This window comes from Anaerostipes stercorihominis, from assembly GCF_057535655.1.
This window is the reverse complement of record NZ_BAAJCL010000018.1, coordinates 217-43,205: the sequence shown is the minus strand read 5'-3', so window position 1 is coordinate 43,205 and position 42,989 is coordinate 217. Positions and strand designations below refer to the sequence as shown.

General features: G+C 39.5%; 40 protein-coding genes and 4 pseudogenes. 3 read left to right on the top strand and 41 right to left on the bottom strand.

Annotated features, from left to right (window positions below; all coding sequences use genetic code 11):
* The 5 genes and pseudogenes from AC27EF_RS12730 to AC27EF_RS12710 all read right to left on the bottom strand — a co-directional run.
* Nucleotides 1–282, bottom strand: a pseudogene (locus tag AC27EF_RS12730) (NAD(P)H-dependent oxidoreductase); the annotation flags it as partial.
* A 44-nt stretch (nucleotides 283–326) separates the two neighbouring features.
* On the bottom strand, nucleotides 327–695 hold the full coding sequence (locus tag AC27EF_RS12725) for a PTS glucitol/sorbitol transporter subunit IIA (protein WP_487111142.1): 369 nt from the start codon (nucleotides 693–695) through the stop codon (nucleotides 327–329).
* A gap of 27 nt (nucleotides 696–722) precedes the next feature.
* Entirely contained in the window at nucleotides 723–1,739 is a 1,017-nt protein-coding gene (gene srlE / locus AC27EF_RS12720) for a PTS glucitol/sorbitol transporter subunit IIB (RefSeq protein ID WP_487111141.1), read from the bottom strand.
* Nucleotides 1,740–1,759: 20 nt separating this feature from the next.
* Entirely contained in the window at nucleotides 1,760–2,275 is a 516-nt protein-coding gene (gene srlA / locus AC27EF_RS12715; protein WP_487111140.1) for a PTS glucitol/sorbitol transporter subunit IIC, read from the bottom strand.
* Nucleotides 2,276–2,407: 132 nt separating this feature from the next.
* Nucleotides 2,408–2,848, bottom strand: coding sequence for a transcriptional regulator GutM (locus AC27EF_RS12710; RefSeq protein WP_487111139.1), 441 nt, complete (start codon nucleotides 2,846–2,848; stop codon nucleotides 2,408–2,410).
* 217 nt (nucleotides 2,849–3,065) lie between these two features.
* On the opposite strand from AC27EF_RS12710, the gene AC27EF_RS12705 reads away from it, so the two are divergent.
* Entirely contained in the window at nucleotides 3,066–4,004 is a 939-nt protein-coding gene (locus AC27EF_RS12705) for a sugar-binding transcriptional regulator (protein ID WP_487111138.1), read from the top strand.
* A gap of 163 nt (nucleotides 4,005–4,167) precedes the next feature.
* On the opposite strand, the gene AC27EF_RS12700 is transcribed toward AC27EF_RS12705, so the two are convergent.
* Together AC27EF_RS12700 and AC27EF_RS12695 are read right to left on the bottom strand one after the other, a co-directional pair.
* A complete protein-coding gene (locus AC27EF_RS12700) occupies nucleotides 4,168–4,569 on the bottom strand; it encodes a sugar-binding domain-containing protein (RefSeq protein WP_487111144.1) in 402 nt (133 codons plus the stop codon).
* Nucleotides 4,523–5,137, bottom strand: coding sequence for a sugar-binding domain-containing protein (locus tag AC27EF_RS12695; RefSeq protein WP_487111137.1), 615 nt, complete (start codon nucleotides 5,135–5,137; stop codon nucleotides 4,523–4,525). Before AC27EF_RS12695 ends, AC27EF_RS12700 begins: the two co-directional genes overlap by 47 nt.
* A 272-nt stretch (nucleotides 5,138–5,409) precedes the next feature.
* On the opposite strand from AC27EF_RS12695, the gene AC27EF_RS12690 reads away from it, so the two are divergent.
* The gene (locus tag AC27EF_RS12690; RefSeq protein ID WP_487111136.1) at nucleotides 5,410–6,738 is read left to right on the top strand and encodes a putative ABC transporter permease; all 1,329 of its coding nucleotides are present in this window, start codon (nucleotides 5,410–5,412) and stop codon (nucleotides 6,736–6,738) included.
* Nucleotides 6,739–6,797: 59 nt separating this feature from the next.
* On the opposite strand, the gene dapB is transcribed toward AC27EF_RS12690, so the two are convergent.
* The 6 genes from dapB to upp form a co-directional block, all read right to left on the bottom strand.
* Nucleotides 6,798–7,553, bottom strand: coding sequence for a 4-hydroxy-tetrahydrodipicolinate reductase (gene dapB / locus AC27EF_RS12685; protein ID WP_487111135.1), 756 nt, complete (start codon nucleotides 7,551–7,553; stop codon nucleotides 6,798–6,800).
* A gap of 15 nt (nucleotides 7,554–7,568) precedes the next feature.
* Complete coding sequence (dapA, locus tag AC27EF_RS12680; protein ID WP_487111134.1) at nucleotides 7,569–8,453, bottom strand: 4-hydroxy-tetrahydrodipicolinate synthase; 885 nt, start codon at nucleotides 8,451–8,453, stop codon at nucleotides 7,569–7,571.
* Between the two features lie 59 nt (nucleotides 8,454–8,512).
* Entirely contained in the window at nucleotides 8,513–9,001 is a 489-nt protein-coding gene (locus AC27EF_RS12675) for a cob(I)yrinic acid a,c-diamide adenosyltransferase (RefSeq protein ID WP_487111133.1), read from the bottom strand.
* A 137-nt stretch (nucleotides 9,002–9,138) separates the two neighbouring features.
* Nucleotides 9,139–9,774, bottom strand: coding sequence for a single-stranded DNA-binding protein (locus AC27EF_RS12670; protein WP_487111132.1), 636 nt, complete (start codon nucleotides 9,772–9,774; stop codon nucleotides 9,139–9,141).
* A 108-nt stretch (nucleotides 9,775–9,882) separates the two neighbouring features.
* Complete coding sequence (gene typA, locus AC27EF_RS12665; RefSeq protein WP_487111131.1) at nucleotides 9,883–11,703, bottom strand: translational GTPase TypA; 1,821 nt, start codon at nucleotides 11,701–11,703, stop codon at nucleotides 9,883–9,885.
* Between the two features lie 109 nt (nucleotides 11,704–11,812).
* Nucleotides 11,813–12,445: a uracil phosphoribosyltransferase gene (gene upp, locus AC27EF_RS12660; RefSeq protein WP_487111130.1), complete on the bottom strand. Its 633-nt coding sequence runs from the start codon at nucleotides 12,443–12,445 to the stop codon at nucleotides 11,813–11,815.
* Between the two features lie 112 nt (nucleotides 12,446–12,557).
* On the opposite strand from upp, the gene hydE reads away from it, so the two are divergent.
* The gene (gene hydE, locus AC27EF_RS12655) at nucleotides 12,558–13,601 is read left to right on the top strand and encodes a [FeFe] hydrogenase H-cluster radical SAM maturase HydE (RefSeq protein WP_487111129.1); all 1,044 of its coding nucleotides are present in this window, start codon (nucleotides 12,558–12,560) and stop codon (nucleotides 13,599–13,601) included.
* Nucleotides 13,602–13,647: 46 nt separating this feature from the next.
* Here hydE and AC27EF_RS12650 read toward each other — a convergent pair.
* From AC27EF_RS12650 to AC27EF_RS12515, 28 genes and pseudogenes are all read right to left on the bottom strand, one after another.
* Nucleotides 13,648–14,130 (bottom strand): annotated as a pseudogene (locus tag AC27EF_RS12650) (GNAT family N-acetyltransferase).
* 93 nt (nucleotides 14,131–14,223) lie between these two features.
* On the bottom strand, nucleotides 14,224–15,369 hold the full coding sequence (ftsZ, locus tag AC27EF_RS12645; protein WP_487111128.1) for a cell division protein FtsZ: 1,146 nt from the start codon (nucleotides 15,367–15,369) through the stop codon (nucleotides 14,224–14,226).
* Between the two features lie 81 nt (nucleotides 15,370–15,450).
* Nucleotides 15,451–16,230, bottom strand: coding sequence for a cell division protein FtsQ/DivIB (locus AC27EF_RS12640; protein WP_487111127.1), 780 nt, complete (start codon nucleotides 16,228–16,230; stop codon nucleotides 15,451–15,453).
* Nucleotides 16,231–16,246: 16 nt separating this feature from the next.
* Nucleotides 16,247–17,365, bottom strand: a complete 1,119-nt coding sequence (locus AC27EF_RS12635; protein ID WP_487111126.1) for an FtsW/RodA/SpoVE family cell cycle protein — start codon at nucleotides 17,363–17,365, stop codon at nucleotides 16,247–16,249.
* Nucleotides 17,366–17,368: 3 nt separating this feature from the next.
* Nucleotides 17,369–18,730 (bottom strand): UDP-N-acetylmuramoyl-L-alanine--D-glutamate ligase, encoded by a 1,362-nt coding sequence (murD, locus tag AC27EF_RS12630; RefSeq protein ID WP_487111125.1) that lies wholly within the window; start codon nucleotides 18,728–18,730, stop codon nucleotides 17,369–17,371.
* A 17-nt stretch (nucleotides 18,731–18,747) separates the two neighbouring features.
* Nucleotides 18,748–19,719 (bottom strand): phospho-N-acetylmuramoyl-pentapeptide-transferase, encoded by a 972-nt coding sequence (mraY, locus tag AC27EF_RS12625; protein WP_487111124.1) that lies wholly within the window; start codon nucleotides 19,717–19,719, stop codon nucleotides 18,748–18,750.
* A 74-nt stretch (nucleotides 19,720–19,793) separates the two neighbouring features.
* Nucleotides 19,794–21,530 carry a peptidoglycan D,D-transpeptidase FtsI family protein gene (locus AC27EF_RS12620; protein WP_487111123.1) on the bottom strand — a complete coding sequence of 579 codons (1,737 nt, stop codon included), beginning with the start codon at nucleotides 21,528–21,530 and terminating at the stop codon, nucleotides 19,794–19,796.
* 54 nt (nucleotides 21,531–21,584) lie between these two features.
* The gene (locus tag AC27EF_RS12615; protein WP_487111122.1) at nucleotides 21,585–23,402 is read right to left on the bottom strand and encodes a peptidoglycan D,D-transpeptidase FtsI family protein; all 1,818 of its coding nucleotides are present in this window, start codon (nucleotides 23,400–23,402) and stop codon (nucleotides 21,585–21,587) included.
* A 12-nt stretch (nucleotides 23,403–23,414) separates the two neighbouring features.
* Nucleotides 23,415–23,909: a hypothetical protein gene (locus tag AC27EF_RS12610; RefSeq protein ID WP_487111121.1), complete on the bottom strand. Its 495-nt coding sequence runs from the start codon at nucleotides 23,907–23,909 to the stop codon at nucleotides 23,415–23,417.
* 14 nt (nucleotides 23,910–23,923) lie between these two features.
* Complete coding sequence (gene rsmH, locus AC27EF_RS12605; RefSeq protein WP_487111120.1) at nucleotides 23,924–24,859, bottom strand: 16S rRNA (cytosine(1402)-N(4))-methyltransferase RsmH; 936 nt, start codon at nucleotides 24,857–24,859, stop codon at nucleotides 23,924–23,926.
* Nucleotides 24,860–24,867: 8 nt separating this feature from the next.
* Entirely contained in the window at nucleotides 24,868–25,299 is a 432-nt protein-coding gene (mraZ, locus tag AC27EF_RS12600) for a division/cell wall cluster transcriptional repressor MraZ (protein ID WP_487111119.1), read from the bottom strand.
* A gap of 327 nt (nucleotides 25,300–25,626) precedes the next feature.
* Nucleotides 25,627–26,718 (bottom strand): redox-regulated ATPase YchF, encoded by a 1,092-nt coding sequence (ychF, locus tag AC27EF_RS12595; RefSeq protein WP_487111143.1) that lies wholly within the window; start codon nucleotides 26,716–26,718, stop codon nucleotides 25,627–25,629.
* Nucleotides 26,719–26,787: 69 nt separating this feature from the next.
* Nucleotides 26,788–27,654 (bottom strand): annotated as a pseudogene (locus AC27EF_RS12590) (tyrosine-type recombinase/integrase); the annotation flags it as partial.
* Between the two features lie 311 nt (nucleotides 27,655–27,965).
* Nucleotides 27,966–28,166: an excisionase gene (locus AC27EF_RS12585; protein WP_004844455.1), complete on the bottom strand. Its 201-nt coding sequence runs from the start codon at nucleotides 28,164–28,166 to the stop codon at nucleotides 27,966–27,968.
* 41 nt (nucleotides 28,167–28,207) lie between these two features.
* Nucleotides 28,208–29,023 carry an ATP-binding protein gene (locus tag AC27EF_RS12580; protein ID WP_487111118.1) on the bottom strand — a complete coding sequence of 272 codons (816 nt, stop codon included), beginning with the start codon at nucleotides 29,021–29,023 and terminating at the stop codon, nucleotides 28,208–28,210.
* Nucleotides 29,023–29,550: a replication initiator protein A gene (locus AC27EF_RS12575; protein ID WP_487111117.1), complete on the bottom strand. Its 528-nt coding sequence runs from the start codon at nucleotides 29,548–29,550 to the stop codon at nucleotides 29,023–29,025. Before AC27EF_RS12575 ends, AC27EF_RS12580 begins: the two co-directional genes overlap by 1 nt.
* A gap of 775 nt (nucleotides 29,551–30,325) precedes the next feature.
* Nucleotides 30,326–31,087 carry an HNH endonuclease gene (locus AC27EF_RS12570; RefSeq protein ID WP_487111116.1) on the bottom strand — a complete coding sequence of 254 codons (762 nt, stop codon included), beginning with the start codon at nucleotides 31,085–31,087 and terminating at the stop codon, nucleotides 30,326–30,328.
* A 25-nt stretch (nucleotides 31,088–31,112) separates the two neighbouring features.
* Entirely contained in the window at nucleotides 31,113–32,600 is a 1,488-nt protein-coding gene (dcm, locus tag AC27EF_RS12565) for a DNA (cytosine-5-)-methyltransferase (RefSeq protein ID WP_487111115.1), read from the bottom strand.
* Nucleotides 32,590–33,528, bottom strand: coding sequence for a PD-(D/E)XK motif protein (locus tag AC27EF_RS12560; RefSeq protein WP_487111114.1), 939 nt, complete (start codon nucleotides 33,526–33,528; stop codon nucleotides 32,590–32,592). Before AC27EF_RS12560 ends, dcm begins: the two co-directional genes overlap by 11 nt.
* Nucleotides 33,500–34,291, bottom strand: coding sequence for a DUF6339 family protein (locus AC27EF_RS12555; RefSeq protein WP_487111113.1), 792 nt, complete (start codon nucleotides 34,289–34,291; stop codon nucleotides 33,500–33,502). Before AC27EF_RS12555 ends, AC27EF_RS12560 begins: the two co-directional genes overlap by 29 nt.
* The gene (locus AC27EF_RS12550; protein WP_487111112.1) at nucleotides 34,291–35,184 is read right to left on the bottom strand and encodes a hypothetical protein; all 894 of its coding nucleotides are present in this window, start codon (nucleotides 35,182–35,184) and stop codon (nucleotides 34,291–34,293) included. The genes AC27EF_RS12555 and AC27EF_RS12550 overlap by 1 nt, the downstream gene beginning before the upstream one ends.
* A gap of 74 nt (nucleotides 35,185–35,258) precedes the next feature.
* On the bottom strand, nucleotides 35,259–37,367 hold the full coding sequence (locus AC27EF_RS12545; RefSeq protein ID WP_487111111.1) for a hypothetical protein: 2,109 nt from the start codon (nucleotides 37,365–37,367) through the stop codon (nucleotides 35,259–35,261).
* A gap of 18 nt (nucleotides 37,368–37,385) precedes the next feature.
* Nucleotides 37,386–40,220: a Z1 domain-containing protein gene (locus AC27EF_RS12540; protein ID WP_487111110.1), complete on the bottom strand. Its 2,835-nt coding sequence runs from the start codon at nucleotides 40,218–40,220 to the stop codon at nucleotides 37,386–37,388.
* Entirely contained in the window at nucleotides 40,220–40,630 is a 411-nt protein-coding gene (locus AC27EF_RS12535; protein ID WP_487111109.1) for a very short patch repair endonuclease, read from the bottom strand. Before AC27EF_RS12535 ends, AC27EF_RS12540 begins: the two co-directional genes overlap by 1 nt.
* 35 nt (nucleotides 40,631–40,665) lie before the next feature.
* On the bottom strand, nucleotides 40,666–40,851 hold the full coding sequence (locus AC27EF_RS12530) for a helix-turn-helix domain-containing protein (protein WP_442028076.1): 186 nt from the start codon (nucleotides 40,849–40,851) through the stop codon (nucleotides 40,666–40,668).
* A 349-nt stretch (nucleotides 40,852–41,200) separates the two neighbouring features.
* The gene (locus tag AC27EF_RS12525) at nucleotides 41,201–41,737 is read right to left on the bottom strand and encodes an Abi family protein (protein ID WP_487111108.1); all 537 of its coding nucleotides are present in this window, start codon (nucleotides 41,735–41,737) and stop codon (nucleotides 41,201–41,203) included.
* Nucleotides 41,725–42,108 carry an Abi family protein gene (locus tag AC27EF_RS12520; RefSeq protein ID WP_487111107.1) on the bottom strand — a complete coding sequence of 128 codons (384 nt, stop codon included), beginning with the start codon at nucleotides 42,106–42,108 and terminating at the stop codon, nucleotides 41,725–41,727. Before AC27EF_RS12520 ends, AC27EF_RS12525 begins: the two co-directional genes overlap by 13 nt.
* A 706-nt stretch (nucleotides 42,109–42,814) precedes the next feature.
* Nucleotides 42,815–42,989 (bottom strand): annotated as a pseudogene (locus tag AC27EF_RS12515) (hypothetical protein); the annotation flags it as partial.

Genomic DNA, 42,989 nt, shown 5'->3' with positions numbered 1-42,989 from the left:
GTTGGCATCTTCACATGCAACATATTTGCCTGCTTCCATTGCCGCATTGGCATCTTCCAGTGTTTTTGCAATGGCAATATCATCTTCGGAAACTCCTGCGTATTTAAACGCATTAACTGCATTCTCTACTTTGATATCAGATACGATCGCCGGCATCATTCCGTTCATCAGAACCATCTGGGTTACCATTCCCCGCCCCATCTGTCCGGCTCCGACAATTCCGGTTTTAATGATTTTTCCTTCTTCCTGTCTCTTAATTAACTTTTGATCCATGTTTAACATAACAATTTTTCTCCTGTTCCAAAAACAACATTTACACTCTGTTCTTAATAGATTTCAATCAGTTCTCCCGCCTTGAGATCTTCCGGAAGCAACTGATTGCCCTCCAGCATAATGCAACCCGGGCGCTCCGCCTCGTCACCGCCTTTAAAATCAATGGTACAATGACCAAGCTGTTCCAGCGTATGCGGCGCTTCGCTTCCCACTGCGCTGATCTTAAATTCTTTTCCACAGATTTTAAAGGTATCTCCCACTGCCGGAATTTCTTTTAATTCCGCTTTCGTATGAAGTACAGATAATTCTGCCAGCTCCGGTGGAGCATCCTCATTAAAAATGATAATAAAATTCATGTCTTCATCTTCCAGAAACGCCAGTGCATCCGGTCCAAGTCCGACAATCTCAGATTGATATTTCATACAATTCCCTTTCTATGTCTTCCATTTCTAGTACATTCCAATACTGAACGCAAACGCGATCAACACCGCCAATGGTCCGGTAATCATACGTTCAAATAATACCGCCGGAACACCATACTCAATTGTTTCAGAATCAGCTTCTCCAAGAGATAAACCTACCGGGATAAAATCACATCCAACCTGCGCGTCAATTGCAAACAATGCCGGAAGAGCATATTGAGGCGGAATATTTCCGAGAGCAAACTGTGATCCAAGCAAAGTTCCTACTACCTGTGCAATAACAGCTCCAGGTCCAAGTACCGGAGATAAAATCGGAATACCGCAAACGAAAGCAATGGCAACCATTCCCGGAAGTGTAGAACAGATCGGTGAAATTGTTTTGGCAATTACATTTCCCAATCCACTGGCAGAAATAATACCAAGTAACGTTGCCGTAAATGCCATAAATGGTAAAATAGTACCGACAACCATTTCAATGGTATCACAACCAGCCTGGAAACAGATATTAACCACGCGTCCTACGACCTTACCGATACGAACGACAATATTTTCTTTTTTCCCTTCTCCGGCTTTTGCAATCTCTTCTTTTGCCTGAGCCTTTGATTTTGGTCCTTTGTCTGCAGGTTCTTCCTTTACCTCTGTCTGTGAAGCCGGATTTCCCACTGCCTGCCCGGCATAATCAGACTCAAAAATATCACTTTCTTTCACAGCTGAAACATAAATCTCTTTTGTAATATATTTTGCAAGAGGACCTGCTTTTCCTACCGGTTCAAGGTTTACAGTATAGATTCCTTTCTTCGGATATACGCCACAACGTGCAGTTCCCCCACAGTCAACAACAGCTACCAGAATTTCATCGTCCGGAAGACTTTCTTTAAAGCCGTCCACCGCCTCGGCTCCAGTCATTTCTGCAATTTTCTCCGCAACCGGATGAATCCCTCCACCTGTTACACTTAAAACTTTATTGCACTTTTCTGTTGGTGTAATTGTTAATGGGCCACCCCATCCGCCGCTTCCTGCTTTAATTGTGATTGTTTTATACATACTGCTTCTCCTCCCTTCGACTATTTTTTAGAACTGAATGCCTTGTAAAGTTTTTCACATAAAATACCACGGATTAAAATAACAATAACACCGACAACAAAGTATCTTACCGCCAATCCTCCAATGGAAAGACCAAGTTTTTGAATACCTGTTGCAATCCCCATGTACACGAACAACTCACCGGCATTTGCATGCGGGAAAAGACCTGTAATCGGATGACAGAAAGAAACACTGGCATCATAAAACGCAGCCTTATGTTCTTTTTTCAGGAATCGTCCAAAAGTATACTGCGCCGGGTTTGTCAGGAAAATATCCGCCATTACCGGAAGTAAGGTGTAACGAAGTAATGTATACTTTGTAATCTTTTGGCAAAATCCTTCTACTCTTTCTACTCCAATAAAACCTATCACTGCATTGACCGCCGTCATCAGGCAGATAACCAACGGGATAATTCCGGTTACCCACCCCATAAAGGTTTCTCCACCGGCCTGGAACAGACCGATAAAGCCGTTTGCAACGTTAGAAATAACTTCCATAAATTCATCCTCCTTTTTGTGAATTCTGAAACCATAAACTCTATATAAATGTTCCGCAAAATCCAACAGTTCATCTGCCCGGGCCCTGAACAGATCCCCCTCAGACCTCGCATCCCATATATATCAATTACATTATGCCCGAGGCGCTTCAGCCACCTCTTCGTTTTCCTCCAGAGAAGGCTCCAGGCGCTGAGACAACGCCTCCAATGCATTGAGATATCCTTTGTATTTTTTCTTCTGTTTTTTATCAAAATCTTGCATATCATCTAAAAATTCGTAAATACTGGTTCCAAGGACTTCTTTGCCTAACAATTTTTTTAAAGGTTTAAATTTTGCAAAAAAACTGATTCCCTGCATAATTTCTCCGCCCGTGATAATCCCTTCATGATCACACGCAATCATCACAATATATCCCGCACGAATTCCACCTCGTTTCTGTCCGAATCCGACATTTCCAAACTTATGAACTCTGCGAATTGCTTTTCGATAATTTTGTATTTGCCACATGCCTCCTAATGCCTGCATTACAAACAGTACAAACACAATCAGCAAAATCTTAGAAATTCCACTCATGTCATGTACACTCCTCTCATTTGTTTACTTTATACAAATTAATTATGTGCTTTCAAATCACTTTTGTTACTTGTATTATATACGATTAAATTATGTTCGTCAATATTATTTGATTTTTTCTTTACAACCCTTGAATTTTAGTCATTATTACAATATAATTTGATTAGAAAACAGTTACATTCGTGCTTATACTTTGATTCAAAAAGGAATATGATCCATGAAAAAAAATGAAAATACAGATTCTATGTTGGACCGCATCACCTTAATCGCTAATCTCTATTACAAAGACAAATTATCCCAACAAGAAATCGCAAAAAAATTAAACATCTCAAGACCCTGGGTTTCAAAATTGCTGTCCAGAGCAGAAGAACTCGGTATCGTCAAGATCGAAATTGAGTCTCCGATTCTGGGAAATGCATCCCTGGAGGAGCAGCTGTGCAACAAATATCACCTGAAATATGCCAGTGTCATCGACAACGCGGACACCACTCGAGATTACATTTCCATGTCTGCTGTCAACTATTTTATCTCTCAGGTAAAACCCAATGACAAAATCGGGATTGCATGGGGAAATGCCGTTTCCAGATTTATCCGACATTTACACCCAATGAAATTCCCACATACACAAATTGTGCCTCTGGCCGGCAGCTTCGGTGCCTCCTTTGATACTTTACCCAATTATAATGTCATTCAGTTGGCAAACTTAACCGGCGGAACCTGTCATCTGCTCCATGTCCCTGCCTTTTGTTCTTCCCAGATGGAATACCAGACATTGATCGCAAACCGAAAAGTCTGCGAAACTCTCTCCTTGGCTGAACAATCCGATATCATCGTATCCGGTCTCGGAACTTTCGAAACCTCTTTCCTTACAAGAAATGAAATTCTGTCTCCTGAAGAAACAAAATCTCTGAAGGATGCAGGCGCCATCGGCGATATCGCTCTTCGATTTTTGACAGTACAGGGAGATCCCGTCGAAACCAATCTCACAAAGCGTATCATCCGCGCAGACATTGTAAAGGCATGCAAAAACGCTCGAATCTCTATCGGCATTGCCGAGGGTATTTATAAAAAGGATATTATTCATGCTGTTTTATCCCGTCATTTCATCAACGCCTTTTTTACGAGCAAAGATACTGCCTTAGCGCTGCTTGACTGATCCTGCTTTTCAGCGAATGAATTTCATTCGCTTTTTCCTCCCTCTTTTAAGGTGTTTTTTTACTTTTTTGGTTATTTTTTACATATTTTATGTTCAAAAAAAGAAAAGCGATGTCATTTTATTAAAAATATACACATGCCTGTTCTCTTTTCGTTGTATGCCTTTATAGCAGTTTTTCCGCACACTCATTATTCGTAATCAGCATGTTGATATAACCACCGTTAATTGCTCCTTTCACCGCCTGTACTCGTTCTATCCCACCGGCAATTCCAATTCGATTGCGAACCTTCTTCATCATCTCTCTTTCCATTCCCGCAACCCGTTCATTAAACATCTCAAATTTTTCTGTATTCCCGTGAATGTCAAAAAATTGCAGAGCAACATTTCCTACTACTCCATTTCCTGCAAATTCCTGAACTTCCTCATCTGTGATATATCCTGCATGAATCAAGGTGGAGTCTGTTCCTGTATCATTGGCGCCAATTCCCATAACCAATGTATCCAGCTTCTGAAAATCCTCAAAAATAAAATTTACCGATTTTTCTTTCAGGAAATAATCTTTGATTTTCTTTTCTGAAAAAAGTGCCGGTGCTAAAAACTGAGTATAATTCCCCCCCGAATTTATCCGCGAATTCCCGAGCAATCTGATTGCTCTGAACATCCACTCCATTAATATTTCTCGGACTGATTCCTCCAATTACCGGAACAAACATATAGCGATTCTCCTTTGGAAAACCTCTCCTGACCATTGCCACATTATGCAGTGTAAATCCCATCGAAACCCCGATATAATCTCCATCGTGAAAAAATTGAGATAAATAAAGCGCTGCTTTTTCATACATCTTCGTCAGCGACTCTGCATGAGTATCCAAAGAACTGCTTTCTACCACAATCACTTCCTTCAGACCGTATTTTCTCTCCAGGGCTTTCTCCAGTTTCCCATAAGAAAATTGTATCGGATTTACCACTTCTACACGGACAATCCCACTTTCTTTTCCTTTTTGAAGCATACGTGAAATGGTTGCTCTGGAAATCCCAAGATAGTCACTGATTTCTTGTTGCCGCATGTTGTCCTCATAATACAAGCTGCAAACCTTATAAATTAATCTCCAATCATCAACAATCTTTTTCATCCATGATGCCCCTTTCCTCATCTATTTCCGCTTCAACCCTTATGCAACCATCATATACAATCTTTGTATTTGTGGCAATACAATTTCACTGAAATTATGTCGAAGTAACATATTCTTTCATGTATACATTTACATTTGTTCAGAAAATTTGTGAATAATTTGACAGATATTTTTGTCCATCCTGAATATTTTTCCCTTTCTTTGTCCCTTCATTGACTTTTTTCACGGAAATCTATATACTTTTTACAAAACAAACGAAAAAGGAGCTTTCTATGATTGCAGTTATCTTTCAGTTACTCTGGTTATTTTTCTTATACTCATTTCTGGGTTGGGTCTTGGAAGTCATACAGTGTACTTTGTCTCAAAAACGCTTTGTTAACCGCGGATTTGTGAATTGTCCATTTTGCATTTCTTACGGAATTGCCGCTGTCATCATTACCATAAACAGCCATGAAATGTCGTTATTCTGGACATTTCTCGTATCTGTAATTGACGCCACCGTTATTGAATGGATCAGCGGTCATCTGATTGAGCGATACTACCATGAACGTTGGTGGAATTATTCTAAAAATCCTTGGAACCTGGATGGATATATTTGTTTATCACATTCCATCCTATGGGGAATTCTGGGAATGGTTGCCACGCACTTTGGCAATCCTATTTTCCTCACACTCTACCGATTCTTTCCCGGAATTTGGTCAAATATCATTGTTCTTGTGTTATTATTGATTTTAATCATTGATATATTGGCAACTTTGATACTGATTTATGGAAAATCAAATCATAAAGAACGATGGAAACATGCCGATGATCGTTTCTCAAAATTTAGTTTTGTTTTACAAAATTTTATTATTCATCACATTGAGCATCGTCTTGAACGTGCATATCCCCACCGCAAAGTAAAACCACTCCTTTCTTCGGATCAATCCAGGGTCTTTGCCGCCGGATGCTGTTTCTATAAATTATTTCTTCTGTTTTTTATCGGAGCTCTATTGGGAGATATCATCGAAACCATTTTCTGCTATGTGAAAATGGGAATTTGGATGAGTCGCAGCAGCCTTGTATGGGGACCCTTCAGTATCGTCTGGGGCTTTGCATTCGCCGGTGCCACCGCTCTTTTATATCGATATCGGAATCGTTCTGACGTCTTTCTTTTTCTGATCGGTACTTTTCTTGGAGGCGCCTACGAGTATCTTTGCAGCGTCATCGGTGAAATATTTCTGGGAAGAATCTATTGGGATTACAGCAATATTCCATTTAATCTAAACGGACGAATCAACCTTCTATATTGTTTTTTCTGGGGAATCGCCACAGTCGCATGGTTTCGGATTCTCTATCCATTTTTTTCATATCGGATTGAAAAGATCCCCATAAAGCCCGGGAAAATAATTACGTGGTGTCTGTTTATATTCATCGTTTGTAATTTCACGGTTTCTGCTGCTGCAACTGTACGCCAAAGTCAACGGGAACAGGCAATCCCCGCAACACAAACATGGCAGAAATTTATGGATCAACATTATGATGATCAAAAAATGAAACAAATCTATCCTGCATCAAAAACCTCAAAAAGAACAAAGAGGAGCAAGTCCCTCAATCCCTGAGAGACTTGCTCCTCTTCGCGTGCCGATGTGCAGCAACAAAACAACTTTTTCCACGTTCTTTAACCGATCACATCACTCATATCATACATTCCCGCAGGTTTTCCCGCCAAATATAATGCGGCACTGACAGCGCCTTTGGCAAATACGGCTCTGGAATAAGCGGTATGTTTTAATTCAATCACTTCATCCTGACCTGCAAAAATGACTTCATGCTCTCCTACAATCGTTCCGCCTCGGACCGCAGAAATACCAATTTCTTTCTTTGGACGCTGCTCCCGTCTCTGGCTTCGATCATAGACAAATTCATATTCGTTGTTTAACGGCTCGTTTACTGCCTCCGCCAGCGCAAGTGCAGTTCCTGACGGTGCGTCCAGCTTTCTGCGATGATGCTTCTCAACAATATCCACATCAAACCCTGCATCTGCTAACAGTTTTGTCATAGATTTCAAAACTTTAAATAATGTGTTGATCCCCAGTGACATATTGGCAGATCGCAGAACCGCTGTTTTCTTACTGGTTTCAGAAACCTTTTCCAGCTGTTCATCACTCAGTCCGGTGGTACATAATACGACCGGAATCCGGTGTTTTGCTACATAATCAAGCAATCCGTCCACCGCAGGCGCCGCAGAGAAATCAATAATTACATCAATCTCTTCCTTGCAGTCTTCCAAGCAGCTATAAACCGGATAATCGTTGCTTCCGTTGTCTATCCGATCCACACCTGCCGCCATCACCGCATCTTCTGTCTCTTCGATAATTTGAGTAATTACCTGCCCCATGACTCCGTTACAGCCATGCATCATAACTTTTACCATCTTTCGTAACTCCTCTTAAAGAATTTCTGCGTCCTTCATCGCCTGAATCATCTGCTGTGCGTGTGCTTCTTCCATCTCGGTTAACGGACGTCTCACAAGATCTCGGCAATATCCAAGTTCTGAAACTGCACGTTTTGCAGGAATCGGATTTACCTCACAAAACAGCTTATGAATGACGTCCATGTATTTTAATTGAATTTCCAGACTTCCTTTGATGTCGCCCTCTAAAAACTTCATAACCATATCATGCGTCTGTCTCGGAGCCACATTGGACAGTACAGAAATCACGCCCTTTCCTCCCAGAGATAACAACGGAACCACCTGATCGTCATTTCCGGAATAAATATCTAATTCCCCATGAGTGAGAGCAGCAAGATCTGCCACCTGACCAATATTTCCACTGGCTTCTTTTATTGCCACTACATTTTCTACATCTCCGGCAATCTTTGCCGCTGTTTCCGGCAAGATGTTGGTTCCGGTTCTTCCAGGCACATTATACATCACAATCGGAACGTCCACTGCATTTCCGATGGTTGCATAGTATTCTTCTAAACCTTTCTGCGTTGCTTTATTGTAATACGGCGTCACCACAAGAAGCGCATCCGCCCCTGCGTTTTGCGCCCGCTTTCCAAGCTGTAACGCCTCTTCTGTACAATTTGCTCCTGCTCCAGCAATCACCGGCACTCGTTTGTTTACATGAGAAACACAGGCACCAATCACTTCAATTTGTTCGTCATGGCTCATGGTGGAAGCTTCCCCTGAAGTTCCGCAAATTACAATACTGTCTGTTCCATTCTCAATCTGAAAATCAATAAATTTTTCCAGCTGATCATAATCTACGGATAAATCTTCTTTAAACGGCGTAACCAAAGCTACACCCGCACCTGTAAATATTGACATACTATTTTCCTCCTATCATCTTATGTATGATTCAAAAATTGCAGCGTCATTTCTAATTTCTAAGATTCCTTGATTGTACTAATGCAGTACACTGCGTCAATATGTTCAATCAATTCTTCCGGTATTTGTCTCCCAGTCATAAGAATCAACTGATCCTCGCCAATATTCTCAATCATCTCAATTAATTCCTGCACTTTTAACAGCCCCAGATCCAAGAGTCCCAAAATCTCATCTAAAACTACAACATCACACTGTCTGGTGTCAATCACTTTGTGAGCATACTTTAACCCGTTATAAATGAAATGATCTTGTTCCTTCTTCTCTTCTTCGCTTAAATCCTGATACTGTTTGTCGTATTTTTCAAATCGAAACAGCTGAACCTCCGGCTCTAATCGCTTGAAAAATCCCAGCTCTTCTGTTTCCTTTCCTTTCAGGAATTGAACTATAATGACTTGCTTTGCCTGACCGGCCGCTTTCACACATTGGCCAATTGCACACGAGGTCTTGCCTCTGCCCTGACCGCAGTATACTTCCACTCGTCCTTCCATATTCTCACCTCAAAGAATCTTCCTTTTGTAATATTCAAAGACTCACCCCTGAGTCCCGGTGCGAAATCTGCCGTGATAACACGGCAATTGCGCATCATTTTAGGCTATTATATCATTTTTGATATAAGAAATCCAACTTATTCTTCATCCTTTTCATGAAACTCCAGCTTATTCACTGAAACTTCATATGCAACACGGCGAATCACCTGATTTTCACTGATTCGTTTCTGATATTCACGGCTTTGAATCCGTCCGATCAGCTGTATCCTCGATCCAATCTCAAGATTTCCTGCAAATCTCGCATTTCTTCCCCAGCAAATACATGGTATGTAATCAGATTTTCCATACGACCGATTGACCGCCAGCAAGATATCACAGATCTCTCTCCCCAAAGGTGTCATTCGATATACCGGCTGTTTACAGATAAATCCGTCTAAAATAATCTGATTTGGTTTTACATCTTCCATTGTCTCCAGGAATTCAATATCTCTTACAAACACAGATAAAATCAAATGATTGCGATTTTCTTCATGCTTATTAAATGATCGAAACTGACCGCAAGCTTTCACAAGCCTGCCTTTATAATCCTTATTTATATCAATCAGCCGCTCTGATACTAACAATGGTATCTCATCCGTTGCTTCACTTAATCTGTTTACTAAAAGTTTGACTGTATAAAATCCTTCTCCGAAAATCTCGTGGCTATATTCAAAATCGGAACAAATTTGTCCTGCCACCTCCACTTGATTGTGATTGATTCCCTGCTCTGTCATACTCTTTCTCCCTTCTTGTGTCTATTGGTATACTTTACAGAGTATTCCAAAATGACCCCAAATAGAAGAAAAATCCATCGACAAAGTTTTTCGTGTTTTTTCGACTCTCTAAGAGAATTTCGCGCGTTTTCTCATGGTAGGATCCAGAATTTTCTTGCGAATGCGTATGTTTTCCGGTGTAATTTCCAGCAGCTCATCAGTATCAATAAATTCCAATGCCTGTTCCAGACTCAAAATTTTAGGCGGGGATAGTTTCAATGCATCATCAGATCCGGAGGCTCTGGTGTTGGTTAATTTTTTCGCACGACATACGTTGATCTCTATGTCTTCTGCCTTTCCCGTCTGTCCAATCACCATTCCGCCGTATACTTTCTCGCCGGGTCCTACAAACAGTGTTCCTCTCTCCTGTGCATTATACAATCCGTATGTGATCGTCTCTCCTGCCTCATAGGCAATTAAAGAACCCTGTTTCCGATACTGAATATCTCCCTTATACGGTCCGTACCCATCAAACAACGTATTTAAAATACCATTTCCTTTGGTATCCGTTAAAAATTCTCCGCGATAACCAATCAATCCTCTGGACGGAATAGAAAATTCCAGTCTGGAATATCCTCCCGTGGCAGCCGTCATATTTCGCAGCTCACCTTTTCTCTGACTTAATTTCTCGATGACGGAGCCTGTAAATTCTTCAGGAACATCAATCACAGCGATCTCCATCGGTTCCAGTTTCTTGCCATTCTCATCTGTATGATAGAGAACCTCCGCCTTACTTACCGCAAATTCATAACCTTCGCGGCGCATATTTTCAATCAGTACCGATAAATGCAACTCTCCTCGACCGGATACTTTATAACTATCTGTATTTTCAGTCTCTTCTACCCGCAAGCTGACATCCGTATTTAATTCTCGAAACAGCCGCTCTCTGATATGTCGGGATGTAATATATTTTCCTTCCAATCCCGCCAGAGGACTGTCATTGACCATAAACTGCATCGAGATGGTCGGTTCAGAGATCTTTTGAAAAGGAATTGCCTCGGCTCCGTCCGCATCACAAATTGTATCCCCAATGGAAAGATCTGAAATCCCGGAAATCGCAACAATAGACCCGACATTTGCCTCCTTTACATCGACTTTATCCAGACCCTCAAATTCATAAAGCTTTGTAATGCGAACTTTCTCTTTTCTCTCCGGATCATGGGCATTGACCACAACGTATTCTTTATTCACGGCAATGGACCCATTATCAACCTTTCCGATTCCGATTCTTCCAACATATTCATTATAATCAATGGTACTGATCAAAACCTGAAGAGGTTTTTGGGGATCTCCCTGCGGAGCCTCTATGTGATCAATGATTGTTTCAAAAAGAGGTTTCATATCTTTCTTTTCACCATCCAAATCAAGAACAGCAAATCCCTCTTTGGCAGACGCATAAACAAACGGGCAATCCAACTGCTTATCTCCCGCATCCAATTCCATTAAAAGCTCCAGAGTCTCATCCACAACCTCCTCCGGTCTTGCTTCCGGACGGTCTACTTTATTGACACAGACGATCAATGATAAATCCAGCTCCAATGCCTTTTTTAATACAAATTTTGTCTGCGGCATCGGTCCCTCAAAAGCATCCACCACCAATACAACGCCATTAACCATCTTCAGAACACGTTCGACTTCTCCGCCGAAATCCGCATGCCCCGGCGTGTCAATGATATTAATCTTGATTCCATCGTACATAACGCCTGTATTTTTTGAAAGAATTGTAATTCCTCTTTCTTTTTCTATATCGTTTGAGTCCATCACTCTCTCGGCAATTTCCTGATTTTCACGAAAAATGCCGCTTTGTTTTAACATCTCATCTACCAACGTCGTTTTTCCATGATCGACATGGGCAATGATCGCTATATTTCTTACGTCCTCGCGTTTCATATAAGTCCTTCTTTCTTTTGCTTTGTTTCCCAATGGTCCCTGCCACACCCAGGTACGGCAGGATTAACCTTTATATTTTACCACACTCAAAAGAAAGTTGCAATTTTTTCTACTTCGTTCCGAAAATCCGGTCTCCGGCATCTCCAAGTCCAGGAAGAATGTATCCGTGATCATTGAGCTTGCGGTCAATGCTGCCGCAGTAAATCTGAATATCCGGATGTTTCTTTGAGAGCAATTCTACCCCCTCAGGCGCTGCAATAATCGATGCAAATTTAATCTGCTTTGCCCCCTGCTCTTTTACAAAATTCACCGCAGCATCCGCAGAACCTCCAGTGGCAAGCATCGGATCTACAATCAACACCAATCTCTGATCAATATCCTCCGGCAGCTTGCAGTAATATTCTTTTGGTTCCAGCGTTTCCTCATCCCGATACATTCCCACATGTCCAACTTTTGCACTCGGCACCAAGGACAGCATACCGTCAACCATGCCGAGACCTGCACGAAGAATCGGAACAATCGCCAGTTTTTTCCCCCGAATCATTGGAGCTTGCATTTTCTCCATTGGCGTCTCAATCTCCACCAGTTCAGTCTCCAAATCTCTTAAAATTTCATATCCCATCATAGTTGCAATCTCTCCTATCACCGTACGAAACTCTCTTGTTCCGCATTCTTTTCTTCGGATCAGAGAAATCTTATGTAAAATCAAAGGATGCTCAAATACTGTAACATTTTCTCTCATAGCAATACCTCCCGCCATTGTTTCTTTTTTCTTTACTATTTTATCATATTTCTTTGGATTTTGCTCCTATATATGATATATTTCTCTTATGACATAAAGGAGGACAAACATCATGAATTCAATGACATTGATTGATCGTTTATATAAAGAACAGACTCTTTCCCGTGAGGAATTGATCCATCTGCTAAAACACCGAAACAAAGAACAGGCAGAATATATTTCAGATCTTGCACGAACAGAGAGTCAAAAGATTTATGGTACCGGAATCTTCCCGCGCGGTCTGATTGAGTTTACAAATTATTGCAAAAACAACTGTTTTTATTGTGGAATTCAAAGCTGCAATCAAAAAATTCACCGTTACCGTCTGACACAAGAGGAGATTCTCTCTGCCTGCGAAAACGGCTATACTCTCGGCTATCGCAGTTTTGTACTTCAAGGCGGAGAAGATCCGTATTTTGATGACAACCGTATGGTTTCTATCATATCCGCCATTCGCAGCCAGTATCCGGATTGTTCCATCACATTATCTCTCGGAGAGAGAGCCAAAGCAAGTTATCAAAAACTCCGAGACGCCGGAGCAGATCGTTACTTGCTGCGCCATGAAGCAATCTCTCCAGAATTATATCAAAAGCTTCATCCGACCTCTCTTTCTATTGAAAACCGAATTCAGTGTCTGGAAAATTTAAAAGAAATCGGATTTCATGTAGGCACCGGATTCATGGTCGGTGTTCCTTTTCAAACGCTGGAAGACCTGGCAGATGATCTTTTATTCATCAGCCATTTTCATCCGCATATGGTCGGAATCGGACCTTTTGTTCCTCATCACGACACCAGATTCAGAGAATTTCCATCCGGAACCGTGGAACTGACAACGTTTCTGATCAGTATTCTGCGCCTGATGAACCATCATTTTTTACTGCCCTCCACAACAGCTCTCGGAACCATTGATCCGAAAGGACGCGAACAGGGAATCTTAGCAGGCGCCAATGTAGTAATGCCGAACCTCTCTCCTGTCTCTGTACGAAAGAATTATGCCTTATATGATCATAAAATCTGTACCGGAGAGGAAGCGGCAGAATGTGCAGGATGCTTGGAACGACGTCTTCAGAGCATCGGATATCATTTGGAATTCAGCCGAGGCGATTATATAGAATAAAAAGAATTTTCCCGATATCATACACAAATGAAAGAAGCAGGAAACATCATCGTGTGATATGCTCCCTGCTTCTTTCGTTCTTTTTATTCTTCTGAATCATTCTGTAATTGAGAAACACAATACCTCTGCATTCTACCTGTTGTTTTTTTACTGTCTGATATCCTCTTGCCTCAAAAAACGGCTTTGCAGTCATTGACGCATGAACCTAGATCCTCCCCTGAACCCTTTGTTCCAACCGATCACAAAGTTGTGTGGCAATTCCCATCCGCTGATAATCCTTATGAACAAACAGATGATCCAAATAACCTGTATCATCTATATTTCCGAATCCTACAAGAATTCCACCTCTCACAGCAACCAAACTGTAAGTCTCCTGAAAAGATTGATTCCAACGTGCCAGATCCATTTTTTTGGGCGCCCATGCATTCAACTGCGTTTCGGTATAATCTTTTTTATTGATTGTGTGAACGGTATGATAAAAAAGTTCTGCCGTCTTTTCGCAGTCAGATTCCCTGTATTTTCTGATCATTTTTCACCCCCCCTCTAAACAAAATCAGCACAAAAGTCTCATTTCTAAGAACTTTTTGTGCTGATCTCATATCAGATCCTTTGATCCTGTATCTTATCGTCTTCTGCTTTTTAACAGAAATTCCGGAATGGTAATCTTCTGATCTTCTTCCTCGATCACAGGATCCGGTACTTCTGCTGCCGCTGCAGATTCCGCCTGCTGCTGTGTCATAACTTTTCCATTGTGAATCGGCTGTCCGGAAAATGCAGGCGCAGGATTCGTTTTTTTGGTAAAGCCGGTTCTGGAATTGCCGGCAGCATCGGAAGATTTGATCCCCGTCGCAATGATTGTAGCGCTGATTTGATCTCCAAAGTCCGCATTGACAGTTCCGAAAATGACATTGACGTCGTCTCCCGCCTCGTCTTTCAAATATTCCACTGCCTGCTGAGCTTCCAGCATACCTACAGCTCCCGCAAAGTTTACGATTACATCTGTTGCACCAGCAACCGTTGTCTCCAACAGCGGACTTTCCATTGCGGTTTTGATTGCTTCCAGTTCTTCGTCCGCAACGCCCATTCCAATATGAGCAATTCCCTTGTCACGCATTACCGTCTGGATATCTGCAAAATCCACATTAATTAATCCCGGATTGTAAATCATATCCGTAATTCCCTGTACACCCTGCTGCAGAACTTCATCTGCTTTTTTCAGAGCATCCGGAATTGTTGTTCTTTTATCACAGATTTGAAGAAGCTTATCATTTGGAATCACGATCATCGTATCAACCTGATCCTGAAGGCGGGCAATTCCTGACATTGCATTATTCATACGAGGTTTCCCCTCAAAAGAAAACGGCTTGGTCACAACTCCAACAGTTAAAATTCCAAGTCCCTTGGCAATCTCTGCGATGATCGGAGCAGCTCCGGTTCCGGTTCCTCCTCCCATTCCGCAGGTTACGAATACCATATCAGATCCCTGTACCAGCTCTGTAATTTCTTCGCGGTTCTCTTCTACTGCCGCCTCTCCAATCTCCGGTTTTGCTCCGGCTCCGAGTCCCTTTGTCAGTTTTTCTCCAATTTGAATTTTTGTTGTGGCTTTACACAAAGATAAAGCCTGTCTATCTGTATTAACGCCCACAAGCTCCACGCCCTGTACGTTCTCATCCACCATACGGTTTACAGCATTATTTCCTGCTCCCCCGACTCCTATCACTAAAATTCTAGCTTGTGTATTCTCTACACTAGGCATAATTTCAACCACGTCGCTCCTCCTTCATGTCACCTTAACGATAACCCTTAATTCTGTACACTAACTTAATGATACCTTTTTTACTGCTTTTTTTCAACTCTTTTTTGGTCGAAACAGCGTAATTTTCTGGTCTTCATCAAAGTATTTCATGTCAATAGTTCCACTTTTTCCCTTTAACTTTTTCAAAATTCCAGAAAGTTCCGGAATCTTAAGATCAATATCTTTTCGATTGGCAAGATCAATGGTCAGATCTCCGCTCTTCAGCAGCGCATTTCCGTCACTTTCTATATGAATCTGATCAATCGGCAGCTGATATTTATCAATGGTCATTGTCAATTCCAGCAGATAGGAAAAAATCTCTTTCTTCTTTACCGGAATCTTTTCCTGCATAACCAATTCATTATACTTTAAACCAGTCACCCGGGGAACATCATCATACCTTTTCTCATAACTTTCCAGCGCATATCCGTTTTTATCGAAATAGACATATTTTCCATTATATTCAAGGCATCCCGCTCTTTTTTTCTCTTTTATATGAATCCGAATTTTATTGGGACTCATCAACTCTACACTCATAGAATCAATAAATGGCAGCAAATCCGGCGGAGATAATTTGCATCTTATAAAATATGCAACCGAATTGCCTAAATACCCATTTTCCCTCACTGCCTTCTTTGCTTCTGCTTCTGTATAGGAATCCAATCCGTCAATTTTTATTTCCTTGATTTGACAGGTCCCCGCAATGATCAGTACCGCCAGAATCAAACACGCCGCGCCGCCGATCAGGACTTTTTTCACAGGAAAACCCGGCATTTTTCTCTGCCTTTTGTGTTTTTTCATCAAAACAACTTTTTCTTCTTTTTGTTCTTCCATGATACCCCCGGTTCTTCTATAAACGAATTCTTTTGGAAATCGACAATGTCATTCCCATTTCCGCCATAATAACCAAAATAGAGCTTCCCCCGTAACTGATAAACGGAAGAGGAATTCCCGTTGGTGGAATCGTATTGGTCACAACTGCGATATTAATAAACACCTGCACCCCGATATGCGTTAAGAATCCAATGACAATTAATGCGCCAAATAAATCCTCCGAATTCATTGCAATCAGCAACATTCTCCAAATCAATGCCACAAATACCAAAATCAGACAGACCGCTCCGAACAGCCCCAATTCTTCACATATAATTGAAAAAATCATATCGTTATGAGATTCCGGAATGAATCCCATTTTCTGCATACTCTGTCCCAGACCTTTTCCAAAAATTCCACCGGAACCAATCGCATACAGCGCCTGTATCGTCTGAAATCCCTTTTCATGACTTTCTGGATGCAGCCAGATTTGAAGCCGCTCATTTCGATAGCTGTTTGCAGTCACAAGATATAGAACCAGGACGCCCACAGCGCCTCCCGCCATTCCAATCAGCTCTTTTGTCTTTGGACTGACCACAAACACCATCACTCCAATCATCGCACAAAGAACCAGCGCCGTACTTAAATTCTGAGTAACCACCAGACCAATGATCGGAATGCACGGAATCATGACTGCGATGGTATTCTTAAAGGTCCGAATTTTATGTGCGTTTTCTGATAATATGTATGCCAAATAAATCACCAGCAAAATCTTTGCAAACTCCGAAGGCTGAAATTGGAATCCTCCAATGCTGATCCAGCGCACTGCGCCTTTTTTTGCCGCTCCGACAATCAGCACCAGCACCAGCATGGCAATACTGGACCAATAACAGATTTTTGCAACCAGTTTGTTCTTTAAAATTCGATAATCAAAAAATTTACAGAACCCCAACATCAAAACTGCGCCGATCCCCACAGCCACTCCCTGACGAATGAGCCAGTGATATGGATTTCCATAGGTCACTGTACTTTTGTACGAACTTGTACTGAAAATCATGACCATCCCAAAACATATTAAAAATATTACAAGAAACAGCATTGGGTAATCAAAATACCTTTTATTTGCCATATATTTTTCTTTTATGCGATTTGCCACTTCTTACAGCTCCTTTAATTTTTTCACACACTCTTTAAAGACATCTCCACGGACTTCATAATTCGGAAACATTCCCCAGCTCGCACATGCAGGAGATAATAAAACCGCATCTCCATCCTGTGCATGATCTGCCGCATACCGGACTGCATCCTGCATAGAATCTGCATACACAATCTGATCAAACCCATGTTTTCTTGCAGTTTCCGCAATCTTCTCCGCGGTAACTCCCATTAAGATCAATGCTTTTACTTTGCCGTCAAACGCTTCCACCCATTCATCATACGCAGACTTTTTATCATATCCTCCGCCAATCAGCCATGTCGGCCGATCCATTGCCCGGATTCCCCGAATTGCTGCGTCCGGATTCGTTCCCTTAGAATCATTGTAATATGCAACTCCGTTTACGGTATCAACATATTCAATTCTATGAGCAACTCCTCGAAAACGTTTGATTCCTTCCTTAATATAAGGCACCGGCACTCCCATGGCATAAGTAATTGCAATGGCAGCTAAAATATTTTCATAATTATGATCTCCCAGAAGATGAATTTCCTCAAGCGTACAGACCGGAATCTGTGTTCCGTGTTCTTCTACTATAAAGTTGTTCCCGCACAAGGACACTCCATCCTTTATTTTATGATGAAGACTAAAAAATATGACTTTTCCCTTTGCTCTTGCCGCCATATCTCTTGTCATTTCATCCTCATAATTTAACACCATTACCTGCTCTCCGGTCTGATTTTTCCCAATGGATTCTTTGGTTTGCGCATAAATTTCCATCGTCCCATGACGATCCAAATGATCAGGAGTTATATTTAAGACTGCACATACATCCGGGCAGAAATCTACGATGGTTTCCAGTTGAAAACTGCTGATTTCTGCTATAATCACACTGTTCTCTCCCGTATCTAATGCAACACTGGTATATGGAATTCCGATATTTCCCACAACAAAACTTTGATCAAAATATCCCTTTATAATCTCCCCGGTCAGCGCTGTTGTGGTCGTTTTTCCATTGGTTCCCGTAATTGCAGCAATTGTTCCTTTGGATGCATGATAAGCCAGTTCAATTTCGCTCCAGACAGGCTTCTTTTGGTTTTTAAAAAGCTGTGCAATCGGTGCGTTTACTGAAATTCCCGGACTTAATACCAAACAATCAAAAGCATCTGCCACTTTTTCGGTACATGTGCCAAGAACCAGAGGAATTTCCTGATTTTTATATAGTTTCTGATAGATTTCCTGTGGCTTTAAATCCTGATTTCCATCATAGAGACTTACCTCGGCTCCTAATTTCAGCAGAAGATTGACTGAGCCAATTCCGCTTTTTCCTGCTCCTGCCACTAAAAATTTTTTATCTTTCCACATGATTGTTTCTCTCCTTACTAAATCGCAACCAGGCCAATCAGACAACAAACTGCCGTGACAATGGCAAAAATTGCCACAACCTTCGTTTCCGGCCACCCAGACAACTCAAAATGATGGTGGATCGGCGCCATTTTAAATAATCTTTTTCCTCCAGTAGCTTTAAAGTATCCCACTTGAAGCATCACAGATATAACCTCTATCATATAAATAAATGCAACAATCGGAATAAAAAGAGGTAAATGCAGCATCACTGCCGTAGCTGCCACAAAGCCCCCAAGTGCAAGTGATCCCGTATCTCCCATAAACACCCTTGCCGGATATACATTAAATACTAAAAATCCCAATAATGCGCCCACTGTAGCACAGGAAACAGGCCAGATTCCCGGATCATTTCCAGAAACGCCCATTCCCACTGCTGCTACAGTAAAAAAGGTCGCAATCAAAACGGTGACACTGGATGCCAATCCGTCCAATCCGTCGGTAAAATTTGCACCATTTACTGTACCAAGGAGAATTACAAAAATCACGGGTACAAAAAATGACCCCAGATTCAAATAAGCTCCATGGGTAAACGGAATTAGCATCGAGGTTCCTGTCTCTGTATAATTGATCAGATAATAAGCAAAGATTCCTGTCACCAGAATCTGTCCCAGCATTTTCTGCCATGCTCTCAATCCCAAATTTCGTTTCATGACCACTTTGATATAATCATCAATAAATCCAATAAACCCAAATCCCAGCGTCACAAACAAAATCGGAACAACTGCAGGATATTGTCTGACATAAAATAAAGACGCAACCACAATTCCAAGTAAAATAATCAAGCCTCCCATCGTCGGCGTGCCTGATTTTTTCAAATGCGACTCAGGACCTTCTCCACGGATAAATTGACCGAATTTTAATTTATGAAGATATCGAATCATCATCGGACTTAAAATCACGCTGACAAAAAAAGCTATCAATACCGGTTTTACAATACTATAATTCATGCTACCACCTCATTTGTTTTATTCATGTGCGCTACAACCCTTATGCCAAGACTTTGGGGTTTTAACGTCCTGGGTTATTCGCTTTTCTTCTCAACTGTATAATCCTTAGAAATTCCAAGATACGGCAGCGCTACCTGAAATACATTTTTCATCACAGGCGCCGCAATCGTTCCCCCATAATAAGTTCCCTGCGGTTCATCAATCAATACAATTCCCATAACCGTTGGATTCTTTGCTTTGGAAAATCCCAGAAAAGAGGAAATATATTTTCCAGTACCCCTTGGAAGTTTTTCACTGGTTGCAGTTTTTCCGCCGATGGAAAATCCTTCAATCTTACAGTTGCGCCCGGATCCTTCGGATACCACGGCTTCCAACAATTCTTTCATTGTCTCGGAGGTTTCTTTTTTAATCACATGATCTTTGGTCTTATATGAAAAAATTTTCTCTTTCTTTCCATCCGAAGATACCGTTTTTACTCCAAAATGCGGAGTAATCAGCTTTCCCCCGTTGACTGCCGCACTGGCAGCACGCAACAGCTGAAGCGGCGTAATCTGAATTGACTGACCAAAAGACATCGTTGCAAGCTCCACTGCCTTGACATTTTTCTTCTGATGCATAATGGAATTGGCTTCCCCCGGAAGATCAATTCCAGTCTTTTCAAACAATCCCAATTTTTTAAAAGTATCATACATGCCATCCACGCCAACCCTCGCTCCGACTTCCATAAAAACCGGATTGCAGGAATTCATAACACCCTCTTTAAAAGTCTCGCTTCCATGCCCTCCTACCTTATGGCAGCGAATTTTTCGATCTTCCACAATTCGGAATCCGGGGCAGTTAAATTGATCGTTTACACGTACCTTTCCAAGCTCTAATCCGGCAGTTGCCGTAACAATTTTAAAAACAGAACCCGGCTCATAGGTATCGTTTAAACAACTATTTCTCCACTTGCGATTTAAATATTCCTGCTGCTTTTTGACACTCTCCTGAGATTGTTTCTGATTTAACTTGAAAGGCTCATTTAAATTATATTCCGGTACATTGACCATCGCATAAATCTCTCCATTTTGCGGATTCATTAAAATCATTGACACCTGTTTGGCTTTCTTCTCTTTTTTTACTTTTAAACAGGCCTGCTGAGCATAGTACTGAAGATTTACATCCAGGGAAGTATATAAATCATTGCCTGCCTCAGGCTCTTCCCGTTCTTCAAATGCACCTTCGATTTCAATGCCGCTTCCGTCAGTCAATGTCAGAATTCTTCCGGATTTTCCCTTCAAATATTTATCATAAGCTACTTCAAGACCAACGATCCCCTGATTATCGCCCCCGGTAAATCCGAGAACTTTTGACGCCAGAGAATCGTACGGATAAACTCTTTTGTAATCTTCATCCACTTTCACTCCATCGAATTCATATGCCCGGATTCGATCTGCAATTTTTTTCTCTACATTGCTTTTTATTTTCTCTCTCACAGAGTTTTTGTAAACTTTTTTACGAATCTGAGCAGAATCCATTCCCAACTCTTCAGATAATACCCGGGAAATTTTATCTTTCTCTTTTGTCTGTGAATAAATAACGGAAATAGAATACACCGCCTTATTGGAAGCAATTTTTACACCATTGCGGTCATAAATAATTCCTCTGGGAGCCTTAATCTCCCGATCTCTTTGATGCAGGTCCCTGGCTAAACTAAGATATTTATCTGCCTGAACAATCATAACATATCCCAGTCGAATCGTCACAACCAAAAACCCGACAAAAAATACCAAAACCATACAAAGAATTCTTTTTTTGCAGACAGTCTTCATGACGTACTCCGTAAATTTCTCTTTGTATAAGATTATGAAAAAATCTGCCTTGTATTACTTTTTGCTGCTTTTTGGCACATTTAATTCCTTCAAAGATCCCTCCAATACATTTTTTGCAATCTCCACAGCCAGTCCGGTATTGGTCTGAGAACTTTTCTGAATTTCATCAATCACCACATATACGACAACCTGCGGATTTTCCACAGGTGCAAATCCGCAGAAAGAGACAATATAAGTTCCGGCGCTTCTTGGAATCTTCTGAGCCGTTCCTGTTTTTCCTCCTGCCGTATAATTTTTCAGCTGTGCTTTGATTCCGGTTCCGGAGTCTACCGTCTCTTTCATATATGCTTTTAATTTATCGGACGTCTCCTTTGAGACTGTCTGTTTTACCAGTGTCGGCTCTACATTTGCTGTGACGTTTCCCTCATCACTTCGCATCTGTTTCACAATATGGGGCTTATAATAATTTCCTCCGTTAATCAGAGAACAAAACGCGCTGCCCAGTTGTATCATCGAACAGTTAAACGACTGTCCAAAGGAACTGGTGGCAAGGTCCGCCGGTTTCATATCTTTGGCATCATGAAGGAGCGATGCCGTCTGTGCCTCGCCCGGCAGATCAATTCCGGTAAAATTTCCAAAGTTAAAGATTTTCTGATACTTTGCAAATACCGTGTTCCCCTCCTTCGCTGCAATCTGCATCAAAGCATCATTGCAAGATAGAGAAATACTCTGTGACAATGTTATGTGTCCATGTCCTTCGCGATGAGAACAATGAATCTTATGAGGTCCCACGATCTGGAACCCATCACAATCGTAGGTTTCATTTCCTTTCAGAATTCCCTCTTCCAGTCCTGCCGCCACCGTAAATGGCTTATAAGTGGAACCAGGTTCAAATGCATCGGACACAATGGGATTTTTCCAAATTTCGTTAAAAGCTTCGGCTCTCTCCTTTTTAGTCATCTTTTGAATCTCACTTTGAGAATATTTTTTCAGCAGGATTTTCTCATCCCTCGGATTCTCCAGATTATAGGAAGTGGAATTTGCCATTGCATAAACTTCTCCGTTGTTAGGGTTCATGACCAGGATACTGCTTCCCTTGCTTCCATATTTCTTTTCAAAGGTTTCCAGCTCTTTTTCTGCCAGTTTTTGAATATTGGAATCAATGGTTGTTACAATGGTTTTTCCGTTTTCCGGCTCCACAATGGAACTATCCTGTTCCAGTTCCTCATTTAAATATTTGTACTTTCTTCCGTCCACACCGGACAGTGTGCTGTTGTAATATTGTTCAATGCCTCCGGTTCCGATCGTACCGTCCGAAACAAACCCGAGAACTTGACTTGCCAGAGATTTGTTTGGATATCTCCTCTTGTATTTTTCAGAAAACACAATTCCCGAAACATTTTCTGCCTGATCACCGGCCAGAAAATCTTTTAAATCAGAAATTTGGCTGTAAGACAATTCTTCCCGATAGAGTGCATAGTAAGAATTTTTATGTCTCTCAATAAATTTTGTGAGATCATTCACATCCAATCCCATATATTTCGTTAAGGCATCCAGTGTCGCTTCCTTTATTGTTTTTGATCTCAAAATGTTTTTGGGCTCCAGCACCAACTGATACATCTTTTGGCTGGTAGCTAGAGTATTGCCGTTTCGATCTAAAATATCCCCTCTTTTATACGGAAGGGTTTCGCTGGTATAATTTTGCTGTGACAAAACCTGCCGCTTATAAATACCATTTTTAAAAACACTGAAATAAACCAGGCGTCCAACCAGACCAATAAAAAGAAGTGCTATGAAGGCAGAGACAGCCACTGCCCGTACCTTCATAGCATGATTTAATCGTTTTATGGGTTTTCTTCTTTTTTTCTTCAAGTAAACCACCTCTTAGTCTGCTTTGGGTATCTTCCCAAACTGGCGCACATATTCTACATTTTTGCTGTCATAATGAATCACATGATTTGTATCCGGTTTCTTCATGCCATATTTCTTTGCCGCTGTTTCAATCGTATTGAGACGAATACTTTGTTCGATTTCCAGATTCAGATCCTCATTCTCTACCTGAAGTGTATTTAACTGTGATTTCGTATCTGTGAGCACCGCACGCTGGTTCAAAAGTTTTGTTCTTTCGGATAAATAAAAGAAACTCATGACTGCGACCACTGCCAGTCCGCCTGCCAAAACACGAAGAAATGCAAAGTCAATAGCCATCGCGCGCTTCTGGTTCTGCTTGGTTTTTGTCGTGGTCTTCGGCGCCGCAGGTCTTGTTCTTGGCTTTTTCTTCCGTACAGGCTCCTCATATGCCGGAATCGAGGACGTTTCTTCCTTTCTTGCTGTATTTCCATAAATTAAATTGTATCGCTCCTGCCTTGACTTGTCCATAAACACTCCCCTTTTTATGCCCTTTCAAATACTCTGAGTTTTGAACTCTTTGCCCTCTTGTTCTCTTTCAGTTCTTCTTCTCCCGGAAGAATCGGTTTCCTTGTTAATTGCTTTCCTTTTGAAATTTTTCCACATACACAGACCGGAAAATTCGGCGGACAGGTACATGGATTCTCATTTCTTTTAAAAGCTCTTTTTACAATGCGATCTTCCAGCGAATGAAATGTGATAATACAGAGCCTTCCCTCCGGCTTTAATAGATCAATCATGGCGTCCAGACTATCCTTCAGCACTTCCAGTTCCCGATTGCATTCAATGCGAAGTGCCTGAAAAGTTCTCTTAGCCGGATGTCCTCCGACCGCTCTTACTTTCATGGGAATGGCTCCCTTTATAATCTCAATCAATTCCCCAGTCGTCTCAATTGGACCCTTCTTTCTTTTATTTACAATATGTTTTGCAATGTTTTTTGCAAACTTTTCTTCCCCGTAATCACGAATGATATGAAACAATTCCATCTCTGAATATTCATTTACAATTGTACGGGCAGTGAGACTTTGCCTTTGGTCCATTCTCATGTCCAGCGCAACGTCTTCCCGGTATGTAAATCCCCGTTCTTTTTCATCCAGCTGAAAAGAAGATACTCCCAGATCTAACAAAATTCCATCCACTTTTTCAATTCCAAGTTCACTCAAAATCCTGGGCATATGAACATAATTATCACGAACAATTGTCACTTTGCTGCCGAATTCTTTTAGCCGCTCTGTGCTTGCCGCAATGGCATCCGCATCCTGATCGATTCCAATGTAGCGCCCTTTCTCTGAAAGACGCCGACAAATGTGGAAAGCATGTCCGCCTCCGCCAAGGGTCCCGTCTACATAAATTCCATCCGGATTGATGTGCAGCTCTTTAATTGTCTCTTCCAGTAAAACGGAAACATGTTCAAAATTCATAAATCACCCTAGATACTTAATCCTAAATCCTGCATATTTGCTGCAATGTCATCCATATCTTCGTAGGAGTTGTTCTCATTCCATTTTTCTTTACTCCAAATCTCAATGCGGTCCAACATTCCAGTCAAGACAACTTCTCTCTCCATACCGGCAAACTCTCTTAAAGTTGCCGGAATCAAAGTTCTTCCCTGTTTGTCCATCTCACACGGGGCTGCCCCCGCCAGAAAAAACCTTGAAAATTTTCTGGCATTTTTATTAATCAGTGGCAAAGTTCCCAGCTTTTTCTGAAATGCCTCCCACTCTCTGGAAGGGAAGACAAACAGGCACCCATCCAATCCCTTCGTCATGACAAATTCCTGCCCCAGGGCTTCCCGGAATCTGGAAGGGATGATCAGCCTGCCTTTTGCATCAATGGTGTGATTAAATTCTCCCATAAACATGGAATCACCTCTTTACTCTTGATGTCAGGTGACACTTTACAACACTTATCCACCACTATCCACCACTTCTAACCACTCATAGGTCTTATTTTATACGATGTAAGGGTAAATTGCAAGAAATAATCCACAATCAAATCTTAGTTTTTTCTTATAAATTTCGACATCTTTCGTGGCGAAATGCTTTCTCACATCTCCTCTTGGAACCATACGCTCCTTCTTCGATTCCGCATTGTTTGGCTTTCTCCAAATATAAATAAGGAGAGAGGTCCTCTCGAATGTAAAACATTCGTCGCACCTCTCTCCTTATTTCTGCTTGGCTCCAAGTGATTACACATTGAAACGGAAGACAATAATATCTCCGTCTTTGACGATATATTCTTTTCCTTCCTGTCTCACCAGTCCTTTTTCTTTGCATGCCTGCATCGTATCATAGGTTTTTAAGTCTTCAAAAGATACGACCTCCGCACAGATAAATCCCCGCTCAAAATCTGTATGAATTTTTCCTGCTGCCTGCGGAGCTTTGGTTCCCTCTTTGATGGTCCATGCACGGGTTTCATCTTCCCCGGATGTCAGGAAGCTAATCAGACCGAGCAGAGAATAGCTGGCAGATATTAGTTTTTCAAGACCGGATTCTTCCAGCCCCAGATCTTCTAAAAATTCTTTCTTTTCCTCATCGTCCAGTTCTGAAATTTCCTGTTCGATCTGCGCACATACCACAAATACTTTAGCATCGACCTCTGCGGCATACTTCCTGACAGCTTTTACATAATCGTTATCCTCCTGCCCCAGTTCATCCTCGTTCACATTTGCAGCAAAAATAACTGGTTTGATGGTTAAAAGGTTACAGGAATTTAAAATTTCCTGCTCGTCTTCATCCTCCGTCTCAAAGGTTTTTGCAAGCTTTCCATTTTCCAAATGCACTTTTACCTTCTGCAAAAACTCCACCTCACGGGCAAGTGTCTTATCGTTTCTGGCACCTTTGGTTGATTTTGCAATTCTTCGATCCAAAACCTCAATATCAGAAAAAATCAATTCAAAGTTAATGGTTTCAATGTCACGAAGCGGATCCACAGATCCGTCTACATGGACAATATTGCTGTCCTCAAAACAACGGACCACATGAACAATGGCATCAACCTCCCGAATGTTTGCAAGAAACTGATTTCCAAGCCCTTCTCCTTTTGAAGCCCCCTTAACCAGTCCGGCAATATCCACAAACTCGATCGCCGCAGGAATTACTTTTTTAGAATGATATTTATCTGCAAGATAATCCACACGAGAATCCGGTACCGTTACAATTCCCACGTTGGGATCAATAGTACAAAACGGATAGTTCGCTGACTCGGCGCCTGCCTTTGTCAAAGAATTAAATAATGTACTTTTTCCCACATTGGGCAGCCCTACGATTCCTAATTTCATTTTTCTATTTCCTCCTATAAATCCTTTAATTTCAAGGGATTTCAGCATACTTATCTCGGTAGTGTGAACATATAAGTTCATTGTAATTCCAATATTTGAATGGTCCAGTAACATCTGAAGTTTTTTCGGTTTCATTCCTGATTCAATACACTTAGTGACAAAAAGATGTCTCAAGATATGCATAGAAAATCTTGGAATTTTTGCTTTATCACAAATCTTAAACAGTACTGTATCATATGTGCTGTTCTTGACCGGCGTTCCTTTTCGACACACAAATACAAATTCTTCCCATTCTGTTGAAATTTCTGAAATCCTCTTATTCTTTTCTTTTTGTTTTTTTAGTATAGCAACCGCTTCTTCTGTTAAGGGTATCGTACGGTAACCTGATTTACTCTTTGGTTCTCCGATACGCCACTCCTTTGCACTGTAACGATATTCCATACTTCTGCGAATCTGAATTGTTTTGGATTTAAAATCGACATCTTCCCATTTCAATCCTACTAATTCGCCTGTTCGCAATCCGGTTTGTAGTATAAAACGATACTGATTTTCATAGCTTTGATTTTCTGCATATTGTAAAAATATTTTTTGTATGTCTCTTGTTAAAGCAACCTTCTTCTCAGAAGGCTTTCCCATATCACTTTTCACAGATTTTTTACAGGGATTGCTACGCAAGACTTCATTCTCTTTTGCATACTCAAACATATTGTATAATGCAATTCTTGCCTGATAAATTGTAGATGTACGATACCCCTGATCTGCCATATCATAAAATATTTTCTGACAGTGAAGTGGTTTCACGTCTGATAGTGTCATCTTCCCAATTACCGGTTTAATATTTTTAATATATCTCTCCATATAATCGCGAACAGTATTTGAACGGACTGTTTTCTTTTTTATCCCAATCCAATAATCAAACCATTGATCGACCAGCATATCTGATGGCATTGAAATATCACTATGTTCATCCACATAAGTCGCATCAGCAATCCATGCTCTGCACTCTTGCAGCTTTTTGAATCGTTTATGTTTTCTCTTTCCAAACCGATCTACAAATCTGGCTGAGTATAATCCCGTACTTTCTTGGGATATTCCCTTGCCAAGTTCTTTGCCTTTTAAATCTTTTCCCATATTTCAGCTCCTCTCATAAGAAGCCCTAATACAGCACCTTGTATTATACCATAGCATCTTATTTTTGTGAATATTCATTTTCATCTCATCTCCTGTCATTGTCTCCTGTCATTCATTTATATTTCTACACTTTCCGAAATGAATTTTTCAAATTCTTTTCTCTTTACAAGTTTTTTCGTACCTACGTAAAGCACAAACGGACATCGCGGTTCTTTCAAAAGACTACTTATTCTGTTTTGTCCGATATTACTGTATTCTGCTGCCTCTTCAATTGTAAGAGCAACTTTTTCACATATTGCAACATATTGTTTGTTCATAAAATCCTTTCCTTATTGTTTAACGTGTGTAGCATACACTTCTATCCGCAATGCACACGATCATTCTTTGTATTCAACAATGTTTTTGCTTTCTCCATTTTCATACTTGCAATTGCTTCTCGTTTACTTGTGCCTCCAACATACATGGGTGTACACATTTCTAAAATACGGTCATAGATACGCTTTTTATCCAACATGGTCTCGCTTTTTATTTCATTCAACGGAAGATTGGTCGTTATGATCAAAGGTCGTCCCGAACGGATTCTGCGGTCTATGACACTGAAAATAATTCCTAATGCATATTCTGAATTTCGTTCCACTCCAAGATCATCAATAATCAAAAGCTGATACGAAGCCAATGCATTGATATATTCCGTTTTGTCTGCCAGCGGAAATATATCATCAATAATGGTATTGAAATTTGTCATCTTTACCGTTACTTCTCGTTTAAGAAGATCATTGGCAATACACCCGGCAATATAACTTTTCCCGGTACCAACTGGTCCCCAGAACAAACACCCAATATGGTTTCTTTTCATTTCCTCACAGTTATCAACATAATTTTTTGCCTTATGCATTACCGCATCTGACATATCTGCATTCTCAAATGTCCACTCTTCCATTCTGCTCTCGCCAAAACAGATGCTTGTATTTCTGCTGACTAATTCCCAGTGCTCTTTGTCTTTAAAATATTTTTGTTCTGCTTCATATGATTTTCTGTCACAGGCACATTGCCTGAAATGTTTTTTTATCCCCATAAAGCCACCCTTGGGGAAAAATGCTTCTTTCGCTTCCCCACAAACTTTGCAGTATTGCAAACCATCACTGCCTACACATACAGTATCTTCTTCTCTCATCACAAACTCTCTCCTTCCCCATAGCAATAATTTACTTCATGATATTTATTACTTTTATATTTCTCAGTTACTTTACTAGGTGCCACATTTCCGACTCCTGCACAGTCATTTTTACGACCAGATGATGGGTGCTTTTCCGACTCTGTTACAGCCATCTTTTCAACCGTCTTATCATCAACCGTCTGTAAACTTATCTCATCAGATGGAATTTTTACATATAAATGATTAGGTTTTGAAAATCCACCGGATCTACGAACCAATAGTCCCACATCATCTAATTCCTTCAACGCTGTTTTTACAGAAGATTTACATTTGTCGATTTGAACAGACAATTCCTCTATCGGAAAAATCATATATACATTTCCATACTTGTCTATCCAGCTATTCTTTCTCGATATCCGCGCTCGGTCATACAAAAGCATATAAAGAAATTTTGCATTTTGAGAAATTCGAAGCTTTAGCAAAAACTTCGGAAACTGGAAGTACTGAAGCATCTGCTCTGACTCCTTCATGTATTCATATTGCATTCTTTTCTCGCCTCGTTTCTGTTTCTAATATTTTGTAAAAATCATTTTTATGCCGGCTAAAAAATGTTCTTACACATATACAAAAGATGAAGGGCATAAATACAGGCTCTTGATAAAAATTTTTTAATTTTTTCCTGTCCAAAATACCCTTACATAAAACGAAACGCTGAGAGGCATTTTTACAGCCCCCTGAGGAAAACTTTTTTATTTTTTCGATTAATTAAATATTTGAAAATAAAAAAACACTCACCTATCCAGGTGAATGCTTTATCAAAATTTCCTTATTTTGTTGTCTGTGATGCTTACTCAGAAACGCTTGCGTGTCTGCTAAAATGTAATTGCCAGCAATTATATTTTCACGTGGGTATGGGGACGTAATCCCCATCAAGTCTGCTACTCGTAAGTAATACAAAATTGTCAAAATGACAATACTGTAATACACGGGTGGATCTTGCTCTGGTTGTAACGTATTAAATTATACAATAATAGGCCCAAATGGGCACTTTCACCAATTGAGTCTATATATTATATATCTTTTGGATAATAGCTTAAAAAGTAGCTGTCTAGACAGCATGTTTTTAACATAGAATTGATTTTATGGAAGCTACAGATAATTCAATAATTTTTAACTGTCTTCTTAACATGCTCAATATGAAATAATCTAAATAAACATAACATCTTTTGCCCCTTGAATTATCATTGCATGTTTTTTGCATTTCCTTGTTTCATTAAATTATCTTCCTCCAGCTGATGAAATCATGCTTTACCACAAACATCAAAACGTGTGATTCGCAAAACGAACAAACTCATCTTGACTCATTCTTATCCCACTTTTTGCTAAACGAGAAGATCTTTTTGCATATATACTATCTAGCATGATTTTTTTCTCATTTTCCATTCCGTAATGAATTTTTCGATGGCATAATGGACAAAGACAAACAATATTCGAATATACATCTAAACTAACCGAAAATTGATCCTGCAAACTCATTGGCAATGCATGATGCCCTTCCATATATGGTTTATTAGTACTCTCTGCAATAAATGTTTCATGTTCTCTATTTAACTCACATTTATAATTTGCCAGTTCAAAAGCCTGCGTTCGTAAAACCCCAGATCTTTTCCATATTGTTTTAGTAATCGTCAGATTTTGATCCTTTGGCACTGGAACATCAAACGTTTTAATTTTTTCTGCAATCTCAGAAAATCCTTCTCCACTCGCAAATCTGCAATAATTATTCAAACCAGCACTGTACATTCTTCGGCCGCGTTCATTTGCTTGTATAAAATCCAAATCGCTATAAAGAATATCCCTAAGTTGAAATAGGGTATCTATATCAGCAACCTCATAGATATTTTCCCGAACCAAACTTTTTTCTTTCAATCGTCTGGAAATATTATTAAGTGCATCAAAATAATGTTTTACAGTGCTTTGACTATTTTTTCGAATGTCAGTAAGGTAACGCGCATAATATTCTTTTAAAATACTGCCATGATTAGCATTTTTCCTATCTAGTTCTATAAAAACATCTGCCATAAACATCACCTTTCAAGCCTATAAATTATACTTTTGCTGAATACCATCCTCGTTTTACACGTATCAATAATCCTTTTTTTACCATCGTCGATAATAATACATTGCCGCTGCCAACGGTAATTTGCAAAAGTTCAACTATATCCTTATTTGAAAAAGAATTATTTTCTTTCGCATATTCCAAAACTTTTTCCTCCTGGCTAAACGGAGGTAAGTCATCTTCCCTATTAGCATTCACGTACCTTGTAGATACTCCATGAGAGATTCTGCGAATTTCCTGCTGCTCTATCAACTTTTTCAAAATAGCACTGGCTTGAACAGCATTGATTCCCAGATTTTCCATCACAGTTTTCTTGGTGATATAAATATTTTGATAAACAAGTGCTTTCACAATTTCTTCTTGTTGCTGTTCCAGTATGTCAAAGCAGTTCAACATAAAATCTGCCATCGTCTTGATAACCGGAATAGAAACGGAATTTCCAAACTGCTTATATTTTTGTGCATCGTTTGTACCTTCCGGGAAGCTGAATGTTTCACTTCCATCAGCATCAAGAAACCCATACCCGATAAATCCTTGTAAACGCCCCCATTCCATCGGAGTCATAACTCGTATACCTTCTGAATTAAGCTGCGTCTTCTTTCTTGGAATCACTTTTCCAGCAATGCCTTCTTTAGGTTGATATATGAGATTTCTCTCTTTTCCCGAACCACCTATTGCAAGAATAGTGTTTGCAATTGGATGTTCCCCACCTTCTTGATTAACAACGCAATATCCAAACCCATGCCCTTTTTCATGTTCCCTTATCTTGTGACGCTTGAGCGTCTCCAGATATCCTTCGGCCATATAATATTTGTCATCAACTTCTGTTTCCAGTATTGCATTTACATCCTCAAAAACAACCTCAGTACTTTCTGTCGGTAATTGTTCAGTCAAAAGTTTAATAGCATTTCCATATTTTTTCTTACTGAATGCCATAATATACGCACGTGCTCTGTTTTGGGGCACTCCAAAATTTTTCGAATTCCGAACGAACGAAGATCTATCGTATTGATAGTTACCATTCTCATCCAAAGAAACCCCGATAACACGATAATCAAGCTCATCTTCCAACGTTTTTACAATTGTATTAATCGTGTTTCCATGATCATGAGAAATCAGATTATCAACATTTTCAAGAAAAATCGCTCTTGGTTTTGTTCTAGAAATAATATCCGCAATATCAAAAAAGATAGTCCCCCTTGTTGTATCTCTAAATCCCAATTGCTTCCCGGCACGACTAAATGCCTGACACGGAAAACCGGCAAGTAATACATCATATTCCGTGCTATCTAATTCCGTTTTAAACTCTTCGGAAGTCAAATCATTTAAAGCATCATCGCCGAAAAGATGCTTGTATGTTTTTGCCGCAGATTCATCAATTTCAGCCGATTGAACGTTTTGAAAAGATCCTGTCAGTTCAAATCCTCGCCTGATTCCGCCTATGCCTGCGCACAAATCTATAGTTTTATATATCATTATCAGCTCCTTGCAACAACGAAACGACTTGAATTCCACTCAGATCAACTGTATAGGTGATTTTTGTAATTCCTACAGGTAACACGCCACCCTTGAACGACTCGGTAGTAACACGCGGAAAATCATCATCAATTTCGTAATCTAACAGATCATGTAAAATGAATGTTTTTTTTCTTGAACTCATTCCATTTTCAAAACCCATTTCTTGTAATTTTTTTTCAATGAAAGAGGTGTTATATCCCAGCTTTGAAATGTCATCTATCACAGAGTCAATTGAAACACCTGTAAGAAACGATGGCTCAAACTGGCACAGTACTAAATGTAATGGTTTGTTTTCTGGTTGTAATTGAAAATGACTACTAATTGTCACTTCTCTTTTATCTCGCGCAATCGTAGATTTCACTTCCACAAACTTTGATTCCATTTCAATGTCATAGGAAGCATGGTCTGGACCATTCCAACTTATATCCTCTCCAAGAGGAATCATTGTTTTCAGTACAACCAACTCACCCAACACATCATATATTCTTGGGTCTATATTTTTGTTACCCAGCATTTCCTTCCAGCTTCTCCACCATTCCAACGGAGATTCCATGATTTTTTCTCTATTTTCTCCGTTTGATCCAGGTGTCACCAATGCCGCACACAATGACGCAAAGGTTTCTTCTATGACTGTAGAAGAAGATGTCAATGTTAATGCTTTCCGTACGAAACCGTCTTCAAACACAACTTCTTTACTGGCAATACGAGCATTCGCAAAAGCCTCATTAATATCTCCAGCTTCCCCAACCGCTAATACGACACCATATTCCTCGGAGTTTAAAATAGTCCAAGCAGGATATCCCATTTTTTCTAAAGAATCTATGGTATGTGCATAACCAGGAATATCTGTATTCCAATTATTGAGGATTTCCTCTACTAGTGTCATTTTCATCTCCTCCGCTTTCTCTCAATTCTTCAAAAAGTCTATGTGCATATCCTTTTTCACCGCCTGGAGTCAGTGCTGGTTCCACGTTCACGCACTTCGCATTATTCAACTTTGTAAACGCTGCAAATTCCTTAGTTGAAGTTTTATTCGAAGCCGAATACTTTGCATATTCGGCAATCATTGCCCTATAAAGCATTAAGCGATACCCTCTTCCCGGTGTCTCGATTAATTTATTGATATTATCTGTTTTATTGTTTTTCAGGGCATTATATGTCTTAAGTTCTGATCCTTGCCAACTAAGGAATACATACCACCAGAGACTTTTCAACCAGATTCTGCGAGTTTGTGCATAAAATCTCTTGTGATTCAATCTTCCACCTGCATCTTTTACTGCTTTTTCAGGATTCGGATATCGCAGATATGTAATATCCGGCATAACTTTAACCGAAATGTATCTCCAAAAATCATCATTATTTGCTTGTACAATCGAAAAATTCTTTCCGATTGGCAATAACGAATATATTTTTAATCCAACTTTCAGATCCACAGGATAATCCATCTTACCGTTAGTTTCTTGTAACCCTTCCCTAAAGGCAGCCAGTAATTCATTACGAAAATCTACAAATGATTCATCATATTCGGAAACAGGATCATACTGCTCCCAATGATTTACAAGATCATCAAACTCCACATCGTCATAATTATCAAAGGCGGATATTATTCTTTTCGCTTCATCTCTTGATAATGTTTTGAATCGAACCATTACTTATCCTCCTCTGTCAGTTTTGCTCTTAAATTAATTTGCAAGGTCCTAAATAATGCCTCTGGAGATTCGAATCGCAACTCCGTCTTATTACACTCTCCGATAAATTGGTGCAATATACTGCATATGGAATTGGCCTCTAATCCAACATCATTTCTTGTTGCTTGTAAATCTTCTTCACTGAGCCTTTCAAATATCATTAAATATGATGTTGCCAAAATATCAATCAGAAGATCGACATTCTTAATATTTCCATCGGTCATAGGACATGCAGAATAGTAAGGATTTAAATAAATGCAAATATTATCTTTTGTAAATTTTTCCAGGGATTTAGGATCCTCCCACTGCGAAAACTCTATCCACCATAAAGGTTCTTTATCCGAATACAATTCTTCAATCGGAAACTCCATATTTACACTATCAAAATCCACAACAATATCATCTAATTCTCCGATAGTGACACCTTCTTCATTCATAAGTTCTTCTTCACCGTCAAGAATTTCGGATGCGGATTTCTTTACATATAAGCACACCGATAACTGAAGATCACCTTCTACTTCTCCCGGATTAAAAGTGTGTTCGAAATAGCACGTCCTTCCTGCCGCAGTTGTTATATCACTGTTCGGCAAAATGAGACCTGTTTGTGTCAACCTATTATTTGTCCACATGATACATATTCCGATTTCAGCATTCTTACAGGCGATTCCTTCAGCTCCGAACAAAAAATCTGGATATGCAATGGATACTTTCTTTTTGAAAGTAATGCCGTCTTGAGCAAGGCTCCACATATCAAGCGGGTCGGTAATTTTAATTACTCCCGCTCCCTTTTTTTCGCCTCTTAACGGAGCTTCCATATCGTTTGGATAGTAAAAAAATTGAAATTTTTCAATCATACATCCGCTTTTTTCCATGAGATCGTCTGTCAGATACGGATAAAATTTTAAATTGTCCATTGTCTACCTCCGTATCAAACTACCTTGAATGAAAAGCTATATCTTTTATCTCGTGCATGTATTTTTAATATCCCTCTGATTTCAGGAGCAAGCACATGCGATTTAATCGCAAAAGATGTAAATTCACTACAAGTATCAGCTTTTTCCATTTTAATTTCTATCTTTTTACCGATGTGTTCCGAATCTGATGAAGTACACACACAAATCTCTTCGCAATCTTCTTCTCCGGCTACCATAAGAGTATCTACCGATACAGACGAAATCATAGCAGGATAAGGTGTTCCTATATCTCGTTGCCAACTGATTGGATCAATTCTTCCACCTTCCGATTCTATGACCAGTTCGATATTTGTATCTCTTTTGCTGCAAGCCATTTTGATACAGTATTGAATTTCCAAATCATTACCTTTAAATTTGAAATCACTGAACTCATACGTTAAATTTCGGCTCGAACCACCAGATCCTCCTTGCCCGCCACCGCCTCCTTGGCCACCAGAATTTTTCCTTTTCTCATACCCTATTCGAGGCATCAATAATTTGCCGAGTTTCCCCGATAATCTGCTTGCTGTAGCATCAACTCGCTTTTCTTCATTTCCGTTCTGTAATTTCGTAATTTGATTAACAGTATTCTTACGAATTCTCGCTACAATAAACATTTTTGCGGGATCAGACCATCCCATGTGATCCGATGCTTCGCATGACCGTAAATATTCTCTCAATTTTTTTCCAGCATGCTCCTTTACATCAAGATTTATCTTTAAAATCTTTTGAGTATCCGGAACAAAGAATGCAAAAATAAAATCATCTTCACTCTCCGGCCACGTTATACCTTTTACCCACTCTCCGGAAACGCAATACTCGATAACCATTCCGGGATCTCTGGTATACATGACCATCGGTTCATTTAAACCACCCTCGGCTTCAAATCTTCCACAGTATACATAAGGAGACAATGACATGACATCCGCATATAGTTGCGGTTTCGATATCTTAGAAACCGCAACGTATCCCGCTGTACTCCCCTCCTCAAAATAATTGTGAATGTTTACCGGCCTTGTAGATATTTCATAATTAACTTCAGCTATATACTCCGTCTTGTAAGTTTTTGCCAAAGCTGTTGTATACATTTCCTGAACCATCTTGAAGAAAGGAAGCATGTCATTCTTTCGTATCGGTTTCCCGTTTACAGAAACATGTAACCATTTCTTATCACTACAAATTTTAAGCAATTCTCGATTGTGTATTTTAGGTGCATACCATTTCTGTATCGATAATTTTAAATACTCTTCAATATCACTTCCCCAAACCGATATGAAATGCTCATGAACATCATCTGGAAGACCAGATTCCAGCGGCACGATATCTTCCAATAACTTTTTCGAATCAATATACGGAATGATAATAGAAGTTCCAGTCTCATCTTCTTTAAATGGAGCAATATGGAATACGTTCAAAATTGTATTAATAAGTTCTTGATCGGTTACCGGCAAAAAATCCTCGCCATCCTCATATCCCCACCATGCTTTTCCAGCAGATTTTTTATTAATCTTGTTCAGAAGTGCAGAATCTGTACCGTCTGCATTTTTTCCATGCTCATCTTCTACTAAAGTTATTATTAATCGGGACTCAAAACCTTCATCTGTCTTTATTCTGGAATAAAATACGACTATTCCGATTCCCACACGATAATAAACACTTTTTCCAAATCCCCAGTTTCCACCAGCTCCTTCTTGTGTCTGTCTCTTCCCGGTATCAAAAATCAGCTTAAAGAAATTGCCGTGGTCTTCACCGATAATATCAGCTATATGAATCGGACCGGTTAAACCGCGAGTTTTGGTATCTCTGATTTCCAAAAATTGTGCTTGATCATTCGGAAACAACTCATTCAAAGAAGTATCCAGTGCCGTCATAAAAGAATTAAAATCCTTCGGGCAAAAATATCCTGTTGTAAAATTGACCTTAAAGCTATCTCCCGCTTCTTCTAATGATGCATCTGAACTATTCTGAATCGCTTCTCTTACAAGAAGATCTAATTCTGGCACATAATCATTTTGAAGTGACTTCAAAGTCACACTTCCATATGAAACTGAATGATTTAATTCGAGAATTTTATAATCAAGCATATTTAAACTCCTTCGTATTTATTCTGGAAGTCTTACCGTTATTGACCGAGCGTGAATACCTCCGCTTGGCTCACCTGCCACGATAATACTGAAACCGATAATATCAGCATTTGACTTTATTTTTGTTCGACGTCCTGCCGCAGTTTCTTTTCCAAGGTCTTTATCGATTCGATACAAAAGTAACAAGGGTTTATCTTCTACACCCAAACCACCTCTGTTTTGAATGATAGAAGATCTCTTTTTTGCGGTCTCCTTATATAATTTCAATTCATCGGCACTTAATTTACTGATTTGAATATCGCTAAGTGCATCTGTTCCCGAACGCAATGAACCGATATCTATGAAGTTGCTTTGTTTCGTTTTTTTGGAACGTTCAATCTTTCCGACTTGAATGTTGCCTACATTCCACTTTGATGTAGCTTTTTTATCTCCTGCAACAGCAACATTCCACTGCAAATATTTACCTTCTTGATTCATCATTTTCATCCACTCCAAAAATACTGGAATATCAGAATAGAGCGATGAGCATTCATATATATGATATTTTTCAACTCCAAAGAATTCTTTTTCCAGGATTGAAAACTCGATATCATACCAAACAAAAGCAGATGAAACTGCTTCGGATTGTACAGCATCACCCAGAGTTTGCAAAAAACTCTCTGTTATTTCAATGTTGTGACTCAGATAACCATCATCTTCAAATCTCGTTGTTTCGTAACTATCACCGCTAAAATCAAAGTCACATTCAACTGCATTTTGCGATTTATTTTTGGATGTTAATAAGAACCTCGCAATTGTTGCCGTCGTTGTTATTTTCGGTCCAAACTGACGAGGACTTCTACCCTTAAGCATATAGTCTTCAAAAACAGCTTTAAGTTTCTCATCAATCTTTTCCAAAAGCTCAAATTTTTCCTGTACTGTTTTCGGCATCCAGATTCTCTGAAGTAATTCACACCCTTTTCGATAACCAAACCATCTTGCCATCTGCATCAAAGAATCAGCTTGATTTGAATTCCGACCAAAATATGTACAAACTAATCCCTCTATTGTCAAGCCTCTGGCTAATGTATTACCACCCATTATGATAAAGACCGGTGCCTTTTCCATGCGTTTTAAAGCATGGTCGTCTGGGTAAACTATACGCAAATAAGTTCCGTCTTCCGCAACTTTATTTGCTCTACAGTTGTCAACACATAAATGAATTGCGTTATCTACATAAACCTCTTCTTTCTCATCTCCCATTTTGATGTTTACTACGTTATTGATAAGCGTTTCTATATCATCTTTGATTTCATCAAACTCTGGAAAATGATCGTCTACCTGATCCAACAAACTATATTCCGGATAACAAATTCTAAGCTTTTCTAAAGTTAATTTATTCTTTTCATTTTCGTACACCTCACCACATATATTGATTATTGAGTCAGTATCCTTTTCACGCTTTAGCCATGCCTTTATTACTTCATATTCTTCAAAATGTCCGTTTTGAATAGCTGTTGTATGAATCAACATACTGATTGGTTTCTTATGACCTCTATTTCTCAGTACTGCAGCTGAACACAAAAACCAGCAAATTGATTTTTTTAATTCTTTAGGAATTGTAAATGAGTACCCTTTATGGAGATCTTTAAGTTCTGAAATCTCCTCCTGCGGAATATCTCGAACAATGTCCAACCCTGGGTAATTCTCATCTTCATCACTACCGAAAATAACTTTTCCTCCGAAATATTCCTTTGATTCAGGCAAACTGCATATAAAATCTTTTGGGTAAAGAGAAGACTCATATGCCTCATTCAGCACATTTGCATATGGAGTAGCAGTAAAGCTAATATAATTCATTGCCTGGAACGGCGCAGATGCAATTGTTCCGTCTGCATTTTTACCGTTCACTAAATCCATTATCAGTTGATTTACAGCAGTTCTTTCTATTAATTCCTCTTCGGTTTCATTAATATCTATTTTCCTGGTATTAACGCTTGCTTGGTCCGCTTCATCGTCTATTACAAGAATTCGCAAACGCGCTGCTTTAGCGGGATTGGCATGCAACCATGTAATTAAATTTCTTAATCGGGTGGAATTTTTTAAACACACAGTAACGTATCTATGCATCCACTGCCCAGCTGTTTTGCCATTTTGAAACAGATTCAACTCCAGGTTATCTGACATGTATTTTTTACCGTTTTGTACATCTACCATGTAATCGGGATTTCCGGTTTTATCAAGAATATGCCAAGCCACTCCGCCTGAAGTCAATAAATCATGCATAAATCGATCTCTTGTTTGCTTTCGCAGATTATCGATTGTTCCAGACAAAATTATTATGTAATTCCAATCATAATGTGCGACCATTGTTGCGAGCCCGATCATATTTGCAGTCTTTCCCGACTGAACACTTCCCATTACCAAACCCTTTTTCGGGCCGGTAACTCTCGTATCACGTAAGATATGGTTTAATATCCAATGAGAATTTTTTTCTATCTGAGTTACAGCATTATCACTGATTCGTCTTTTTCCATCCTTTTGCCCTAACAAATACTTCTTGTATTGTGTCCACGGTGATCCTGGATCGGTTGGAATCGGCAAAGCTATCCCCGTAGAACCATTAGACAACCCATAAGGATCAGAGATTGCACTATAGCCCTTTTTCATTTCATCAATGAACTCAGACCACTCTCTAAATTCCATATCTTCCGGAAGAATCAATTCATCATCACGAAGCTGAATAAATTCATTTTTTGCTTCATCGATTGAAACACATAACGTTTTCACATCATCCCAGGAGTATCCATCTGTAATTTTCTTTGAAACCCATTTTTTTGCTTCGAGATATTTTTCAGATGCATAATCGCTCATTATCGTTCCTCCCATACCTGTTGAATTGAATCGGCACACTCTTTTGTATATTTTTTAATATCGTTACCCCAAAATCTGAGAACAATCCAACCAGAATTTTCCAAATACTCCGTGACTTCTACATCTCTTTGCATATTTCTTTCAATCTTCGCAATCCAAAAATCACGGTTGCTTTTAATATCATTTTTTCTGTTATCCCAATCGTATCCATGCCAAAATTCACTGTCACAAAACACAGCAATTTTCTTCCCCTTGAATACAATGTCGGGTTTACCCATTATGGTTTTTACATTCTTTTGATAACGTAAACCACGATTCCATAATTCTTTTCTTAAGAGCATCTCGATCTTTGAATTCTTATTTTTAACTCTACTCATATTGTAGCTGATTTGCTCTTTTGTCTTTGCCATTGCTACTGCTTCCCTCGATAATATTGTTTGTTTTTTTAAGATTTAATATATTTACCACTCTTAATTCTCTGATCCCTCGGTTTCTCAGCTTCTTTCGGAACAACCCAGAAAGATCCTATTTTCGTTGCACCCGGGATTCTACCTTGACTACATAACACCTGTACTCTTCTAACTGTAATTCCCCATTTTTCAGCCGTCTGTTTCAATGATAAATATTCCATATATTTTTCCTCTACGCATTCTGATCAACCTATTAAAAATTATATACTAAAAGACGAATAAAATCAATTTCATACTGCGCTTTCCACTGACAAACGCACAATTTTTCGTTCTATTTATGATATATCAAATGCAACAGCTTTCATAAAACTCTTACTTTGTGACATAAAGTACACATTATGTCCTTCTTGCATACATACAACGACTAGATAAAACTCCGTATATGTGCGATGGATCATCAAAATAAAAATGGCGAAGTGCTTATCGTAACACTCCGCCGAAAGCCTAACCGATTTGAGCAAAAAGTGCTTGATTAGGTCTGCTTTATTATTTTATGCAATTCCACTGCCTTTATACATTTAAATGTTCTTTCCAATCCGCAGGAAGATTCATTGCTGCGAGACTGACCACACCATGATTATTTTGAATTAGCTTATCGAAAGCATTTACAAATACTGCCCACTCCTCATCGGATGAACGCAGGTACTTCATCGCCAGTAAGAGTTGATACAAGCCATTATGCGCTGGTGGCGGCGTAATTTTATCTACATCCAGAATTTCCGGTGTCGTATGAATTGTACGATTATAAATTCTGGAATTATGAGCACACATATTACGCAATACTGAAACACCCTGTATCCATGAAGCAAGCATTTTCTGTGACGGATTTACCAAATTTCCTTTTTTCGATTTATATTGGTAATTGGCCGCTAATATAGAATATGAACTTCCAGTACCTGTTTTCAAATTCTTAATTATCTTCGATAATGTACCGAACGAAAGAACTTCAACAGCCGCCCATACAGGTACTTCTCCATCATGATTGTCAAAATTATGTTTGATAAACACATCATTGGAGCGAGCAATTTCTGACGCTACAGTAGCCATATTCTGCCAATACCGTTTTTTCTTTTAAAAATCGATGAATCTTGCAAAACAAGTGGTTCTCCGTGTATAAGCAATGCTTCCACCAATCGCACTCTCAAAGCAACCTCAATCTTAGAAATCATCGAAAAAACCAAAGCTGATAATTCCTGATCAAATTGATACAATTTTATAATATCTTCAAACTTTGTTTCCGGAACATACTTCTTTGCAGCATTATCATATAAATGAAACGAATAGCCTCTCAAACGATAAAATCCAATTGACTTCAATGCCTTCTCTACATCTTCTTGAGATGTAATCTTCATTCCTGCATCCACATAAGATTGCACCTGCTGTTCTATTGTTAATATTTGTTTTGGATATTGATACATAAAACACTCCATAAATAAGAAAGTCCCACCGGGTTGCGCATGAAAAATCAGAGACGTGGTGGGTTCTGTTAATGTTATTATACAGCTTTCAATGTCACTGTCAAGATTGTTTTTGTAAAAAAATCAGCAATCTCTTTGTTTCTTGAAATTATACTATCATTCATCAATTCCTAATTTTCAAAACATATCTCCTGTAGTTTCCATATGTCTTGTCTACCGATCCGATCTTCCAAAGGTATAAATAAGATGTAAATTCTATACCTCCATCCAAGAAACCCAATAAACTCAAGGCTTTTGTTCCGTTCCTTAAACACTGCCGTGACAATTAAAAGCAAATCATAATACAACAACGTTCTGTTCAATACTAGAAATATATCATCAGCATACAGTTTGAGTGGAAAAAGTCTCATGGTCATGAGCGAAAATGAAAGCAAAATTTATTAGATAGTACAACATGCTATGCCCTTAAAATTCCTGTCACATATTCATATCGGAACCTAATCACCAGTTATTTTTATTATAATACTTGCAAAAAAGAAGCGCTCATACAAACGCTTCTCCTTACCACATTAGGGCTTCGATCAAAAGTTAGTGGGCCATTTTTCAAAAACTTACATGAATTTATATAGAGTTTTATCCGAGTTGGAAATCCGCTAAATGCTCTAGCTATCAGCATTTAAAGGCCTTTAACAACTTACATAGACATTTATGAAATCGGTCTCGGAATAACGATTCCTAATTTCATTTTTCTATTTCCTCCTATAAATCCTTTAATTTCAAGGGATTTCAGCATACTTATCTCGGTAGTGTGAACATATAAGTTCATCGTAATTCCAATATTTGAATGGTCCAGTAACATCTGAAGTTTTTTCGGTTTCATT

What these genes read in the sequence shown, in the direction of transcription:
- AC27EF_RS12725 (WP_487111142.1), bottom strand. Translation starts at nt 695, where the DNA reads ATGAAATATCAATCTGAGATTGTCGGACTTGGACCGGATGCACTGGCG.
- srlE (WP_487111141.1), bottom strand. Translation starts at nt 1,739, where the DNA reads ATGTATAAAACAATCACAATTAAAGCAGGAAGCGGCGGATGGGGTGGC.
- srlA (WP_487111140.1), bottom strand. Translation starts at nt 2,275, where the DNA reads ATGGAAGTTATTTCTAACGTTGCAAACGGCTTTATCGGTCTGTTCCAG.
- AC27EF_RS12710 (WP_487111139.1), bottom strand. Translation starts at nt 2,848, where the DNA reads ATGAGTGGAATTTCTAAGATTTTGCTGATTGTGTTTGTACTGTTTGTA.
- AC27EF_RS12705 (WP_487111138.1), top strand. Translation starts at nt 3,066, where the DNA reads ATGAAAAAAAATGAAAATACAGATTCTATGTTGGACCGCATCACCTTA.
- AC27EF_RS12695 (WP_487111137.1), bottom strand. Translation starts at nt 5,137, where the DNA reads ATGAAAAAGATTGTTGATGATTGGAGATTAATTTATAAGGTTTGCAGC.
- AC27EF_RS12690 (WP_487111136.1), top strand. Translation starts at nt 5,410, where the DNA reads ATGATTGCAGTTATCTTTCAGTTACTCTGGTTATTTTTCTTATACTCA.
- dapB (WP_487111135.1), bottom strand. Translation starts at nt 7,553, where the DNA reads ATGGTAAAAGTTATGATGCATGGCTGTAACGGAGTCATGGGGCAGGTA.
- dapA (WP_487111134.1), bottom strand. Translation starts at nt 8,453, where the DNA reads ATGTCAATATTTACAGGTGCGGGTGTAGCTTTGGTTACGCCGTTTAAA.
- AC27EF_RS12675 (WP_487111133.1), bottom strand. Translation starts at nt 9,001, where the DNA reads ATGGAAGGACGAGTGGAAGTATACTGCGGTCAGGGCAGAGGCAAGACC.
- AC27EF_RS12670 (WP_487111132.1), bottom strand. Translation starts at nt 9,774, where the DNA reads ATGACAGAGCAGGGAATCAATCACAATCAAGTGGAGGTGGCAGGACAA.
- typA (WP_487111131.1), bottom strand. Translation starts at nt 11,703, where the DNA reads ATGAAACGCGAGGACGTAAGAAATATAGCGATCATTGCCCATGTCGAT.
- upp (WP_487111130.1), bottom strand. Translation starts at nt 12,445, where the DNA reads ATGAGAGAAAATGTTACAGTATTTGAGCATCCTTTGATTTTACATAAG.
- hydE (WP_487111129.1), top strand. Translation starts at nt 12,558, where the DNA reads ATGAATTCAATGACATTGATTGATCGTTTATATAAAGAACAGACTCTT.
- AC27EF_RS12640 (WP_487111127.1), bottom strand. Translation starts at nt 16,230, where the DNA reads ATGGAAGAACAAAAAGAAGAAAAAGTTGTTTTGATGAAAAAACACAAA.
- murD (WP_487111125.1), bottom strand. Translation starts at nt 18,730, where the DNA reads ATGTGGAAAGATAAAAAATTTTTAGTGGCAGGAGCAGGAAAAAGCGGA.
- mraY (WP_487111124.1), bottom strand. Translation starts at nt 19,719, where the DNA reads ATGAATTATAGTATTGTAAAACCGGTATTGATAGCTTTTTTTGTCAGC.
- AC27EF_RS12620 (WP_487111123.1), bottom strand. Translation starts at nt 21,530, where the DNA reads ATGAAGACTGTCTGCAAAAAAAGAATTCTTTGTATGGTTTTGGTATTT.
- AC27EF_RS12610 (WP_487111121.1), bottom strand. Translation starts at nt 23,909, where the DNA reads ATGGACAAGTCAAGGCAGGAGCGATACAATTTAATTTATGGAAATACA.
- rsmH (WP_487111120.1), bottom strand. Translation starts at nt 24,859, where the DNA reads ATGAATTTTGAACATGTTTCCGTTTTACTGGAAGAGACAATTAAAGAG.
- mraZ (WP_487111119.1), bottom strand. Translation starts at nt 25,299, where the DNA reads ATGTTTATGGGAGAATTTAATCACACCATTGATGCAAAAGGCAGGCTG.
- ychF (WP_487111143.1), bottom strand. Translation starts at nt 26,718, where the DNA reads ATGAAATTAGGAATCGTAGGGCTGCCCAATGTGGGAAAAAGTACATTA.
- AC27EF_RS12585 (WP_004844455.1), bottom strand. Translation starts at nt 28,166, where the DNA reads ATGAACAAACAATATGTTGCAATATGTGAAAAAGTTGCTCTTACAATT.
- AC27EF_RS12580 (WP_487111118.1), bottom strand. Translation starts at nt 29,023, where the DNA reads ATGAGAGAAGAAGATACTGTATGTGTAGGCAGTGATGGTTTGCAATAC.
- AC27EF_RS12575 (WP_487111117.1), bottom strand. Translation starts at nt 29,550, where the DNA reads ATGCAATATGAATACATGAAGGAGTCAGAGCAGATGCTTCAGTACTTC.
- AC27EF_RS12570 (WP_487111116.1), bottom strand. Translation starts at nt 31,087, where the DNA reads ATGGCAGATGTTTTTATAGAACTAGATAGGAAAAATGCTAATCATGGC.
- dcm (WP_487111115.1), bottom strand. Translation starts at nt 32,600, where the DNA reads ATGATATATAAAACTATAGATTTGTGCGCAGGCATAGGCGGAATCAGG.
- AC27EF_RS12560 (WP_487111114.1), bottom strand. Translation starts at nt 33,528, where the DNA reads ATGACACTAGTAGAGGAAATCCTCAATAATTGGAATACAGATATTCCT.
- AC27EF_RS12555 (WP_487111113.1), bottom strand. Translation starts at nt 34,291, where the DNA reads ATGGTTCGATTCAAAACATTATCAAGAGATGAAGCGAAAAGAATAATA.
- AC27EF_RS12550 (WP_487111112.1), bottom strand. Translation starts at nt 35,184, where the DNA reads ATGATTGAAAAATTTCAATTTTTTTACTATCCAAACGATATGGAAGCT.
- AC27EF_RS12545 (WP_487111111.1), bottom strand. Translation starts at nt 37,367, where the DNA reads ATGCTTGATTATAAAATTCTCGAATTAAATCATTCAGTTTCATATGGA.
- AC27EF_RS12540 (WP_487111110.1), bottom strand. Translation starts at nt 40,220, where the DNA reads ATGAGCGATTATGCATCTGAAAAATATCTCGAAGCAAAAAAATGGGTT.
- AC27EF_RS12535 (WP_487111109.1), bottom strand. Translation starts at nt 40,630, where the DNA reads ATGGCAAAGACAAAAGAGCAAATCAGCTACAATATGAGTAGAGTTAAA.
- AC27EF_RS12530 (WP_442028076.1), bottom strand. Translation starts at nt 40,851, where the DNA reads ATGGAATATTTATCATTGAAACAGACGGCTGAAAAATGGGGAATTACA.
- AC27EF_RS12525 (WP_487111108.1), bottom strand. Translation starts at nt 41,737, where the DNA reads ATGGCTACTGTAGCGTCAGAAATTGCTCGCTCCAATGATGTGTTTATC.
- AC27EF_RS12520 (WP_487111107.1), bottom strand. Translation starts at nt 42,108, where the DNA reads ATGTATCAATATCCAAAACAAATATTAACAATAGAACAGCAGGTGCAA.